Source organism: Sutcliffiella horikoshii (genome assembly GCF_020524325.1).
In the GTDB taxonomy this organism is placed as follows: Bacteria; Bacillota; Bacilli; order Bacillales; family Bacillaceae_I; genus Sutcliffiella_A; species Sutcliffiella_A horikoshii_D.
In genome coordinates, this window is sequence record NZ_JAIVKY010000009.1 from 286,516 (window position 1) to 344,186 (window position 57,671).

General features: G+C 45.4%; 52 protein-coding genes, 2 riboswitches and 1 other annotated feature (1 of these 55 running past the window's edge). Of the genes, 5 read left to right on the forward strand and 47 right to left on the reverse strand.

What is annotated here, in order from left to right; genetic code table 11:
* Window positions 1-364 precede the first annotated feature (364 nt).
* From LC091_RS16050 to LC091_RS16060, 3 genes are all read right to left on the reverse strand, one after another.
* A complete protein-coding gene (locus tag LC091_RS16050; RefSeq protein WP_226683101.1) occupies window positions 365-1,585 on the reverse strand; it encodes an MFS transporter in 1,221 nt (406 codons plus the stop codon).
* Window positions 1,585-2,625 (reverse strand): ArsR/SmtB family transcription factor, encoded by a 1,041-nt coding sequence (locus tag LC091_RS16055; protein ID WP_226683032.1) that lies wholly within the window; start codon window positions 2,623-2,625, stop codon window positions 1,585-1,587. Before LC091_RS16055 ends, LC091_RS16050 begins: the two co-directional genes overlap by 1 nt.
* A gap of 117 nt (window positions 2,626-2,742) precedes the next feature.
* A complete protein-coding gene (locus tag LC091_RS16060; protein ID WP_226683033.1) occupies window positions 2,743-4,386 on the reverse strand; it encodes an ABC transporter substrate-binding protein in 1,644 nt (547 codons plus the stop codon).
* 106 nt (window positions 4,387-4,492) lie between these two features.
* Between LC091_RS16060 and LC091_RS16065 the strand changes: the two genes are divergently transcribed.
* The gene (locus LC091_RS16065) at window positions 4,493-5,158 is read left to right on the forward strand and encodes an O-methyltransferase (protein ID WP_226683034.1); all 666 of its coding nucleotides are present in this window, start codon (window positions 4,493-4,495) and stop codon (window positions 5,156-5,158) included.
* A 40-nt stretch (window positions 5,159-5,198) separates the two neighbouring features.
* On the opposite strand, the gene LC091_RS16070 is transcribed toward LC091_RS16065, so the two are convergent.
* The 18 genes from LC091_RS16070 to LC091_RS16155 form a co-directional block, all read right to left on the reverse strand.
* On the reverse strand, window positions 5,199-6,224 hold the full coding sequence (locus LC091_RS16070; RefSeq protein WP_226683035.1) for a serine hydrolase domain-containing protein: 1,026 nt from the start codon (window positions 6,222-6,224) through the stop codon (window positions 5,199-5,201).
* Between the two features lie 249 nt (window positions 6,225-6,473).
* The gene (locus LC091_RS16075; RefSeq protein ID WP_226683036.1) at window positions 6,474-7,235 is read right to left on the reverse strand and encodes a class I SAM-dependent methyltransferase; all 762 of its coding nucleotides are present in this window, start codon (window positions 7,233-7,235) and stop codon (window positions 6,474-6,476) included.
* Between the two features lie 403 nt (window positions 7,236-7,638).
* The gene (locus LC091_RS16080; RefSeq protein ID WP_226683037.1) at window positions 7,639-8,802 is read right to left on the reverse strand and encodes a MalY/PatB family protein; all 1,164 of its coding nucleotides are present in this window, start codon (window positions 8,800-8,802) and stop codon (window positions 7,639-7,641) included.
* A 21-nt stretch (window positions 8,803-8,823) separates the two neighbouring features.
* Complete coding sequence (gene proS / locus LC091_RS16085; RefSeq protein WP_226683038.1) at window positions 8,824-10,257, reverse strand: proline--tRNA ligase; 1,434 nt, start codon at window positions 10,255-10,257, stop codon at window positions 8,824-8,826.
* 272 nt (window positions 10,258-10,529) lie between these two features.
* Window positions 10,530-10,732 (reverse strand) — a binding site (T-box leader).
* Between the two features lie 142 nt (window positions 10,733-10,874).
* The gene (locus tag LC091_RS16090) at window positions 10,875-11,498 is read right to left on the reverse strand and encodes a precorrin-2 dehydrogenase/sirohydrochlorin ferrochelatase family protein (RefSeq protein ID WP_226683039.1); all 624 of its coding nucleotides are present in this window, start codon (window positions 11,496-11,498) and stop codon (window positions 10,875-10,877) included.
* Window positions 11,479-12,243, reverse strand: a complete 765-nt coding sequence (locus LC091_RS16095) for a sirohydrochlorin chelatase (RefSeq protein WP_226683040.1) — start codon at window positions 12,241-12,243, stop codon at window positions 11,479-11,481. The genes LC091_RS16090 and LC091_RS16095 overlap by 20 nt, the downstream gene beginning before the upstream one ends.
* A 15-nt stretch (window positions 12,244-12,258) precedes the next feature.
* Window positions 12,259-13,035, reverse strand: a complete 777-nt coding sequence (gene cobA / locus LC091_RS16100; protein ID WP_226683041.1) for a uroporphyrinogen-III C-methyltransferase — start codon at window positions 13,033-13,035, stop codon at window positions 12,259-12,261.
* 3 nt (window positions 13,036-13,038) lie between these two features.
* Window positions 13,039-13,257: a DUF3906 family protein gene (locus LC091_RS16105; RefSeq protein WP_226683042.1), complete on the reverse strand. Its 219-nt coding sequence runs from the start codon at window positions 13,255-13,257 to the stop codon at window positions 13,039-13,041.
* Window positions 13,241-14,872, reverse strand: a complete 1,632-nt coding sequence (locus LC091_RS16110) for a nitrite/sulfite reductase (RefSeq protein WP_226683043.1) — start codon at window positions 14,870-14,872, stop codon at window positions 13,241-13,243. Before LC091_RS16110 ends, LC091_RS16105 begins: the two co-directional genes overlap by 17 nt.
* A gap of 15 nt (window positions 14,873-14,887) precedes the next feature.
* The gene (cysC, locus tag LC091_RS16115; protein WP_226683044.1) at window positions 14,888-15,490 is read right to left on the reverse strand and encodes an adenylyl-sulfate kinase; all 603 of its coding nucleotides are present in this window, start codon (window positions 15,488-15,490) and stop codon (window positions 14,888-14,890) included.
* Between the two features lie 15 nt (window positions 15,491-15,505).
* Window positions 15,506-16,657 (reverse strand): sulfate adenylyltransferase, encoded by a 1,152-nt coding sequence (gene sat / locus LC091_RS16120; protein ID WP_226683045.1) that lies wholly within the window; start codon window positions 16,655-16,657, stop codon window positions 15,506-15,508.
* Between the two features lie 255 nt (window positions 16,658-16,912).
* A complete protein-coding gene (locus LC091_RS16125) occupies window positions 16,913-17,983 on the reverse strand; it encodes an inorganic phosphate transporter (protein ID WP_226683046.1) in 1,071 nt (356 codons plus the stop codon).
* Window positions 17,984-18,013: 30 nt separating this feature from the next.
* Window positions 18,014-18,730 carry a phosphoadenylyl-sulfate reductase gene (locus tag LC091_RS16130; RefSeq protein WP_226683047.1) on the reverse strand — a complete coding sequence of 239 codons (717 nt, stop codon included), beginning with the start codon at window positions 18,728-18,730 and terminating at the stop codon, window positions 18,014-18,016.
* A 120-nt stretch (window positions 18,731-18,850) separates the two neighbouring features.
* Entirely contained in the window at window positions 18,851-19,012 is a 162-nt protein-coding gene (locus LC091_RS16135; protein ID WP_082380749.1) for a YezD family protein, read from the reverse strand.
* 56 nt (window positions 19,013-19,068) lie between these two features.
* A riboswitch (SAM riboswitch) is annotated at window positions 19,069-19,173 on the reverse strand.
* Window positions 19,174-19,293: 120 nt separating this feature from the next.
* Window positions 19,294-19,794 carry a hypothetical protein gene (locus LC091_RS16140; RefSeq protein WP_226683048.1) on the reverse strand — a complete coding sequence of 167 codons (501 nt, stop codon included), beginning with the start codon at window positions 19,792-19,794 and terminating at the stop codon, window positions 19,294-19,296.
* Window positions 19,795-19,954: 160 nt separating this feature from the next.
* Window positions 19,955-20,875: a diacylglycerol kinase gene (locus LC091_RS16145; RefSeq protein ID WP_226683049.1), complete on the reverse strand. Its 921-nt coding sequence runs from the start codon at window positions 20,873-20,875 to the stop codon at window positions 19,955-19,957.
* A 273-nt stretch (window positions 20,876-21,148) separates the two neighbouring features.
* Window positions 21,149-22,684, reverse strand: coding sequence for a flotillin family protein (locus tag LC091_RS16150; RefSeq protein WP_226683050.1), 1,536 nt, complete (start codon window positions 22,682-22,684; stop codon window positions 21,149-21,151).
* A 12-nt stretch (window positions 22,685-22,696) separates the two neighbouring features.
* Window positions 22,697-23,215, reverse strand: coding sequence for a hypothetical protein (locus LC091_RS16155; protein ID WP_226683051.1), 519 nt, complete (start codon window positions 23,213-23,215; stop codon window positions 22,697-22,699).
* Between the two features lie 253 nt (window positions 23,216-23,468).
* Between LC091_RS16155 and LC091_RS16160 the strand changes: the two genes are divergently transcribed.
* A complete protein-coding gene (locus tag LC091_RS16160; protein ID WP_226683052.1) occupies window positions 23,469-24,371 on the forward strand; it encodes a M15 family metallopeptidase in 903 nt (300 codons plus the stop codon).
* A 224-nt stretch (window positions 24,372-24,595) separates the two neighbouring features.
* On the opposite strand, the gene gatB is transcribed toward LC091_RS16160, so the two are convergent.
* The 3 genes from gatB to gatC are packed head-to-tail and all read right to left on the reverse strand — an operon-like array spanning window position 24,596 to window position 27,808.
* Window positions 24,596-26,026, reverse strand: coding sequence for an Asp-tRNA(Asn)/Glu-tRNA(Gln) amidotransferase subunit GatB (gatB, locus tag LC091_RS16165; protein ID WP_226683053.1), 1,431 nt, complete (start codon window positions 26,024-26,026; stop codon window positions 24,596-24,598).
* Between the two features lie 11 nt (window positions 26,027-26,037).
* Window positions 26,038-27,495, reverse strand: coding sequence for an Asp-tRNA(Asn)/Glu-tRNA(Gln) amidotransferase subunit GatA (gatA, locus tag LC091_RS16170; protein ID WP_226683054.1), 1,458 nt, complete (start codon window positions 27,493-27,495; stop codon window positions 26,038-26,040).
* Between the two features lie 22 nt (window positions 27,496-27,517).
* The gene (gene gatC / locus LC091_RS16175; protein ID WP_088016902.1) at window positions 27,518-27,808 is read right to left on the reverse strand and encodes an Asp-tRNA(Asn)/Glu-tRNA(Gln) amidotransferase subunit GatC; all 291 of its coding nucleotides are present in this window, start codon (window positions 27,806-27,808) and stop codon (window positions 27,518-27,520) included.
* A gap of 509 nt (window positions 27,809-28,317) precedes the next feature.
* Here gatC and putP point away from each other — a divergent pair.
* The gene (gene putP, locus LC091_RS16180; RefSeq protein ID WP_226683055.1) at window positions 28,318-29,826 is read left to right on the forward strand and encodes a sodium/proline symporter PutP; all 1,509 of its coding nucleotides are present in this window, start codon (window positions 28,318-28,320) and stop codon (window positions 29,824-29,826) included.
* Window positions 29,827-29,873: 47 nt separating this feature from the next.
* Here putP and LC091_RS16185 read toward each other — a convergent pair whose 3' ends face one another.
* From LC091_RS16185 to LC091_RS16225, 9 genes are all read right to left on the reverse strand, one after another.
* Window positions 29,874-30,542, reverse strand: coding sequence for a DUF4397 domain-containing protein (locus LC091_RS16185; protein ID WP_226683056.1), 669 nt, complete (start codon window positions 30,540-30,542; stop codon window positions 29,874-29,876).
* A gap of 349 nt (window positions 30,543-30,891) precedes the next feature.
* Window positions 30,892-32,436, reverse strand: a complete 1,545-nt coding sequence (gene pruA, locus LC091_RS16190) for an L-glutamate gamma-semialdehyde dehydrogenase (RefSeq protein WP_226683057.1) — start codon at window positions 32,434-32,436, stop codon at window positions 30,892-30,894.
* Between the two features lie 290 nt (window positions 32,437-32,726).
* The gene (locus LC091_RS16195; protein ID WP_226683058.1) at window positions 32,727-33,878 is read right to left on the reverse strand and encodes a CamS family sex pheromone protein; all 1,152 of its coding nucleotides are present in this window, start codon (window positions 33,876-33,878) and stop codon (window positions 32,727-32,729) included.
* A 12-nt stretch (window positions 33,879-33,890) separates the two neighbouring features.
* Window positions 33,891-35,897, reverse strand: coding sequence for an NAD-dependent DNA ligase LigA (gene ligA / locus LC091_RS16200; RefSeq protein WP_226683059.1), 2,007 nt, complete (start codon window positions 35,895-35,897; stop codon window positions 33,891-33,893).
* Window positions 35,898-35,931: 34 nt separating this feature from the next.
* On the reverse strand, window positions 35,932-38,238 hold the full coding sequence (pcrA, locus tag LC091_RS16205) for a DNA helicase PcrA (RefSeq protein ID WP_226683060.1): 2,307 nt from the start codon (window positions 38,236-38,238) through the stop codon (window positions 35,932-35,934).
* Between the two features lie 238 nt (window positions 38,239-38,476).
* Complete coding sequence (locus tag LC091_RS16210; RefSeq protein WP_226683102.1) at window positions 38,477-39,163, reverse strand: heptaprenylglyceryl phosphate synthase; 687 nt, start codon at window positions 39,161-39,163, stop codon at window positions 38,477-38,479.
* Between the two features lie 164 nt (window positions 39,164-39,327).
* Window positions 39,328-39,639 carry a YerC/YecD family TrpR-related protein gene (locus LC091_RS16215; protein WP_060664037.1) on the reverse strand — a complete coding sequence of 104 codons (312 nt, stop codon included), beginning with the start codon at window positions 39,637-39,639 and terminating at the stop codon, window positions 39,328-39,330.
* Window positions 39,640-39,666: 27 nt separating this feature from the next.
* The gene (locus LC091_RS16220) at window positions 39,667-40,683 is read right to left on the reverse strand and encodes a DUF3048 domain-containing protein (RefSeq protein WP_226683061.1); all 1,017 of its coding nucleotides are present in this window, start codon (window positions 40,681-40,683) and stop codon (window positions 39,667-39,669) included.
* An 84-nt stretch (window positions 40,684-40,767) separates the two neighbouring features.
* Window positions 40,768-42,513 (reverse strand): adenine deaminase C-terminal domain-containing protein, encoded by a 1,746-nt coding sequence (locus LC091_RS16225; protein WP_226683062.1) that lies wholly within the window; start codon window positions 42,511-42,513, stop codon window positions 40,768-40,770.
* Window positions 42,514-42,712: 199 nt separating this feature from the next.
* Between LC091_RS16225 and LC091_RS16230 the strand changes: the two genes are divergently transcribed.
* Together LC091_RS16230 and LC091_RS20585 are read left to right on the forward strand one after the other, a co-directional pair.
* Entirely contained in the window at window positions 42,713-43,027 is a 315-nt protein-coding gene (locus LC091_RS16230; RefSeq protein WP_226683063.1) for a YgaP family membrane protein, read from the forward strand.
* A 110-nt stretch (window positions 43,028-43,137) separates the two neighbouring features.
* Window positions 43,138-43,242 (forward strand): EYxxD motif small membrane protein, encoded by a 105-nt coding sequence (locus LC091_RS20585; protein ID WP_326929576.1) that lies wholly within the window; start codon window positions 43,138-43,140, stop codon window positions 43,240-43,242.
* Here the strand turns inward: LC091_RS20585 and purD are convergent.
* From purD to LC091_RS16300, 14 genes are all read right to left on the reverse strand, one after another.
* Window positions 43,217-44,488, reverse strand: coding sequence for a phosphoribosylamine--glycine ligase (purD, locus tag LC091_RS16235; RefSeq protein ID WP_226683064.1), 1,272 nt, complete (start codon window positions 44,486-44,488; stop codon window positions 43,217-43,219). The two genes, LC091_RS20585 and purD, sit on opposite strands and share 26 nt — an antisense overlap.
* Window positions 44,489-44,692: 204 nt before the next feature.
* On the reverse strand, window positions 44,693-46,222 hold the full coding sequence (purH, locus tag LC091_RS16240) for a bifunctional phosphoribosylaminoimidazolecarboxamide formyltransferase/IMP cyclohydrolase (protein WP_226683065.1): 1,530 nt from the start codon (window positions 46,220-46,222) through the stop codon (window positions 44,693-44,695).
* The gene (gene purN / locus LC091_RS16245) at window positions 46,219-46,809 is read right to left on the reverse strand and encodes a phosphoribosylglycinamide formyltransferase (RefSeq protein ID WP_226683066.1); all 591 of its coding nucleotides are present in this window, start codon (window positions 46,807-46,809) and stop codon (window positions 46,219-46,221) included. The genes purH and purN overlap by 4 nt, the downstream gene beginning before the upstream one ends.
* Window positions 46,806-47,846: a phosphoribosylformylglycinamidine cyclo-ligase gene (gene purM / locus LC091_RS16250; protein ID WP_226683067.1), complete on the reverse strand. Its 1,041-nt coding sequence runs from the start codon at window positions 47,844-47,846 to the stop codon at window positions 46,806-46,808. Before purM ends, purN begins: the two co-directional genes overlap by 4 nt.
* A 283-nt stretch (window positions 47,847-48,129) precedes the next feature.
* Entirely contained in the window at window positions 48,130-49,545 is a 1,416-nt protein-coding gene (gene purF, locus LC091_RS16255; RefSeq protein WP_226683068.1) for an amidophosphoribosyltransferase, read from the reverse strand.
* Window positions 49,530-51,752 (reverse strand): phosphoribosylformylglycinamidine synthase subunit PurL, encoded by a 2,223-nt coding sequence (gene purL / locus LC091_RS16260; RefSeq protein WP_226683069.1) that lies wholly within the window; start codon window positions 51,750-51,752, stop codon window positions 49,530-49,532. Before purL ends, purF begins: the two co-directional genes overlap by 16 nt.
* Window positions 51,736-52,422 carry a phosphoribosylformylglycinamidine synthase subunit PurQ gene (purQ, locus tag LC091_RS16265; RefSeq protein ID WP_168865608.1) on the reverse strand — a complete coding sequence of 229 codons (687 nt, stop codon included), beginning with the start codon at window positions 52,420-52,422 and terminating at the stop codon, window positions 51,736-51,738. The genes purL and purQ overlap by 17 nt, the downstream gene beginning before the upstream one ends.
* Window positions 52,419-52,673, reverse strand: a complete 255-nt coding sequence (gene purS, locus LC091_RS16270; protein WP_060664027.1) for a phosphoribosylformylglycinamidine synthase subunit PurS — start codon at window positions 52,671-52,673, stop codon at window positions 52,419-52,421. Before purS ends, purQ begins: the two co-directional genes overlap by 4 nt.
* The gene (gene purC / locus LC091_RS16275; protein ID WP_319003678.1) at window positions 52,666-53,391 is read right to left on the reverse strand and encodes a phosphoribosylaminoimidazolesuccinocarboxamide synthase; all 726 of its coding nucleotides are present in this window, start codon (window positions 53,389-53,391) and stop codon (window positions 52,666-52,668) included. The genes purS and purC overlap by 8 nt, the downstream gene beginning before the upstream one ends.
* A 426-nt stretch (window positions 53,392-53,817) precedes the next feature.
* The gene (purB, locus tag LC091_RS16280; RefSeq protein WP_226683070.1) at window positions 53,818-55,110 is read right to left on the reverse strand and encodes an adenylosuccinate lyase; all 1,293 of its coding nucleotides are present in this window, start codon (window positions 55,108-55,110) and stop codon (window positions 53,818-53,820) included.
* A complete protein-coding gene (gene purK, locus LC091_RS16285; protein WP_226683071.1) occupies window positions 55,107-56,267 on the reverse strand; it encodes a 5-(carboxyamino)imidazole ribonucleotide synthase in 1,161 nt (386 codons plus the stop codon). The genes purB and purK overlap by 4 nt, the downstream gene beginning before the upstream one ends.
* Window positions 56,251-56,739, reverse strand: a complete 489-nt coding sequence (purE, locus tag LC091_RS16290) for a 5-(carboxyamino)imidazole ribonucleotide mutase (protein ID WP_226683072.1) — start codon at window positions 56,737-56,739, stop codon at window positions 56,251-56,253. Before purE ends, purK begins: the two co-directional genes overlap by 17 nt.
* A gap of 284 nt (window positions 56,740-57,023) precedes the next feature.
* A riboswitch (purine riboswitch) is annotated at window positions 57,024-57,126 on the reverse strand.
* A 103-nt stretch (window positions 57,127-57,229) separates the two neighbouring features.
* Window positions 57,230-57,436 carry an NETI motif-containing protein gene (locus LC091_RS16295; protein WP_226683073.1) on the reverse strand — a complete coding sequence of 69 codons (207 nt, stop codon included), beginning with the start codon at window positions 57,434-57,436 and terminating at the stop codon, window positions 57,230-57,232.
* Window positions 57,400-57,671 carry the final stretch of a DUF2179 domain-containing protein gene (locus tag LC091_RS16300; RefSeq protein WP_226683104.1) on the reverse strand. 283 nt of this gene lie beyond the right edge of the window, so only the last 272 of its 555 coding nucleotides appear in the window; its start codon lies off the right edge, out of view; it ends in the stop codon at window positions 57,400-57,402. The genes LC091_RS16295 and LC091_RS16300 overlap by 37 nt, the downstream gene beginning before the upstream one ends.

The following is a 57,671-nucleotide window of genomic DNA, read 5'->3' on the forward strand; positions in this document are numbered from 1 at the left end:
ATGGGGGTGTTCCTCCTTTTGGGTAATTGAGTGGAAAATATTATTCTTTACCCTATTAAAGGAGATTGAAACGTAAAAAGATACATTTGGAGGGTGTTGTTTTGGTTAAGAGATTGTGAAGGGTGGGTGGAATGTAGGGGGGCGAGGTTGTACAGCCATCCATATGAGAATTTCAAGGTGATTTTGACATTTATCCAACAACTTTTGAGTTTTATCCGCGAGTTTTTTGATTTATCCGCGAACTTTTAGATTTATCCGCCACTTTTGCATTTTATCCACTACTATTGACTAGATAACCGTCATTCGACACCTTTCGACACAATCTTAAGGCGGACTGCATCGAGAATCCAGCCCGGCTCCCCCCTCAAGATACCTTCCGCTCCTCCAACTCCGTATCCATAAACCTAAAATACGGTAGCAACATTCCTACCAACGCGACAACTGCAATCATAAAACCTATCAAAAAGTACAACGGCCTCACTCCCCACACCTCACCAAGCATACCGCCGACCAACACCCCCAGGGGCATAACACCTCGAATGATAAACAGCCGAACAGAAAAGATCTTGCCCATCAAATGGTTAGGGATAATACGTTGACAGAGAACCGTATTGTTAATGCTGAAGACCGCCATCACCACACCAGCCACCACTTCGAGCACAATCGCAACGATTAAACTGCTCTCATTTAACCCTAGCCCGACAAAAGTCAATCCGCCAATTGCCAAACCTCCAAGCATCACAAGACGCGTACGACCAAAAGAAATTCTCCCCACCAACAATGCACCCAAAATATACCCAACAGGAAATCCCGCCATAAAATACCCATAGGCAGCATAACTCCCTCCTAGCTCGCCGGTAATGTAGGGCAGCGTCGTCACCATCGTGACCCCCACGCCAAACTGAACGAACACAAGGAAAAATCCCAGCCAAACCACGATCCGCTGCTTGAAAAAATAGGAGATCCCCTCTCCAAACTCCTTCCACCATGTGCTCCGAACACCCCTCATAGGTGCTGGTTCTTTTACAAACCACAACAGCCCTCCACTTAATCCAAGAGTGGCAACCACAAATATCAGGGTCAAATTAACCCCTATGTATTCAATCACCAATCCCCCAAGCAAGGGAGCAGTAAAGCTCATCAACCGCACCGAACTTTCTAACAAAGAATTGGCCTCTTTAAGTTGATCCACGGCAACAATCGTCGGGGTAATGGCATGATTGGCCGGCACATATAATGGCGTGATCAATCCGACCACCACCTGAACGACAAAGATATGCCACACTTCTAAATGGCCAGTACTCCAAGCCACCAAAGGAACCACAAACACCGCAGCCCGTGTCCACTGCGAGAAAATCATAGTCCACTTCCTTCTCCTTCTATCAATAAACGGACCAATAAAAAGTTGAAGGATTAGCGACGGAATAAAATACAACAACCACATGGAGCTCAAGGCCATCGTCGAACCTGTCAGCTGGTACACCATGATCGAGTTGCAGAAGGTCCCAAAAGCACCGCCAAGTTCGGAAATCACGTTTCCCGACCAGACATAAACAAAGGAGCGATTCCTCAAAAGCCCCTTCATCAATCAAGATACCTTTGCAAGTCTTCTGCCATAAGATGCACGGCTTGCTTTCGTAAGGTGTAAACTCCATCCTTGCTATCTACAAGTTTAGCAGCACGCAGGATTTTTAAGTGATGATGGATAGTTGATTTTCCTAAATCTAGTAAGCCGGTCAACTCCTGCAGGGTGCATTCCTTTTCAGAGAGGTGCTTGACCATCCGCAATCTTGCCTCATCCCCCAGTGCCTTAAATTTTGCCACCAAAAAGTGGTCCGGGGTGTACGGATCATTTGGTGAAATACTCTCATCCGCCACAGGGTAATAAAATATCTTCGTTCCCTCCATATCCGCTTCTATATTCCAGGGACGGTAAATTTGCTGCGGAACCAACAATACCTCTTGCACATTCGGCTCCGCACGATAGTCAATCCCACCTGTCGCCCACTCTACCAGTTGTTCTGTGGTGAGCTTCTTCTCCATCTCTTGCTTAGAGGCGACATCCCTCTTGAGCATCTCACAGATCTCCAGCTCGGATGGTTGCACGAATTCCTCATACCACTTGCTCATGACGGTTTTGAGGTGGTTTTTTAAGTGAGTTGTTTCCGTTTCACAAATGAACTGTATGTAATTTGAAAAGAAGTTGTGTTCTTTGGTCTCCTTCATCAAGCTCCGACAAGCCTCCATGTCCCCCTCAGAAGCCTGCCTCCTCATTTCTTGAAGCTCCTTGCCCAAGTAAGGCAAAGAGTAAAACTTTAGTTGACTCTCCTCAAGCTCTTCTATAAAAGAAAGAAACTCCTTAAGATCTTCACAATGATGATAATGACAAAGTTGCAACAAGGTTTTCCACGTGTTGTGCTTCTCTACAAAAACCAAAGCAGCCTGTAATTCAGATGACAAGTTGTCCCGGAGATTGCTCCAATAGACTTTAGATTTTTCCATGGAATTGTGTAAAGGGGTATTGGTTATTGCTGCAATGCCCAACGCGCACTCTAAGAGAATGGATTGCCTGAAAGATACTTGGTAGGACTCTCTTTTTCTGTTTGTAATGTTTAGGAGTTTCATAATTGGCGAACACCTCATTTTATGTTTATAGAATAAAAAATTCTATAAATGTAGAATGAATCCCTTTTTTATTCACAAAAAAAAACGCCTTCATCGAGAAGGCGGTCATTCAACAAGCTATTCTTTCAACCAAACTTTCTTAAAATTAATAAATCCATAAGCATCCTCTTCTACTTCATTCAATAGCGGATGAAAGGATTTGCTTTTCATGGGGTGATACATAAAGAGATAGATATACTCACTTAGGATAAATTGTTCCATTCGCTTGATGATAGACTCTCTATTTTCAGGAGACTTGGAACCTATGATTTCCTGTATGAAACCTTTTATATATTCCAATTGTCCATCCGATAAATATCGCTGGAAAATTTGTTCTTTTGTCAAAAAGGAACTTATCAGTGATAGATGTTTATCCTGCGAAAAGACTTCCCCCATCAACAACATGTCTGCTTCCTCTATAGTATTACTATAGTATTCCATCAGGGTAAAAGTTTTTAAATTTACCCTAACTCCTAATTCCTTTAGCCTAGATTGAATCCACTTCGCTTCTTGGACGTAGTCTTCCTTATCTAAACATAGTAGAGTCAATGTTTCTCCTTGATATTTAGAAAGGGTAATTGCACTAACTGCCTCACTAAAACATCTACGGCCAGGAGAATTGGAACTATTTATGAAGAACCCTGTCGCCAATTTGACTGGTTTTTGCATGATATCTTCGTTCATTCGCTCTACATCAAGTGCGTGGTACATCGCCTTGCGATACATTTTATCGTTAAATAAGCTGTTTTTCTTAAAGTTAAAGGCCAAATATCGAAAGCCATTCTCCAGATTTTCTATGGTGTTTTCATGAGAGTCTTGATTCGAGATTTGGTAACTCAAATGATTTCCCCTCTTAAACTCCGGAATAAATATTTCTACCTTCTCTAAATGTGGTCTCATTTGAAAATAGTCCTTGAAAGCCTCTAACGTAACTTTACCTCCTGACACTTCCGTTAATCTAAAAGCACCGGTTGTCACCCATTTTTCTTCACTAAATTGATAGTTTTTCGGGAAAATAATAAGATTCGGGGAACTTAAATATCGCAGAAAAAATGAGTTTGGGTACTTTAAAGTAATTTTTATAACGAGAGGAGATAAACATTCCATACGTTGAACCCCTTCCATAAGCCAGCGGAATGGACTATGGCCGGATAGGAACTTCTCAAAAGTACTTTTCACATCTTCACTTGTTAAGTAGCACCCATCATGGAACCTTACACCTTTCCGTAAATACAATGTCCATTCTGTATAATTGCTGGCTATCTCCCAATGGTGGGCCAGATGAGGCTCTAATTCATCCTGCTCTGGGTTTAAGGTTGTCAGTTTTCGTGTTATAAACGTTTTTAGCACATCCTCATTTCCACCCAGATTGAACTCACTTTTTAACCGATTCAAGAATTCACTTCCCCATTGATCCGGTAAAGGCAAGGTTAAAAGTTGGATAAGAGGCTGGTAATCATTCTTTTTTATCAGAGACTCCACATAAGCTTCTAGCTCGGTGCGAAAAGAGGAATGGAAGATAATCTTAGACTTGTTCCCCCTTCCTCTAGCAGGAAAATAAGAAAGCACCCCTTCTTTCTCATAATTTTCTAATCTTCTCTTTACATTCCGCTTCGAACATATCCATAACTCAGCCAATTCTTGTTGATGAAAAAAGGCGATATTTCCAGTTATATTTGTTTGAACAAAGGCTCTCATTTGAAAATAATAGTATTTTTTCATCGTAGTTGCTCCATATAAAAGTTGACATTTTTCAGTTAATTATACACTTTTTCTACTAGCTTGATTGGTGCAAAATAAAACTATACCGCGGAAAGGAAGTGCTGATATGGAAAACACATGGAAGCAAGTCGATCAATTTCTAGAGAGAAAGACACAAAAAAGGGATACTGATTTACAGCATATCTTGGAGAATAATAGAACACAAGGTTTACCTAGCATAGACGTTTCACCAAACCTTGCAAGTTTCTTACATACCTTGGCAACAATAAAAGGGGCAAAACGAATACTGGAAATTGGAACACTCGGGGGCTACAGCACCATCTGGCTTGCAAAGGCTGTGCAGCCGGTTGCTGGGACAGTCACTACCCTTGAAATAGATCCTCATCATGCAGAGGTGGCTAAACAGAATCTGCAGTCTACTGGACTTTCGGAACTTGTAGAAATCAAAGTAGGAAGTGCCCATCACAGTTTAAAAGAAATGATTGCACTTCACTCCGAGCCATTCGATTTCATCTTTATCGATGCGGACAAAGAAAGTAGTGTCGCTTATTTCCAAGCTGCCCTTCAACTTTCCAAATCAGGGACGGTCATCGTGACAGATAATGTTGTCAGAAAAGGAGAAGTAGTGAACGAGAATAGTGATGATAAAAGTGTAAGAGGGGTTAGGGATCTGTTTGACTACATCGAGAACTTGGAAAATGTGAGTTCTTCTGCTCTGCAAACGGTTGGCTCTAAGGGGTATGATGGCTTTTGTGTTAGCGTGGTGGAATAAAGGAGACATACCCGCTCCAAACAGGTATGCCTCTCCTTAATTAAAAATGCTCCTCCAGCAAGTACATCAGCTTGTGAGGACCTCTTTCCTTATTGGACGGGATTACGACGATCATTTCTGAATCCGGGTAGTAGCCAGACGCAAAGCTAACGCCCGGGTCATAGCCCATGACATGGTATTTTACTATTTTATCTTCGGATTTCTCGATCCACATACCATAGCCATACCAATCTGTTTCGTTATCCGATTGAATCATTGGGGTCGTCATTTTATCGAGCAGTTCTTTGCTTACTAGCTTTCCGTTCATTAACGCTTGCCAAAGTTTTGCAAAGTCACCTGCCGTAACATAGGCGCCACCGTCCGCGCCACCTTTTATTGGGATGGAGTAGTTGTTGGTCTTCCAGGAACCATCTTCTTTGTCGATATATCCTAGTGCCGAATTGGCGGGTAAACGATCTAAAGAGAAGTAACCGGAGTCATCCATTCGTGCCGGCTTGAAGATGTGCTCCTCCACATAATCTGTAAAAGGAACGCCCGCTATCTTTTCAATGATCAACCCCAATACTATATAGCCGGCATTATTATAGTGGAACTTTTCGCCCGGATTGAATTTCATCTGTTGATCCTGGAACAACGGGAGGAAATCCTCTAGTTCTCTCATGTGATACATTGGATTCTTCACCCAAAGCTCTTCAAAATCATCCATTACTTCCTCGTCAAAATAATCAGGAATACCAGATGAGTGTGTCAGCAAATGGTGGACCGTCACTTCTTCGTGGAAAAGAGGAAAAGTTTGATCCAACAAACTGCTTAATTTTGACTGAAAAGATATGCTCCCACTCTCTACCAACTGGCATATGGCAATCGCCGTGAAAAGTTTGCAGCCTGAGGCGATTCCGAATCTCGTGTTGGTAGTGTTGGGAATGGACTCTGCCCGGTTGGAGAAGCCATGAGCACTGGTGTGGATCATTCCAGTGCGGTTTTCCACATGTATAACTCCTGAAAAGTCTAGTTCACCGACCTTTTCAGCTAATGTTGTTTCTAATTCTACGTTTTTTACTTTCATTTAGGTTAAGCCCCTTTATTATTATTTTGACTCGGGGGACGGGTGGCAATTAGAGTAGAACTTGCCCCAGTATAAGATGCGATTTTTCACTTACTGTCCAAAGTGACGCATTTACTGGCGGAACTCGGATGAATACTGTCGAAGTTGAGGCATATACTGTCCGTTCCAAACCAAATACTGTCCAAAAACGGTACAATACATGCTAAACGACACATATCGACAAACCCCAGTATAAAACTGCTTACCCGTTTATTTGCCTATTGCCCTCAACAGAAACCGGTCCTGCCTGATATCCAAATACCCTTCCCGCTTTATTTTCAGGTGAAGCTCATACAATGGATCCACGTAATCTTCTACACTGAAATCTACCACCTGCCAGGGAATGGCCTTCAAATAGTAAATAAGTGCTCCTATATCGAAAAAGCGTTGCACCGGGAATTCCTTCTTACTGAGCAGAACTTGAAAATCGTGCTCTTCCAGCTGTTTGTGGGCAAATTCCAGATTCCAATGAGCATATTCTTCACTAACCGGTGCGCCGAGAAGTCTGTTGATGTCCTGACAGTCGCTCCACCCTACCTGCTGCGTCAGAAAAGTCCCTCCCTCTTGCAGAACTCTTCTCACCTCGCTTGGATTGTACTCTTCGTGTTTATTGATAATCAGGTCAAAGTGTTTGTCTGGAAAATGCAGTCGGTTGTCTGGCTCCACTTCTATCACCTTTACACCAAGCGGTTCCAGTCTTTCTTTTGCAATAGGAAAGTTTGGTTTGTAGCCTTCCGTTGCACAGACACTTTGCGGGAACGGTTGCAACTTGGAAAGCAACTCTCCTCCACCTGTCCCCATGTCCAGCATGGATGTAGCATCTGCCATCAAGGTTTTTGCCATGCTGCCATATGACCAGGAAAGCATACCTGATGCAAGACGGCCAGTTTCTGTTATGTGGGAAAAATCCCATCCAGAAAATTCGGTTTCTGCTTCTTTTAGATAGTGTTGAAAAAGTTGATCAGTTTTCATTTCGTTACCCTCCATTTTTTTAAATTGAGTAGCTCGTGCCTAGTAGGCTTGGAGGTCCGCGAATGCGGTTTTATATGTTGTGTTCGAGTAGATTCATAGAGTGGTCTCCTATTTTGCTTTTCTTTAAATATACCAAATTTTCCAACTGTTTAAGTGAATATTCCTAAATATTTAAAAGAGAGGGCTTTAAAGTAGTGATGAAGACTTCTCTCGCTCAGATTCTTTGCTACTAATGTCTTCATAATCTCCATGAAGACACCTCTCACTCAAATTCCAGCTTACTCACGTCTTCATAACCTCCATGAAGACACCTCTCACTCAAATTCCAGTCCACTCATGTCTTCATCTCCCCCTCAAATTACTTTCAACATACAACGAAAAAACCTGCCCGCAAAAATTTGCGTCAGCAGGTCTCCCTTTCTTTTATAGCAGCCTTCATCCTCAATAGCGCTTCCGTCAGCACCTCACGCGGAGAGGCAATGTTTATCCGTTCAAACCCTTGGCCGCCTGCACCGAATTTCATTCCTTCATCCAGGCGGACTCCTGCTTTTTCTAAAAAGAAAGCATGTAATTCTTCCGGCGGAATTCCAAGTTCCCGGCAGTCCAACCAAATGAGATGGGTTGCCTCCGGTTTCACTACTTTTATGGCAGGAATATGCTCTTTCAAGTAGGTGCAAACATACTCCAAGTTTGCACTCAAATATTCCTTCACTTCTTGCAGCCACGGCAACCCTTTGTAGTAAGCGGCGATGGTTCCTTCTACCGCGAACGCGTTGGGGCGCATCAGCCCGAAGCCGGTTAACAACGTTTCATATCGCTCTCTAATCTCCTTGTTCGGAATGATGAAAATAGAGCTTTGCATTCCGGCGATGTTGAACGTTTTACTTGGCGCCGCACAGGTGATAGAAAAGTCTAGATGGTCCGGATGCACTTTTGCAAATGGGATATGCTTATGGCCCGGATAGGTGAGGTCGCCATGCATTTCGTCCGAGATGACAATCACTCCATGCCTTTCACAAATCTCCCCAATTCTCCTCAACTCTTCTTGCGTCCAAACTCTTCCAACTGGATTGTGTGGGCTGCAAAGAATGAACACCTTCGTATCAGGCTGAGCAGCTTTCTCTTCAAAGTCCTCAAAATCCATTTTATAGCCGTCCTCGGAATAGAGGAGAGAATTATGCAAAATGGTGCAGCCTTGTGTTTGGATGGTAGAAAAGAAAGGATAATACACAGGGTCCTGCACAATCACGGAATCACCCGGTTGAGTCAAAGCCTTGAGCAAAAGGTTCATCCCGGGGATAATGCCGGGACTGAACGAAATCCATTCCTGCTTCAGCTCCCAGTCGTATTGTGTTTTCCACCAGTATTCAACAGCGTCATAATACCGCGCGCAAAATGTACTGTATCCATAGATGCCGTGTGTGGCTTTTTGGCTGATGGCGTTGACAATCTCTTCTGAAACTTGAAAGTCCATATCTGCGATGCAAAGCGGGATGATGTCTTGGTCTTCGATAAACCATTTGACGGAATGAGTTTTTCTGCGGTCGATGAATTTTTCCAGTTGCATGGCTTTCTCCCCTTACTCGGTCTAGTATGCTTTAGCCCAATATACCATATGTTTCGCTTCTTTTCCGCAGCATACACAAGTTTCGGCTACCTTTTCTTGTTCAAAAGGCATACAGCGGGAAGTGGCGCTTGTTTCCTCTTTTATTTTGTCCTCGCATGCTTGTTCGCCACACCACATTGCTTTGATGAAGCCGCCTTTCGCCTCAACTTGCTCTTTAAAGGCGTCAAATGTCGTGGCCACACTCGTTTTCGCCTCGCGGTGGGAACGAGCTTTTTCTAAAAGGTTTTTCTGGATGTCTTCTAGGATTTCTTGGATTTTCACTTCTAGTCCTTCCATTGGGGTAATCAATTTTTCTCCGGTGTCACGGCGGACAAGGACGACTTGTTGTTGTTCAATATCGCGCGGGCCTGCTTCTAATCTTAGTGGGATTCCCTTCATTTCATACTCGTTGAATTTCCAGCCAGGCTTTTTGTCGCTCGCGTCGATTCCGACCCTGATGGATTCGGAGAGCTTTTCTTTTAAATCATAAGCAAAATCCAGGACTCCCTCTTTGTGCTGAGCGATTGGAACAATCATCACCTGCGTTGGAGCAATTCTTGGAGGAACGACAAGGCCGCGGTCATCGCCGTGAACCATGATCATTGCACCGATGATACGGGTTGTGAAGCCCCAGGAAGTTTGCTGCACGTATTCCTGCTTGCCTTCACGGTTTAGGAATTGAATGCCGAAAGCTTTGGCAAAACCGTCCCCAAGATGATGAGAAGTGGCTGACTGCAATGCTTTCCCATCGTGCATCAAGCTTTCGATTGTGTAGGTGTATTTCGCTCCCGCGAATTTTTCTTTTTCCGTCTTCTGGCCTTTGATAACAGGGATGGCCAGGATGTTCTCACAGATTTCCGCATAGACGTTGAGCATTTTTACCGTTTCCTCGTGGGCCTGTTCGTCTGTTTCGTGGCAAGTGTGCCCTTCTTGCCAGAGGAATTCTAGTGTTCTTAGGAACGGTCTGGTTGTTTTTTCCCAACGGACGACGTTTGCCCATTGGTTGTAAAGCTTTGGCAGGTCGCGGTACGAATGAATGATGTTTTTGTAATGCTCTCCGAAAAGTACTTCAGAAGTTGGACGGACAACTAGGCGTTCTTGTAATTTTTCATCTCCGCCATGCGTGACCCAAGCCACTTCCGGTGCGAAGCCTTCAATGTGGTCTTTTTCTTTTTGCAAGAGACTCTCCGGTATGAAAAGTGGCATATACACATTTTCGTGGCCGGTTTCTTTGATCCGTTTATCGAGCGCGTCTTTAATGTTTTCCCATAGCGCGTAGCCGTATGGGCGGATGATCATGCTGCCGCGGACGCTGGAATAGTCGACCAGTTCCGCTTTGGTGACAACATCTGTGTACCACTGCGCGAAGTCTTCGTCCATATTGGTGATTTTTTCTACGAAATTTTTATTAGACATGTTGGTTTGCTCCTTTTTGAAAAGTATTTATGAGATTTAATAGTAAAAATGTCGGTTTATCAATGTGAACGGCTCTATATCTGCTGGTTTTCATAAAATTATGGGGTTATGCATGTAAATAAGACCGCCTTTTTTGAAAGTTCATGCCGAAATGAAGTGAGTTCGTGCGGAAATGGCCCGAGTTCGTGCCAAAACAAGGCAAGTTCGTGCCAAAACAGCCCGAGTTGATGCCAAACCCATTTTCCAGCTAAATAAAAAAAGCCCTGCTATAAATAAGGGACCATTTCCGGCGGTACCACCCTTATTCAAAGCAAAGCTTCACTCTCTTTCATGGTAACGGTTTTGAACCGCTGCACCGTTTCTGATGCAGAACTCTGAGGCAGGTTCAAATGCTCATCTATGGCTGCCTCTCACCACTCGGCACCCTCTCTTGGATAGACAAAATCATTTTACTGGTCCTCTTCGACGTTTGATATTGAGAAGATTATATAGGTTCGTTGGAAAATTTGTCAATCTATTATTTTACTAGTATAGGTCTATTGTTTATTCTTAAACGTATGTCCACACAAAAAAACGCACGTACAATCCGACAAGTACGGGCGTTTTTTATGCAACTGCTATGATATCAACCTTTCCTTCAACCGCAACAACTCCCCCAGTTTCTCCCCCCTAGCCTCTTCATCCAACCTATACCTATCCTCCAATATTTCCCATAACAGCTCCCCTTTTTCTTCAAAAGTTAAAGGCAGCCGCTTCACCACCTCTCGATATTCCGCGAGAAACTCTGTATAAGAAATCCAGGAAAAATCAAATTGTTCCTCGAGTTCTTTTTTCAACTTACGGGTCAATTTGGGACTAGATCCGTTGGAGGTAACGGCAATCTGCAAATTTCCGCGCCTCACCGTTGCCGGAAACGTAACATTCCCTTCTCCCGACTCGTCTACGACACACACGAGCTGTGACTCATGCAATCCGCGAACCAAAGAAGTGTTCACCTCTCTGTTGTTCGAAGCCAAAATGGCCAGAAAAGCTTCCTCAAAATCTTCCGCCTTTGCTCCCCGCTCCACCAACCGGTAACCCCTCAACACAGACAACTCCCGCACTTCCGCCGAAAACTCTGGAGCAATAAACGTAATATCCGCCTGCTCGGCATCCAACACCTTTGCTTTCCGAGCTGCAATCCTTCCGCCACCGGCAATGACTATCTTCTTCCCTTTCAGATCAATGATTAACGGCTGCAACAGGCAAGACCTCCTTCCCTGGCACAGTAGCCCGCTCCACCACAATATCCTGAATCACCTCGTGGCGGCTCAACGGTTCCATCAGCAAGATATCCTGGCCCCCACGCTTCCTTTTCCGGACCTCTCTCTCGACTTCACTCAACAGCAGGCCTGCAAACAGCAAGTACGGCACCACCAGCACCCGGCCCCCTGCATTCCTACTTATTTCCTCAATGCCCTCAGCGAACAGTGGCGTGTTGGCCGCCAAATAACAGACATCCACTCGTGACACACCAAGCCGCTTACCAATTCCCGTCCTTATCTGAGAAAATGCCTTATGAATAGCAGGATCACTGCTCCCCCTGCCCACCAGCAAAACTGAATCTGCAGTATCAACTTGCCCAACGGTAGTCCTCACCAATTCACTGATCGCATCCACAATCCGCTCCTGCACCCCAAAAGCAGGGGCAAGCTCAACAAGCACCTCCGGATATTTCACACGCAACGGCGCGAGCGCTTCCGGAATGTCCTCTTTAATATGTCCAGCTGTTAAAAGAAAGATGGGCACGACGGTGATCTCGGTTGCTCCCTTAGCCACACATCGCTCAAATCCTTCTGGGATATACGGTTCCGTGAGTTCCAAAAAACTAATTTCTTGAATTGGTGCATCCACTCTGGCGATGACCCGCCCCACAAATTCTTTTGCTTCCTCCGCACCTTTTTTCGACCGCGTTCCATGCCCTACATACAAGATGGCTTTCGTCACAACACCAGCTCCCTTCTATCCGTGCACAACCGGCAAGTGTGGCGCGACTTCCTCTTCGAACCAGTGCAACTTCTCATGCAACTTCACTACTTCTCCAATCACAATCATGCTTGGATTGGAAATGTTGGCATCCTTCACATTTCGCTCGATATTGGCAAGCGTGCCAACGACTGTCCGCTGTTCATTCAGCGTTCCCCAGTGGACAAGGGCAATCGGTGTTTTAGGCGACTTGCCATTCTCCTGCAAACGTTTAAGTATATTTGGCAGCTGAGAAACCCCCATGTACACACAGATTGTATCCACGGCATGCGCAAGGTTTGCCCACTGATGCTCCGCTTCTTTGTCGCCTGCCTGGTGTCCGGTGACAAAGGCGAAACTTTTGCTTAAGGTACGGTGGGTGACAGGAATGCCGGCGTAAGCAGCCGCTCCGATGCCAGCGGTAATCCCCGGTACGACTTCAAAAGGAACATCCTGCCGTGAGCACTCCTCTGCCTCCTCGCCGCCACGTCCGAATACAAACGGGTCGCCTCCTTTCAAACGCACGACCTGCAAGCCTTTTTTCGCATATTTTACTAGGAAGTGATTAATCGTTTCCTGCTTCATCGTATGATAATGGGGCAGCTTTCCGCAGTAGACAAGTTGCGCCTCTTTTTTTGCATAGTTTAGTAGTTCCGGATTCACAAGGCGGTCATAGAGGATGACATCCGCTTGCTCCAGGAGGCGCAACCCCTTCACTGTAATTAAATCGGGATCTCCAGGACCCGCTCCCACCAAATATACTTTTCCGGTCATGCGCTACCACCCTTTCTCCTCTGGATCTAAAATATAGCCACTCTTCTTTCCAAGGCGCTTTTTCTCTCGCAATATAACTTCTTTCACATCAGGCTCTTTCAGATAAAATTTCTCAAGCTCCACATCCAGGTGTTCAAAAGCCGCTTCATCGTTATCGGCAAAGATGACGGATACAATTTCCTTGGCCTCTATCGTTACGTCGAATCTATACAGATACGCCATCGGTTTCTTTTCCTAAAATAGTATCTAGTACGCCTTGCAAGGTAGAGACTCCCACGCGTCCGACAAAATCAAAGAAGGATTCTCCCTTTGCTTTCTGATCACGGAAGTAGATTAGTAGCTCCTCAAGGACATCCGTCAATTCCTCTGCCGCCACTTTCCCCTTCAGCTTTTCATTGAACTTGCCACCCTTATTCAATGTCCCGCCAACATAGATTTCATAGGCTTCGACCATCTCTTTTTTCTCATTTCGCATCTTCATGCCCTGAAGGCCAATGTCGGCAATCTGACGCTGACCGCAGGAGTTCGGGCAGCCGACCATGTGGGTTCGGATCGGGACATCAAGACTGATTCGCTGATCAAGTTCTTCTGCAATCAGTCTCATTCGCTCTTTCGTTTCCACCAATGCTAGATTGCAATATTCAATACCTGTGCAGGAAACCGCATGCCCGAGAAAAGAATTCGGGTTGATGGAAATACGTTCAAAAATCGGTTCTTTCAAGAGTGCTTCCACGTTTTCAGCTGGGATGTTCGGGATGATGAGATTCTGAGAGTTACAGGTTCTAATCTCCCCGTTCCCATATTTTCCTGATATTCTTGCAAACTCGAAAACTTCTTCCGAATCCAAGCGTCCGACTGGTACATTAAAGCCAAGGAATTTCAAGCCCTCCTGCTTTTGGTCATGGATGCCGTAAAAGTAACCCGCGTTCCATTCTTCTTTTGGCTCTTCGCCTTTGGAAGGCAGCGAACCTGTGTACTCTAGTAGCTTCTCCTTGAACTTTTCCGGTCCCCAATCGGCAATTAAAAACTTCAGGCGTGCGAGATGGCGTTTCTCCCGGTACCCAAAATCACGGAAAATGGTCGTGACGGCAATGGCGATTTCAAGCGTTCGTTCCGGTTCCACAAAGACATCGATGGTCTCAGCCAGAAACGGCCTAGAGGAAAGACCGCCTCCGACTTTCAAGTGAAAGCCACTTTTTGTGACGCCATCTATCGTTTTCGTCGCGGGTGTAAAAGAAACACAGTTAATTTCAGCGTTGGATGCATTTTTCGTATTGGCACTGATGGACATCTTATATTTTCGCGGCAGGTTGGAGAAGTCCTCATTCTTCTGGAAGAAATCATAGACCTCTTTTACAATCGCCGTTGTGTCAAAAAGTTCGTCAGGATCAAGACCAGCAATCGGGTTGCCGACTATGGTCCGAGTGATGTCCCCGCACGCTCCTGCACTCGAAAGACCCACTGCTTCTAGTCGGTTGAAAATGTCCGGGATCTGCTCGATTTCCAACCAGTGGAATTGAATTGCCTGACGTGTGGTAATATCGAAAACCCCACGGCCATAGTCGCGCGCGATGCCTGCCAGTGTTTCCACCTGTGGCTTGGTGAGGATGCCGGACGGAACGTTGACCCTCATCATGAAATAACCGTCCTCTTTCGGGCGTTGCAGATAAAGCCCGGCCCACTTGAACAAATCCCACTGCTCCTTTGGGATGGAACCGAAGCCATTTTTTGCGTAATGCGGGATGTCATCGAGTATTCGAAGACCATCCTTCTCCAGTTTTGCTTTTTCCGTCTTGTTGATCTTTTCGTTATCGGCCCAGTGTTTTACATATGCCATAAGTACAGCCCCCTTTTAGATTATTTTTTGGTTCCTTAAGTATTGGAGTATCGTGCTGACGGCTTCCTCCACCGTCTGTGTGCCCGATGCGATAGTGATTTCTGGTTGTTCTGGCTCCTCATACGGAGAATCAATGCCGGTAAAATCCTTGATCTCCCCGCGTCTTGCCTTTGCGTACAGTTGTTTCGGATCTCTTTTTTCACATTCTTCTAATGGGCAGTCAATGAAAACCTCGATGAACTCCCCTTCTTCGAACAGTTGTCTCACCTGATCCCGGTCTGCTTGGAAAGGTGATATGAATGCCGTCGTCACAATTTTGCCGCTGTCCACGAAAAGCTTTGCCACTTCCCCAATGCGCCGGATGTTTTCATTGCGTTCCTTTTCCGAAAACCCAAGATCCTTGTTGAGTCCATGTCGGACATTGTCCCCGTCTAGGACGTACTCATTAATACTTTGGCGGTATAATTCCGTGGACACGGCGTTTGCGATCGTCGACTTCCCTGAACCGGAAAGTCCGGTGAACCAAAGGACGCAGCTGCCATGCCCGTTCTGTGCACGGCGCTCCTCTTTTGTAATGGTCTGATCATGCCAAGTGATGTTGGTTGCTTTTGCGCTCATTTCTCATTTCCCCCTTTATACGGCAGCTGTTTTCTCTTGTTTTAACCCATCAATCAAGACTTCAATGACTTCTTTTCGGCTGAAGGTGGACGGCGGAAGTTCCCCTGCTCTCAGCAGCTCCCTCACCTTTGTTCCGGATAAAATAACCCTGTCTTCTTTAGGGTGCGGACATGTTTTATCTGAGGCCATGCCCTCGCATTTATTGCAATAAAAGCTATGTTCGAAAAATAATGGCTTGATGCCAAGCTCCTCCTCGGTAAACTGGTGAAAAATATATTGTGCATCATAGGTTCCGTAATAATCGCCAACCCCAGCGTGATCCCGCCCCACAATGAAATGGGTGCAGCCAAAATTCTTTCTGGCGATAGCGTGAAAAATGGCTTCGCGCGGACCGGCATATCGCATGGCGGCTGGATAGACCGCCAGTTGGACACGATCTGTTGGATAGTAGTTTTCTAGGAGGACACGGTAGCTTCTCAGCCTGACGTCTGCCGGAATATCATCCGATTTAGTCTCGCCCACTAGTGGATTGAGGAAAAGTCCATCTACCGTTTCGAGTGCTGCTTTCTGGATATATTCGTGTGCACGATGGACAGGATTTCTCGTCTGGAAGCCAACGACCGTTTTCCAGCCTTTTTGTTGGAAAAGTTCACGAGTTTCTTTTGGTTCTAGCCAAACATCTTGGGCTACACCTTTAGTTGGTTTTTGTGTAAGGATGACTTCCCCCGCGACGTAAATGTCGCCTCTTTCAAATAAACGTTTGACTCCAGGGTGTGCGAGCTCTTCCGTTTTGTAGACTTCGCGGGCTTCTTTTTGTAGGTCTGGTTCGTACCATTCGCTGACGGTGATGACTCCGTAAGTGGTTTGTTGATGGGTCAGCTTGTAGGTTTCTCCTTGTTGTAAGGTGTTTGCCTCTTCTTTAGTGACAGGCAGTGTGACCGGGACCGACCAGATGGTGCCATTGGCTAATCGCAGTTTTTCCACGACAGATTCATAGTCCGATTTGTTGAGGAATCCTGTGAGCGGACTGAAGAGGCCGACTCCGATTAGTTCCAGGTCGCTTAGTGCGATGGCGTCAATTTGGATTTCTTTTGTAATGTTTGTTGTGTCATAGTCTGGTTGGTAAGCTTGCACCAGAGTGCCGCCGTGTGGTTTTGGTAAGGTCATTGATTGTTTCCCTCGCTTTTTTGTGGAATTTTTGGTTGAAATCTATGTTTTTTTAGTAGTTTGAAATCGTTCGGTCAACTTTAGAACATGTTCGGACAAAATCACCTCTTTTTTGTTGCTGTTCGGTCAATTTTAACAAAACTTCGATCAACTTTAGGAAATCTTTGGTCACTTTCGGCAAAACTTCGGACATTTGCTCTCGGCGGTCCCATTTCGCCCTCCTACACTCCCCTCCACCTGATCAGAAATCCTTCATCAATCCTTACTCACTGTCGAAACAGCTGCCTTTGGTGCCACTCCCGACCGCTGCATCAAAAACTTCACCCCTAACACGGATACAAGCACTCCGATCATCGCAACCACTGGATACACATTCTGCTCAATCAACAGCTGTATCAGCGTGTAGGATAGTACCATCGATAACACCGGCGACACCACCCACACAACCAGAAGCTGCACGACAATGTCCTTTTTCAAAACAGATCGACCCTGCCTCACAAAGCCAATCCCGATAATTGAAGACGTCGTGATCTGAGTCAGCGGCACGGGGATCCCAAACACCGATGCGACCGTGACGATTCCTGCACCCGTGCCCGAAATGACGCATCCTTCCTCCAACCGCAGCTTCGTAATTTTCTTACCGTTCGTTTCCATGACACGTGTGCCGAGCAGCAGCGCGCCCAATGCAACAAACAATCCTCCCCAGAGAATTCCCTGACCGGTGCTCATGATACCAGCTCCAACAAGCGGTCCCACCGCATTGGCGACATTGTTCATCCCTGCGGAAAATGCCTCGAACACTCCCATGACAACGACCAACACAGACAATATCGGAACGGCCCGGGACGACTTCACCCATCGATCGATCACGCTATTTTTCAGCACCCAGGTGGCCCCGATTGCGAGCATAAATGCGATAACTGGGGTGAGCAGCCAGAACGAAACGACCCAGGCGAGCTTTCCAACAAACACCGATTGATAGACAATTCCAGCGCCGACAACCGACCCGACCGTCACTTCACTCGTGGAAAGCGGGATGCCGAATACATTTGCCAAAAATAAAGATAGGGCTGCAGATGCAATCACAATTAGGGCGATGGCAACGGTAAAGGTACTCTGTGGCACAATTCCGCTACCCATTGTTTTGACGACCTCACCACCGCCTAGCCACGCCCCAAAGAACACTGCAATCCCGCACAATACCAGGGCCACTTTCCTTTTAACAACTCCTGCACCATAGGCAATTCCCATGGATGCTGCCGCACCGCTCGCTCCGATATTCATGGCGAAAAATAGACCAACGATGACAGCTATGATAACTAGCATGTTTTTTCCTCCTCCACTTCACTGCGAGCCTTAATTTGTATGCAGTCCGCACTCCGTCTTTCCGCTCCCCGCCCAACGGCCAGCGCGGGAATCACCTTCCACACCGACTGCCTGTGTACAGGGAAAACAGCCGATGCTTGGATAGCCATGATCGTGTAGCTCGTTATAGGGAAGTCCCCGGCTTCGAATATGATTCCACACGTCCTCCCATGTCCAATGGATGAGCGGACAAATCTTGATGTTTTGAAATTTTTCATCCCGGTTCAGGAAGGTCGTACTTGCCCGCGTTGGGGACTGTTCTCTTCTGAGTCCGGATATCCATGCCTTTTTTGGGGTGAGCGCTTCTCGTAGAGGCTCCACCTTGCGTATATGACAGCACTGTCCTGGGTCTCTTTTCCAAAGAGCAGTGCCATGTGCTTCGGCTTGCTCATCCAAGGTGAGCGAAGGCTTCCTCTTTTCAATCTGCAAAGTTGGGTATCTACTTTCAATCTGTTCAATGACTTTATACGTTTCTGGAAAATGCAAATCCGTATCTAAAAATACAATCTGCGCATCTGGCTTTATCTCTTGAATCAGGTCGATCAGTACCACTGCCTCGGCTCCAAAGCTTGAGGCATAAATGATTTCATCGGATTCATACGCTCCGAATGCCCATTCCAATACCGCGGTCGCTCCTTTTAAGTCAACATCAATTCCGAAGGTGGAGGATATCTCCTTCCAATTTTCGTACGTTATTTTCTGCGTCATGCTGTAACTGCTCCTTTCTTTTCCAACGAAAAAAGGCAGTCTCTTTATATGTGCAGGCTGGTTATTCCAAGCCAAGCATCATGTAAAGTGACCGCCTCCAGTTTGTCTGGTCAGCGTGTTTTATTTTTTCTGAAGGCGAACCTTCTCGTTTTTTTCTATTTGAATGACTTTCCCATCCTGTACGACTAGGGTGATAGATCCAAATTTGATAGATTGTAGCATTCTTTCCAAGTGGGTCACAACTTCTTCCCATTCCGACTGTGCCAGTTGGTTCGCCTCCATTTCATCACATAAAAAACGCCTTTCCCAATATGGAAAAGGCGCCTGTATGTAAGTGCACCTTATCTTCCAAAATGGGTATCCATTTTGCTGGAATTGGCACCTTGCTGTTCGCAGGTTGCCGGGCTTCAACGGGCCAGTCCCTCAGCCGCTCTAGATAAGCGTCAATTTAAGTTGTGTTTTTGTTAAAATTAATCCTACCATACTTATATGAATTGTCAACAAAGTTATTGACTGTTTTTTAAGATTTTTTTATTTTCAGGAAGTTGGTCCTATTCGACTCTCTATTCCCCAATTTTTTTAAGTTTCGTTTCTGAATCAATAATGGCCGCTTGATAGGATTCTCCTGATGTTGTTTCAAACAAAACACCTTGAACGGTTTCTTCTTGTTCTTCCAGTTTCACCATATCCACTTTTGATAATCCGTTCGGGTCAAATGTCACTTTCCCTTCCAGCTTGAATTGCCCTTCCCCTATTTCCTCTGCCAGTTCTATTTCATGGTCGAGCATGCGCTCCTCTAGCCAACCGGCAAGTAAGGGCTCCACCGTATCTTCTTCTATTTTCAGACTATCATTATATGTAAGGATCATGGAGTAACGAACATACTGCACCGTTTCATACTCATTCCCGCCCATGCCAACAGAAGTGGAGGAGATGGTGAATTCGGGATCGGGATCTGTTTGTGTGAAAATATTACAGCCGGATAAGACAATGGTGAGACAACACAAAACGGCTAGTCCTTTCAAGCTTACCATCCAAGACATATTTCTCTTTTTCTTAACCACTCCTAAACCCCTCCTGGCAATCCATTTTATTCAACATTAACATATTTTTCCTAACATATGTTGCATTATAGTAAAAATGATGCGAGATTCCTATGGAGAAATGATTCCTCATTATTTTTCAAAAAAAATAAGCAACGGATTCATTCTCCGCTGCTTATTTCTATTCGCATTTAGCCATTTCTATTTCCTTACGCTTTTCCGTTACAAGGACATCAAGATGACGGTAAAGGTTGACGAATTCGCCTGGAAGCAGTCCACCGTACTCGCCGTCTAGGTTTAGCTGCATTTTCTCTTGTGTGTTTACTTTTACCCTGTTCGCCTTCGTGTAGATGACTAAATCGTCTTTCACATGATCTCCGCGCAATGCCATGGAAGCAATGCGGATGAAGTCTGCGATGTTTGCTTTTTTGAGTATGATCATATCAAACATTCCGTCATTCATGCAGGAGTCTGGCGCAAGCTTTTCGAAACCGCCTACCGAATTCGATAAGGAAACTAAGAACAACATGATTTCGCCTTCAAAGATTTTTCCATCGTATTCGATTGTAACGTTTGTGGGGCGAATAGAAGGAAGCATCTCGATTCCTTTAAGGTAGTAGGCAAGCTGGCCAAGCATTGTTTTCATTTTGATTGGCACCTCATAAGACAGCTCGGTCATTTTTCCGCCACCGGCAATGTTCATAAAGTACTGATCATTGGCTTTTCCAATATCCACTGGCATCGGAACGCCTTTTGCAATGACATCGACACAACCTAAAATATCATCGCGCGGGAGGTCAAGTGCTCTGGCAAAGTCGTTCGTCGTTCCTACAGGAATAATGCCAAGCTGTGGACGATATTCTTGTTCTGCCAATCCGTTGACCACTTCATTGATTGTACCGTCTCCACCAGCTGCCACCACAAGGTCATACCTGCGTTCAACTGCAAGCCTAGCTGCTTCTGTCGCATCTCCATGTCCGGTTGTTGCATGGCAGGATGTTTCATAGCCAGCTTTTTCTAATCGAACCAACACTTCTGGCAGATGCTTTTTGAATAGCTCGCGACCAGATGTTGGATTGTATATTACCCTAGCTCGTTTCATTTCCCATCATCCTAAACGTATATTTAACTAAGCCCTCTTTTATATTTATGTGTAGTCTGTCTCTGTTGTTATATAGAATAGTTATATTTACCAATACCACTAAGTAGTGAACCTGTAACCCACTACTGATAACATATTAGCCTATTTGAGTGTGGATATGCAATTAAAATGAAAATTTTGAGAACTGCTTCCAGGCACCTTCCCAAAATAAAACCCCCAACCGCACCACCACTTCTCAAAAGTAGCAGCTGCAGATGGGGGTACACAACTCACTTATTCTTCTGTTTTCTTCTCTTCGCTCTTTTTGCTCGTAGCAATTTCGCTCGTTAAGCTGTCGATGCTGTGACGCACGTTTGCTTTTCCGGAGAAGTTTTCAATCAGTTCTTTTACATCAATTCCAGATGACGCCTTCAAAGATTCTTGAAGCGTGGACATCAGGTTTGTTGCGTAGCCAGTCACTTTGTTGGCACCACTGTTTTCACCGCTTCCGCCAGTGTCCACAACCGTGATCTTATCGATGTTGCCAAGAGGAGCTGCAACTTGCTTCGCGTATTCAGGAAGCATTTTGATAATCATGTCTAGGATAGCCGCTTGACCGAACTGTTCGAATGCTTCTGCAATCTTTTCTTTCGCTTCTGCCTCTGCAAGACCTTTCAGGCGGATAACTTCCGCTTCGGATTCCCCTTGCGCTCTTTGTGCATCGGCAATCGCAAGACCGTCGATACGTACTTTTTCCGCTTCTGCTTTGGCCATTGCTTCGATACGGTATTTGTTAGCATCCGCTTCTGCCATTTGTTTTGCTTTATCAGCTGCTGCAGCCTGCTCCACAGAGTAACGGTCTGCATCGGCTTTCTTCTTAACTTCGGAGTCGTATTGACGCTCACGACGCAGGATCTCTTTTTCCTCAAGCTCAATTTGCTTTTGACGCTCGATGATTTGGATCTGCATCTGTTGCTCGGTTACTTCTTGTTTCGCACGTGCCTCCTCTAGGTGGTACGCTTGGTCGGCACGGGCTTTCGCGATGTCTTGCTCGCGGCGGTACTCGGCAACCTTCATTTGGTTGGTTTTTTCCGCTTCTGCGATTTCCGTCGCACGCTCAAGCTCAGCGCGTTGTGCGTCTTTAGCCGCTTCGGCACGCTTGATACGAGTTTCTTTATCCGCTTCCGCCGTTGCAATATCTGCGTCACGCTTAACTTGCGCAATACGTGGTTTACCAAGAGATTCTAAGTATCCGTTGCTGTCGCGGATATCGCGAATGGTGAAGGATACGATGATTAATCCCATTTTCGCTAAATCCTGAGAGGCAACGCGTTGTACTTCTTGCGAGAACTTTTCACGATTTTTATAGATTTCTTCTACTGTCATGGAACCTAGGATCGAACGAAGGTGACCTTCTAGTACTTCACGCGCTTCGTTTTCCAGGTCCTCTTTTCTTTTTCCTAAAAATTGCTCGGCAGCTGTTGCGATGTCGCCGATGGAATTGCCAATCTTGATAATCGCTGTTCCGTCCGCCATTACCGGAACGCCTTGCTCTGTGTAAACTTCCGGCGTTTTTACATCTAGTTTAATAGATAGCAAGCTCAATGGCTCTGATTGTTGGAATACCGGCACGATGAACGCACCGCCACCTCGTACAATCTTAATTCTGTTTCCTGCTTCGTCTGTGTGGACATTTTTTCCACCAAGGTAGCTACCTGTGATGATTAGCGCTTCATCTGGACCAACTGTTTTGTAGCGTGCTACGAAAACAACGATCAGGACGAAAATCAGTGCGACGACGGCACCAATGATAATAAACATTTCACCCATTTTCTCTTCCCCCTATTTATTATAGTTTTCTAATACCTTTTCGTATGGAGTGACAGAGACCACTCCGGTTTGGACATCAATGATCAGGACTTCCGTATCATAAGGGATTTCCTCATTTTCAAAGCTCTGTGCAGATCGTGAAACGGTGCTTCCCCCAATGCTCAGTACCACTTCCCCGAACCCGTCTTTCGGCACGGAGATGATGACTCGTGCAAGCTTTCCTTTTAAGTCATCGTCCGTATAACCGAGTGAAGAATCGGCAGACCTGATTGGTACAAAAACAAAGATGTGAAGCAAAGTGACTAGTAGAAGTGCAAGGACGGTGGCAATGGCCAACACAAGCAATCCTGATAGCGGCGAATATTTTTCAACTAAATAGCCTGTTGCTCCAAACACAGTGAAAAATGAAAAAATAAGAGCTGGATCAATAGGGAACGCATCGAATATTCCGTCCACTACGTCAGATAATAAAATGTAGATCAGCGTCAAGCCGCCAAAGATGATGAGGCACCAAAAGTAGAGTGTCATCATGTCCAATCCAAACATCGTCATAAGCCATCGTTTCCTTTCCTGTTGTATTGAAGGCAATTCCCTTTGGGTCCCTGATCTTCCTTCCAAAATTTCCTTCCGCTATTATATACGGGTCCATTATCCTAAAGGTTTCAAAAACATTTCTATTTTTCTACCTTTTTCTAGGAAGATGTTAGGTGTAAAATAATAGTAGGAATTTACAAACTTTTACCTATTCCATCATAAACCATATAAAAGGGGAAAACTATTAGTTATGCTAAAAAAAGGGATTGTTTGCGGAGTGAGCCTGAGTGTGTTGGCAGGTTGTACGAGCTTTGATAGTTTATTAGAGGAAAAAGAAGTGTTGATCGGTACGCCGCATACCACTAAAATGGCGGTACCGCAAATGGCAGATTACGATATGGATTGGGATGTTTTTTTTGAAAAAGAACCGGACGCTGGCGAGGAAGTGGCCGCAGCGGACAACGATACGGAAGATCCTGCGGACGAGGAGCAACCTGTGGAGCCGGCAGACGAGGAAAAGCCAGAGGAGCCTGGGGATTCAACGGAGCCTGAAGCGATTCCTGTTGTCGCCAACCCTGGTGCTATGAATGTCATGGTCAATAAGTTCTGGTCACTCCCTGAAGGTTACCGTCCAGCTGATTTGATCAAGCCGAATGTGCCTTTTTCTTTTGGTGACGAAAATAGTGACCGTTCGAAGCTGCGGGCAGAAGCAGCTGAGTCGCTTGAGGTTATGTTTAATGTCGCAAAAGGTGAAGGTATCGAGCTTTATGCGCGTTCCGGCTTCCGTTCGTATGAAACACAGGAGGCTATTTTCAAAAATGAGGTAGCTACATTCGGTTATGAGCAGGCCGTACTCTACGTGGCACTGCCTGGGACAAGCGAACATCAGACTGGACTTGCGATGGATGTTACCGCAAAGAGTGTGGGGCTGGAATTAGTGGAGGCATTTGAAGGTACAGCAGAAGGCAAGTGGCTTGCTTCGAATGCCCATCATTATGGCTTTATTTTGCGCTATCCGAAAGGGAAAACTAATATTACGGGTTATGCGTTCGAGCCGTGGCACTTTAGGTATGTTGGAGTGGACATTGCTGGGGAGATTTATACGAAGGGGCTTACGTTTGAGGAATATATGGGGGATGTGAGGGAGTTTTAGGTGATTAGAGTGTGGAGAGTGCGCATTTGCGGCTCTTTTTTTGTGTGTTCGTATGTCACTAAGGGGTTTTATCAACCAAGTTTTTTATTTATCAACCAAGTTTACATTTTATCAATCAAATCAGAGTAAATAAACGCCATTCGACACACATCGACACCCTCTCCAGCAAAAAAAAACAGGACCCCACTATCAACCTCCGGGGTCCTGCTTGTATCTCAAATTACTTATCGCTTCTTAATTTCCTCAATCAAGATCTTGTTCACCATTTGCGGGTTTGCCTGGCCTTTGGAGGCTTTCATGATCTGGCCGACAAGGAAGCCGATGGCACGTTCTGTTCCTTCTTTGTAGTCCTGGACGGATTTAGGATTTGCATCCAATGTTTCACCGACCATTTTACGAAGCGTGCCTTCGTCCGAAATTTGGACTAAGCCTTTGTCTTTCACGATTTTCTCCGCGTCGCCGCCGTTTTCAATGAGTTCTTTGAAAACTTTCTTAGCAATTTTAGATGAAATCGTTCCTTTTTCAAGAAGCTTGATCATGCCTGCAAGTCCTTCTGGAGTCAAGGCGGTGTCATCAAGCTCTTTGCTCTCGGCATTCAGGTAAGCAGAAACCTCACCCATCAGCCAGTTGGAAGCTAGCTTCGCGTCAGCACCTGCTTCTACTGTCCCGTCGAAGAAATCGGACATTTCTTTCGTGATGGTCAGAACTTGAGCGTCGTATGCAGGAAGTCCAAGCTCTTCAACGTAACGCTTTTTGCGCTCATCCGGAAGAGTCGGGATGTCTGCGCGAACGCGCTCTTTCCAGTCATCATCAATATGAAGTGCCACAAGATCTGGCTCCGGGAAGTAACGGTAGTCGTCGGACCCTTCTTTTACACGCATCAGAATCGTCTTTTTCGTCGCTTCGTCATAACGGCGTGTTTCCTGCTCGATCACTCCGCCAGATAATAGAACCTGCTCTTGGCGAACAACTTCATGCTCCAGTCCTTTTTGGACAAAGTTGAAAGAGTTCAGGTTTTTCAATTCCGCTTTCGTACCAAATTCCTTTTGGCCGATTGGACGTAAGGAAATGTTCGCATCACAGCGCAACGATCCTTCTTCCATTTTACAATCGGAAACTCCCGTGTATTGAATGATGGACTTTAATTTTTCCAAGTAAGCATACGCCTCTTCCGGAGTGCGGATATCAGGTTCCGATACGATTTCCACAAGCGGTGTTCCTTGGCGGTTATAGTCAACAAGGGAATAGCCGTCGCCTGTGTGCATCAGCTTTCCTGCATCTTCTTCCAAGTGCAGGCGCGTGATGCCAATGCGCTTCTTCTCCCCGTTCACTTCTATATCAATCCAGCCGTTTTCGCCGATTGGTTTATCATGCTGAGAGATCTGATAAGCCTTCGGGTTGTCCGGATAAAAGTAATTCTTACGGTCAAATTTCGTGTCGGTTGCGACCTCACAATTCAGGGCCATTGCTGCCTTCATCGCGTATTCCACCGCCTGTTTGTTCAGGACAGGCAGCGTTCCCGGATAGCCAAGTTCCACAACACTTGTGTTGGAGTTCGGTTCTGCACCGAATTCGTTTGGACTTGCCGAGAAAATTTTTGATTTTGTTTTCAATTCTACGTGCACTTCAAGACCAATAATCGTTTCAAAATTCATGTTTTCACCCCTTACAGCTGTGGCTTCTTTTTATGATGGTCGGTTGCTTGCTCAAACGCATGGGCAACGCGGTAAATGGTGCTCTCGTCAAAATGATTTCCGATGATCTGCAAACCTACTGGCAGTCCGTCCACAAATCCTGCCGGTACAGAAATTCCCGGTACGCCAGCAAGGTTGACTGGGATGGTCAGAATATCATTTGCATACATCGTAAGTGGATCCTTCGTGTTTTCGCCCACTTTAAATGCTGGAGTCGGCGTAGTTGGTCCGATGATAACATCATATTTTTCAAACACGTCTTCGAAATCCTGCTTGATCAACGTACGAACCTTTTGTGCTTTTACATAATAAGCATCATAATGCCCTGCGCTCAACGCGTAAGTTCCAAGCATAATACGGCGCTTCACTTCAGGTCCGAAACCTTCGCTGCGCGTCTGCTTGTACATCTCAATAAGGTTCTTCGCATTGTCCGTGCGGTAGCCATAACGAACGCCGTCAAAACGAGCAAGGTTTGCGGATGCTTCTGATGATGACAATAGATAGTACGTTGCTAAAGCGTATTGGGAGTGAGGCAGGGAAACTTCTTCCCATGTTGCGCCTAGTCCTTCTAAAACTTTCAGTGCATCTTTAACAGATTGGCGTACCTCTTCGCTCACGCCTTCTGCCAGATACTCTTTTGGCACACCGATTTTCAGCCCTTTGATATCTCCTGTCAGGCTGGAAAGGAAGTCCGGTACATCGGCGTTTGCAGACGTGGAATCCATTGGATCCAGTCCAGAGATCGCTTGTAAAAGGTAGGCATTATCTTCTACTGTACGCGTAATTGGACCGATTTGGTCAAGGGATGATGCAAATGCGATCAGACCGTAACGGGAAACGCGTCCATAGGTAGGTTTTAGGCCGACAACTCCGCAAAAAGCTGCAGGTTGACGAATTGATCCACCTGTATCAGAGCCAAGGGAGAAAAATACTTCCCCTGCTGCTACAGCAGCTGCAGATCCACCGCTTGATCCACCTGGAACACGTTCAAGGTCCCAAGGGTTTTTCGTCGCCGCAAAGGCCGAGTTTTCATTGGAAGATCCCATGGCAAACTCGTCCATATTTATTTTCCCGATGGTGACGGATTCCGCTTGGTTCAGCTTTTCTACCACTGTTGCATTGTAGATTGGGTTAAAGTCACCAAGGATTTTACTCGCAGCTGTAGTGCGAATGCCTTTTGTGACGATGTTATCCTTCACACCAATTGGAAGACCGAATAATAGGCCATGGTCCTTTTCTAGTCCTAATGCTTGGTCAAGAACTTTTGCATATTTACGGGCATTCTCTTCATCAAGTGTCAGGAATGCTTGCACCTTATCGTCGACTTCGTTGATTCGTTTGTAGGATGTATCAACGAGGTCAGTTACGGTGATTTCTTTTTTATGTAAAAGGCTATGTAATTCCGATAGCTTTTTATCAAACAATGACATGGGGTTCCCTCCTTACTCTTTCCTATTCAATAATGCTTGGTACGCGAATCTGGCCGTTTTTGTGGTCTGGGGCATTTTTCAATACCTCATCAACCGGCAGGCCATCTTTCGCAACATCTTCCCTCATGACATTCTTCATATGTAGAACATGAGAAGTTGGTTGAACATTTTCTGTATCTAATTCATTCAGCTTCTCCGCGAATGAAATAATTGCATCTAATTGACTTGTGAACATAACCGCCTCATCCTCGCTGATCGCAAGACGGGCCAAATGCGCCACATGCTTCACCTGATCCTCCGAAATACGTGACATCCTCTTTCACCTCCGCAAAAAATCGAACTTGCACAATACCCCTATCATACTAAACTTTAACCCCCACAAGCAATTCTCACGGGATATTGGCGGAAATTTCTTTAGTTGGGTAAAGAGGGGTCTGACCCTCACTGCGTTAGCGCACTAAAGATCCCCCCTCTCCCTCTCTATAAACGTTTTTGTTTTGGGTGTGGTATGTTTCGATTTTTTTGTGGAAAAATAAGTGGGCATTCTGGGAAGAGTGATGGTGAGTAGAGTTGAAAATATTACAGCAATATTACGTGTTAGATAATTCTGAATAGTTTTACTTTAATTAATTGTCAAGTGGGAAGTATGCCCATTGTATCAAGGGGTAGCGTGTTTTTCTTCCTATTGAAAAAGGTTTCAATCGCTTGAATAAAGGGAAATACTTTGTTAGCTTAGATACTCGTAACCGTTATGAGAGCAATTTGGGGCGCCGAAATTGCTGATGTACAAACAAATTTAATTATAATTTAGGAGTTGATATTGTGGAAACAGGAGTATTTATTTCCCTAGCACTTTATTTTATCGTCATGCTAGGAATAGGTTTATATGCCTATAAAACATCTACCGACGATATTTCAGGCTATATGCTTGGTGGACGTCAATTAGGACCTGGAGTAACTGCACTATCTGCCGGGGCATCTGATATGAGTGGTTGGATGCTTATGGGTCTGCCAGGTGCTATGTATGCATCCGGTGTATCAAGCATGTGGATTGCAATCGGATTGGCAGTAGGAGCATATGTGAACTATTTGGTCGTTGCACCTCGTTTAAGGGTTTATACAGAAACTGCGAATGACTCCATTACAATCCCAGATTTCTTTGAAAACCGCTTTTATGATGGAACTCGTATTTTACGCTTCGTATCTGCGATTGTTATCATCATTTTCTTCACACTCTATACATCCTCTGGTTTAGTTTCCGGTGGTACACTATTTGACAGTGCATTTGGATTAGACTATAGAACAGGCTTATTCGTAACAGCTGGTGTCGTTGTCGCTTATACATTGTTCGGAGGATTCTTGGCGGTTAGTTTAACTGACTTTGTACAAGGTGTCATCATGCTACTTGCCTTGGTACTAGTACCGATTGTTGCTTTTACAGATTTAGGCGGCGTTGGTGTAACACTTGATGAAGTACGTGCTATCGACCCAACTTACCTTGATTTCTTTAAAGGAACGACCGTCCTTGGAATTATTTCCTTACTTGCTTGGGGACTTGGGTACTTTGGACAACCACATATCATCGTTCGATTTATGGCAATCAAATCGATTCGTGATTTTAAAGCAGCTCGCCGTATCGGAATGAGCTGGATGATCGTTTCTATTATCGGTGCGATGGCAACAGGTTTTGTAGGTATTGCCTACGTAAACCGTACAGGAATGGAATTAGCTGATGCAGAAACAATCTTTATTGTGTTCTCTCAATTCTTGTTCCACCCACTTATCAGTGGATTCTTACTTGCTGCAATCTTGGCTGCTATCATGAGTACCATCTCTTCTCAGCTACTTGTTACATCTAGTGCGCTGACAGAAGACTTTTATAAAACATTCTTACGTCGTGAAGCATCAGATAAAGAGCTTGTGTTGATTGGACGTATCTCCGTTCTTATCGTTGCTCTTGTAGCAATCGCGCTATCTCTGACACCAAACGATACCATTCTTAACCTTGTAGGTAACGCATGGGCAGGATTTGGTGCCGCATTTGGTCCAGTAGTAATCCTAAGTCTTTACTGGAAACGTATGAACCGTTGGGGTGCACTTGCAGGTATGCTAGTAGGTACTATCACGGTACTATTATGGATCTATGGTCCATTCACAATCAACGGCGAACCGCTGACAGATTTCTTATATGAGATTATTCCAGGATTCATCCTAAGTACAATTGCCGTAGTTGTTGTAAGTTATCTTACAAACTTCCCACGTAAAAAAGTACGTGAAGGCTTTACGGAAATGGAAGAAACAATGGAAACAGAAACAAATAAAGAAGATTAATTTATACAAAAGAGAACCCGTTCACTTGGACGGGTTCTCTTTTTTGTTTACTTCTCGCTATCCACCAACACAATTACTTCTAATTTATCAGCTGTATTTACTGCAAAAACACTGTACACTGTGTCTTTTTCAAGCTTTGTTCCAGAAAGATCTAGAACCTGTTTTTTATCAGGTGTTCTGATTTCCAAATCGTATGTTCCTGGCTCAAGTTCCTGATAAACGGAAATGTCTTTAAAAGAAAGTTCACTGAAGACCGTATCTCCTTTAATTACACCTACATCCACTTGTGGAGCATCTGGAGAAAGGTGACCAACGCGTGTGAACGCTTTTCCTTTAGGTGCTTTTCTAGTATCCTCTACAGCAATCATCTCAAGGTTCGCAAGCTTGTTAACAGCCGCTACTGTGTATGCCTTGCCACCTTCTACTTCAAGTTGCTGAGCAATAACCGGCTGATCTTTTTTCCCTGCAGGAAAGATTTCTACTTTATGCGGACCTGCTGGAAGCATTAAGTAATCAGTAGCATCTTTAAACTTCGCACCCTCTACCGCCACATTTCCATCCACATAGACGTCCACTGCCGGCGCGTCAGGGGAAGCATGTAAAATCCTTACTTGTGCATCTTGCTTGCTGCCCGTATTCGCATTCGCCGCAGCCAAGTTGCTCATTCCACCTAAAACAAACAACAACACTGTTAAAATACTAAGGAATTTCTTCATTTTATGTCTCCTTTTCATACTTAGATTTAAACACATATGTTAGTATGAAAGGTTTGTGTGGAAAATATGTAAAAATGTAACAATAAAGTTTAGGTATTCAGTTGTTTTTAGCTGATTTTTAATGGAGTTTAAGTAGTACTCGACCGAGTTCGTGCCGAAACAGAGCGAGTTGATGCCTAAATGGGTTGAGTTCGTGCCAAAATGGGTTGAGTTCGTGCCAAAATGATGCGAGTTGGTGCCAAAACCAGCTAAGTTCGTGCCAAAGTGCTTTTATGGTACACTCCCATCCCCCACCACCAAAAAAGAAGCCGATACCCAACCAGGCATCAGCTTCCTTCTATTATAACTATTACAACGTTTCAGATGTTGTTTTTGCTTGTAAGTGAAGCAATAGGTAGTCAGGACCGCCCGCTTTGGAGTCCGTTCCAGACATGTTGAATCCGCCGAATGGTTGGTATCCAACGATTGCACCTGTGCATCCACGGTTGAAGTAAAGGTTACCAACGTGGAAGTCTTCACGAGCTTGCTCGATTTTTTCGCGGTTGTTTGTGATAACCGCTCCAGTCAAGCCGTACTCTGTGTTGTTCGCAATTTCAAGCGCATGATTGTAGTCTTTTGCTTTTGCGAATGCTACAACTGGTCCGAAGATCTCTTCTTTCATCAGGCGAGCTTCTGGGTCTACGTCTGCAACGATTGTCGGCTGAACGAAGAATCCTTTGGAGTTGTCTCCTTCTCCACCTGCAAGAATGCGTCCTTCTTCTTTTCCGATAGCAACATATTTCATTACTTTATCAAATGCAGCTTGGTCGATAACAGGTCCCATGTAGTGGTTTTCTGTCGGGTCGCCAACTGTCAATTCTTTTGTTAATTCTACTGCACGGTTTAATACTTGATCATACACATCTTCTACGATTACCGCACGGGAGCACGCAGAGCATTTTTGACCGGAGAATCCGAATGCAGATTTTACGATGGATTGTGCTGCCAACTCAAGGTCGCCCTCGCTGTCTACCACAATCGTATCTTTTCCACCCATTTCAGCGATTACACGCTTTAGCCAGATTTGGCCAGGGTTCACTTTAGAAGCACGCTCATAGATTCGTAGACCAACGTCACGAGATCCAGTGAACGAGATGAAGCGAGTGCGTGGGTGGTCTACTAGGTAGTCCCCTACTTCCGCGCCGCTACCTGGTACAAAGTTAAGCACACCAGCAGGCAGTCCAGCCTCTTCCATTACTTCTACGAATTTAGCCGCAACAACAGGAGTTGTAGACGCAGGCTTCAATAGTACTGTGTTACCCGTTACAATCGCCGCTACTGCAGTACCAGCCATGATTGCAAATGGGAAGTTCCAAGGAGAGATGATGACACCTACACCTAGTGGAATATAGTTATAGCGGTTGTATTCGCCAACGCGGCTCTCTAAAGGCATACCGTCTTTTAGTTTCAGCATTTGACGCGCATAGTACTCAAGGAAATCAATTGCTTCCGCTGTATCCGCATCCGCTTCATTCCAAGGCTTCCCTGCTTCTTTTGTTAAAAGTGCAGAGAATTCGTGCTTACGACGGCGAATGATTGCTGCCGCACGGAACAAGATGTCTGCTCTTACTTCAGGCTTCACTTTACGCCACGTTTTGAACGTTTCGTCAGCAACTTGCATCGCTTTTTCAGCCAAGTCACGATCCGCCTTTGACACACGACCAATAACCTCTTCTTTATTTGCAGGGTTCACGGATACGATTTTATCTTCTGTCGTAACACGCTCTCCACCAATAACTAAGTCGTAATCTTGTCCTAAATAAGAGTCCACTAGTTTCAAGCCTTCAAGATAAGCTTGTTTGTTTTCCTCTTTAGTGAAATCAGTAAATGGTTCATGTTTGTAAGGTAATACCATTACATTCGCCCTCCTTTGCATTCTAAAGCGCTTGCATACAATTCTCATTCTACCCTATCATTACTAGTCTTTCAAATATTGTTTATATTCTAATAGGAAGAAAATAATGGAGGGACTATAAGAGTGCGTCGAATGTGGACAGGTATGTCTTTGTGCTTTTTTGTAAAAGTCACAATAAGGTTGAAGAAAGTTACAATAACCTCTGAAAAAATCACAATCAACCCGTGGTCCCTCCCTTCACAACTCAAAAAAACCCACTATCCCATATAGAATAGTAGGTTCTTTCAAAATTAATAGATATGAACAAACGGTTTTTCTGAACCGGCATCCCTTACAATCAACGCTTCCTCTCCACTAATGGAAGAAATGGATACTTGTAGATTAATATAGTTCGGGAAGTGTTCTACCACCAGCCCCGTTACATACTGAGTAAAACCGATCAACTCGGCTTTTCCGTTAAACTCCATATTCACTTCTATCGAAAGTTGTTGGAGTTCACCATCGCGGTAATAACCTTTTCCGATGACACCTGTATGGTTTGGAAAATAGTCGTCAATGTCGAGCTTGAAATTCTCGAATCGAACGGCGTCATCACGGTATAATTCCGTCGTATCACTGTTTGGGAAAAGATGATATTCTTCGTTCACTTCTTCCCATTTCCCAATCGAGTTGTCGCCTTTTGACACATTTGCTTTTGCGATAAAGCTTCCAGGAACAACGGAATTGGCTGGACTCTGTTTATATAGACCAATTATAATTGGTACATTTTCCAGACCTTTCATGCCACGGACTCTTTTGATAACTTCTTCGGCTATTTTTTTCCCCTCGGCTTCAAGTTCGTCATCTGGAATCACATATTCCCTCGGATAACCGCCTTCTTCATCTGTTAAATTATAATAATGAACAGAGTTCAAGGCAATTCCAATGGAAACACCGCCAAGTTCCACCTGATCTTCTCCTTTACGGATTAGATAGTTTTGTTCTTGGATATGTGCAAGGTAGATGGGACTTTTTTCGTTCGTATCTTCTGTATCCACACCACGAATTAACGGGGGATTTAACCCAGGCTTTTCCTCATCTTCAGGATCTACTCGCCCTAACCAGCTTCTTATCGTATCGCGCTTAATATACTGCCCTTCCTGATACAAAAATTTGTCAGAAGGGAATACCTCCTGGGCCATTCTCATCAATCCGGTTTCCAATTCCTCCACATCGACCCGGCTGTTTAGGCGCGGGGCGATTTGACCGCGGGTTTCCCCGGGCTTGTAAGGAAGAATGGTTTGGTAGTAGTCATCTGAAATTTTATATCTAGGAACAATAGCTTGTTCCGTGTTTTCCTGCTGCGCTGGATCTTGTACCACTTCTTCCTGCTTCTCGAAGCCAGGCACACATCCGGTGGCAAAAAGAGAAACAACAAGGAGCAACGACAAAAACCTTTTCACTTCCAACACCTCTTATGATTGTATTTCCTTAAGCATTTGTGCTTCGTTCCAAACTTCTATTCCAAGCTCCTGAGCTTTCGTTAGCTTGGAACCGGCTTCTTCTCCAGCTATAACGAGATGAGTGTTCTTGCTGACGCTACCCGTCACTTTTCCGCCAAGTTGCTCAATGGCGGCTTTCGCATCATTTCGGGACATCTCTTCAAGCTTCCCTGTCAGGACAATCGTTTTTCCTGCAAAATAGGAATCTACATCTTCGGCACTTACAGGTTTTGGTCCTTTATAAGCCATGTTGACGCCAAGTTCTTTTAACTCTGAAAGCAATTCTGTCACTTCAGGCTGTTCAAAATAGGTCACAATGGAGTCCGCCATCTTGTCTCCGATTTCATGAATCGCAGTCAGCTCTTCTTTCGTCAAGCTTGCAAGTTTGTCCATATGATCAAATTCCTGTGCCAATGTTTTGGCTGCTTTCGCTCCAACAAGGCGAATTCCAAGTCCAAACAGAAGACGCTCTAGAGAGTTGTCCTTCGTTTTTTCAATAGCTGAGATCAAGTTATCTGCAGACTTTTCGCCCATTCGCTCGAGCTCCAGAAGCTGATCTTTTGTTAATTTATAAAGGTCTGCTACGTCTTCAATTAAGTTCTCACGGAAAAGTTGTGCAATCACCTTTTCGCCCAGGCCATCGATGTTCATGGCATTGCGGGATACAAAGTGAATCAATCCCTCACGAATTTGTGCCGGACATTTCGGGTTGATGCAACGCAACGCCACTTCCCCTTCAATGCGGACAAGCTCGCTCTCACATTCTGGGCAGTGTGTTGGCATCGCAAAATTGCGTTCTTCGCCTGTTCGCTGCTCGACCAATACATTCACAACTTCTGGAATGATATCTCCGGCTTTTTTAACGATGACGGTATCTCCAAGCTTGATGTCCTTTTCACGGATGAGGTCTTCATTATGTAAAGACGCGCGCTGAACCGTTGTGCCTGCTACACGCACAGGTTCAAGGATAGCGGTTGGTGTCACCACGCCTGTACGGCCGATATTTAGCTCGATATCGAGAAGCTTCGTGGTCACTTCCTCTGCCGGGAACTTGTAAGCAATGGCCCATCTCGGACTTTTGGCCGTAAAACCAAGCTGTTCCTGGTGTTCGGTGTTATCCACTTTAATAACGATACCGTCTATATCATACGACAGATCCGGGCGTTTTGTGTGCCAAGCTGTGACATATTCCAAAACTTCTTCAATCGACGAGCATACTTTTCTTTCTGTATTTGTTTTAAAGCCGAGTTTATCTAAGTAATCTAAGCCCTCACTGTGGGAATCCACACCTGCTTCTCCCGCGTCAGCAAGGCTATAAACGTACACGGACAAGTTACGGGACGCAGCAATCTTGGGATCAAGCTGACGAAGGGAACCCGCTGCCGCATTTCGAGGGTTGGCAAACGGCTCTTCTTCGCGCTCCATCTTCGCCTCATTCAACTTTTCAAAAGAATTCTTAGGCATATATGCTTCGCCGCGAACCTCCATCGTTACCGGTTCTTTTAAACGCAATGGAATGGATTTAATGGTTTTGAGGTTCATGGTGATGTCCTCACCAGTTGTTCCATCCCCACGGGTCGCGCCAAGAACGAAAAGGCCATCCTCATAGCGCAAGGACACGGCAAGACCGTCAATCTTCAGCTCGCACACATATGTCACATCATCGCCGACAGCCTGTTTGACACGGCGGTCGAAATCACGCAAGTCATCTTCGTTGAAGGCATTGCCAAGGCTGAGCATCGGGGTACGGTGCTCGACCTTGTTGAACATCTCAAGAATATTTCCTCCTACACGCTGGGTCGGAGAGTCTTCTGTCTGCAGGTCTGGATGCTCCTTTTCAAGCGTTAAAAGCTCTTGTAAAAGAGAGTCATATTCGGCATCTGAAACGGACGGTTTGTCCAGCACATGATATTCATAATTATATTGGTTCAGCACATCATGCAACTCGCGAACCCGTTTTTCAGCTTGTTCTCTTTCCATGCAATGTCGTCCTTTCTTTTTTGGCGGTTGTCATCTATTGTTGAACCTTCGTTACAGGGGCAAATTTAGCCAATAGGCGTTTGATGCCTGTTGGGCTTGGGAAGGCAATGTCGAGCTCCTTGTTGTCTCCGTCACCTTTGACGCTGACAACGGTTCCGACTCCCCATTTTTTATGTTCCGCCTTGTCTCCTACCATCCAGTCTAAATTCTCTCCGCCTGTTGCGGTTAGACCTCGGGATGGGGCTGTGGTACGTCGTGCCGTTTGGGAAGCAGGACTTGCCGCCCTTGTTCTTCCAGCAGCTGAACTACCTCCAAATGGTGACGCAGAGCCGCCTCCAAAACTTGACCCGCGTCCACCAAATGGCGTTTGGCGGGATGCCGCTTCTTTGTTTTCTTCGCTTTCAAGTAACTCTTCCGGTATTTCTTTTATAAAACGGGAAGGTGGGTTGATGTTCGTACGTCCGAACAACGTCCGCATCTGGGCATTTGTAATGAACAGTTGCTGTTCAGCACGTGTGATTCCCACATAAGCCAGGCGGCGTTCCTCTTCCATCTCTGCTTCTTCAAACAGGGAACGGCTGTGAGGGAATACCCCTTCCTCCATTCCGATTAGGAAAACAACCGGGAACTCGAGTCCTTTTGCAGCATGAAGTGTCATTAAAATAACGCCTTCCTGCTGAGCTGGATCTTCCTCGTCCAATTTATCAATATCCGCAACAAGCGCCAGGTCCGTAAGGAAAGCAACCAAGCTCTTGTCATCATACTTTTCTTCAAAATTCTTCGTAACAGACAAGAACTCATCGATGTTTTCCAGTCTGCTTTGCGATTCAATCGTTTTGTCGGCTTTCAACATTTCACGATAGCCTGACTTTTCAAGAACCTCTTCCACAAGTTCCGTCACAGAGATGTACTCTTGCATTTGCACATACCCTTCAATCAGCGAACGGAATTCCTTCAATTGGGAAGTAGCTCGGCCGCTGACACCAATCAGGTCCACCTCTGCCAGCGCCGTGTAGATGGAAATATCATGTTGGGCTGCGTAATTGGCAATCTTATCTACGGTTGTTGCTCCAATGCCACGTTTCGGTACGTTCACAATCCGTTGCAAGCTGATGTCGTCGTCAGGATTGGCAATCAGGCGAAGATACGCCAGGATATCCTTGATTTCTTTTCTGTCGTAGAACTTGGTCCCGCCGACGATCGTATAGTTGATGTTGGACATGAGGAGCATTTCCTCCATCACACGAGACTGGGCATTTGTACGATACAAAATCGCAAAGTCGCCAAGCGTGCGTGTTGGGTCTTGTCGCATCAGTTCACGCATTTTTCCGACCACAAACTGTGCTTCCGATTTCTCAGAATCAGCTTGATAATGAATGATTTTTTGCCCTTCATCGTTTTCTGTCCAAAGGTTCTTCTTTTTACGGCCAATATTGTTTTCTATCACCCTGTTTGCCGCTTCTAGAATACGTTTTGTTGAACGGTAATTTTGCTCAAGCATCACGACTTCGGCGTTCGGGTAATCTTTTTCAAAAGAAAGGATATTGGCGATATCAGCACCGCGCCAGCGATAGATGGACTGATCAGAGTCCCCTACGACACATAAATTTTTCAGGCGATCCGCCATAAGGTTAACTAACGTATATTGCGCTCTATTCGTATCTTGATACTCGTCCACATGGATGTACTGAAACTTGCGTTGGTAGTACTCAAGCACTTCCGGTACACGTTTAAAGAGGTGGATGGTCGTCATGATTAAATCGTCAAAATCAAGCGCTTGGTTCTTTTTCAATCTCTTTTGATAGTCGGTATAGATCTCTGCAACTTGCTGCTCATAAGGTCCAAGTGGCTGTTTTGCATATTGTTCTGGATTCATCAGTTCATTTTTTGCCGAGCTGATGGTACCTAGGATTGTTCTCGGTTCAAACTTCTTTGGATCAATATTGCGGTCTTTTAATATATTCTTGATGACAGACAGCTGGTCGGTCGTATCAAGGATGGTAAAATTACGGTTAATTCCGATGCGGTCAATGTCGCGGCGAAGGATTCGTACACACATGGAGTGAAATGTGGAGATCCAGATGTCTTCTGCAGCCGGTCCGAGCAGCTTTTCCACACGCTCTTTCATTTCACGGGCCGCTTTGTTTGTAAAAGTGATCGCAAGAATATTCCATGGTGCGACTTGTTTTTCGGCCATCAGGTAGGCGATTCGATGCGTAAGCACCTTTGTTTTTCCACTTCCCGCTCCGGCCATGATAAGTAAAGGTCCGTCCGTTTTTTTCACTGCTTCTTTTTGCATGGGGTTCAGGCCCTCAAGAAGCCTTTGACTTAGATATTGCATATTTTTTCACCGTCCCAACAAACATATGTTCTTATTTCCTATCATACTAAAATGTGTAGTGAATTACTATTAATTTTAGAATCTTTGCATTCACCGCTGTTGATTTCCGCACTGGGCTTCGCTTTCCTAGGGGCGGTGCTGGAGCCTCCTCAGCTTCGCCTGCGAGGTCTCCACCTACCGCTATCTCCCTCTGGAGTCTTCTCCCTGTGCTCCAATCAACAGCTAGAATTTCTTGGCACTACTTATTTTTCACAGCGTCGACTGTCTTCAGTGCTTCTTTTAAGTTATCGTATACGGCGTTGCCGACTATTACGGTGTCGGCGTGGGCTGCCATTTCTTTGGCGCGTTCCGCTGTGGAGATGCCGCCTCCGTAGAATAGTTGCGTTTTTTCTAAGGTTTGTTTTGCCGCCTGGACCATTTCCACGTCCCCGTACGTACCACTATATTCTAAGTAAAAGATAGGCAGATTAAACATTTTCTCCGCCAGTCTTGCATATGCGATGACATCTTCTTTGTCGAGGTCCGTTTTTGCTTCAGTCAATCGAGCCGCCTTGCAATCGGCATTAAGGATACAGTATCCTTCTGCCACGATTTCCTCCCAGTTCATGATATCGCCGTACTCTTTTAGCGCCTCTATATGAAGGTCTGTGACCCATTCTGTTTTTCTACTGTTCAACACACTTGGGATAAAATAAAAGTCAAATCCCGGTGTGACCGATTCAATGGTGGAAACCTCCAATGCACATGGCAAGGAATATCTGCGCACCCTGCTCATCAGACTCAGCACATTGTCCAATGTGACCCCGTCCGTACCTCCGACTAGAATTGCATCTGTGCCAGATTCACACACAAGCTCTAAATCTTCGTCCGATATCTCTTTATTAGGATCCAATTTAAAAACGTGCTTCCACTCACGTATTTCCATTAACACTGCAAACGTCCCCCATTCTAATTTTCCATTCCCCTATTATAGCAAAATCCCGGCTAATACGAAAAAGAGAAACGGAGATTGTCGACTGGAAGTTACGACCTTTTTCCTTATAAACTTTTGCTCATAAAAAATAGCCCACCTATGTAGTGGGCCATCCTTTATACTTCTTCTGTTTTCTTTTCTTCTGCAATACGCTCAAGCGCCATTTCGTAAGCATCGTTACCGTAGTTCAGGCAACGTTTCACACGGGAGATTGTCGCTGTGCTTGCACCAGTTTCTGTTTCGATTTTATGATACGTGAAACCTTCTCTCAGCATTCTTGCCACCTCTAGGCGTTGTGCCAAAGATTGGATTTCATTGATGGTACAGAGGTCATCAAAAAATCGATAGCACTCTTCCATGTCTTTTAAAGAAAGAATAGATTCAAAAAGTTGATCCAGTTCTTTTCCGCGTAGTTTATTGATTTGCATGATTGATTTCTCCTTTGCTAATTAAGACTAGTATATGACTTTTTCAAAATCGGGAATAATTTGAATCCACGTTTTGCCCGGGACAAGTGGGACCTGTTCGCCATTTTTGTAGGGAAGGATCTTGCCGTCCACCGATTTCCATTCCACATCGAAACGCTCTCCATGTTGAATGAGCACCCCTTTGCCGCCTGAAGTTATATCGATGTCCCTTCTACCTTGTTTATCTACTACAACATGAGACGCTTCTACCAAGAACACATTATGAGCCACAATCTCTTCCTCTGTATCAAGGTCTGTGTGCTTCACACCGCCGCTGTAGCGAACATATGCTTTTTTCTCCGGATCGTATCTATATTCAACATGTGTTGCCTGTCTGGATGAGTATTCAATTTTCACTTGTTCTGAAGCGGTACCTTCATAAGGATTAATCTGTCCTTTTTTAAAAAAGGTGAAAGGTTCTACCTCCGCTTGTGTCGCATAGTTCAGTTGCTCTGCGCCTTTTTGAATATTTTCAGCGCTGATATAGGAGTTATGCGGGGCCTTGCGGAAACTCGCCCGTTTGAAAAGCGTTCCGTCATAGGTCAGGCCGTTAATTCCATCCACTTCTCCTGCTTGGATCTTCTCTTTGGCACCAGGACTCCAACCGTGAAACACATACAATGGGTCATAGCCTTTTGCCAAATCTACAAAATATGCTCTTGAGCTTCGGACAGGGCCGACAGTTTCCGGCATTTCACTGTGAAAAATGGCAAGGAGTCTTGTAATATCGCCTTCTGCCAGCACTTCATACACGATATCTGCTTTATGCAAACCAGACTGCGGCCTTGCTTTTATATCATTATTCACCATCACCGCAACCGGACGGGCATCTACTTTCTCTTCCACCATTTCCCCAGTTAACGGTGCTTGCTCCTTCAGTTCGGAAACCTCTGTCGCCACCTGCTCTTCCTCTTCTATCGTTACTTCCGTTGGCTCTTCGCTTTGCTCTTGACTAGAATCAACATTCTTTTCGTTATTGGATTGACAACCCGCTAACATAAGCATGAGGCTTACCAACAATAACAACATCTTTTTACTACTCATCCTTACATAAACACAACCTTTAGTAATTTTACATACTTTTATATTTTAACGCATTATTGACGGAAAGAGTACCGTTTTATTCATCACATCGTATATTCCTCTAGGTGTTATTCTAATATAAGGTAGATGCGTGGATGATAAAAACAGCAACGTATAGATCGGATCATTAAAGCTATAGCCTCTTTCAAACAGTTGATTTCGCAGTTCTGTTTCCTGCTTCATCAACTCTTCCATGCTACACTCCGACAATCCACCTGCAAGCGGCAATGGGATGTCACATATGACTTCTCCATCTTCCACCAGCACCATTCCCCCGCCTAAGTCTTTCATATGTTGGAAGGCTTTCATCATGGCGTTCTTGTCTTTTCCAATGAGCACGATATCCCCTGTATTGGAATACGAGCTTGCAAACCCTTGAACATGTGTCCCAAACCCTTTTAGAATCGTATTCACACGCCATTTACCTTTTCGGTCTATCAGCATGAGAAAGGACTGATCATGGGATGTGGACAGACTGTCACCTGAAACATCCACTGAGATAGTATATGGCTTGATAATCACTTCGTTAACCATTTCCATTCCAAGCGCCATTGAAAATTGCAAATCATCCATGCTTAAGTCCCAACCTAGTTTCATTGGTTCTAAGCCGAGTACAGGCCAATTCTGGGCTGGAAATGCTTCTTTGACAGCCTCATTATCCCTTGTTACCCATTTGCCTTTTGAAAGCACAGATACAGGTGTCGGCTCTTCTTTTGCCTTCAGGAAGTTGATGTTTGCTATCCGGCCCGGAGCAATGCTTCCGTGCAACTTATCCATCGAAAAATGTCTTGCTGCATTATAAGAAGCCATTCTGTATGCTTCTATGGCTGGCACGCCTTTGTCTAAGGCAATGGCGATGGTGCGGTCTATGACACCGCTTTCATAAAAGCTCGGTGTAGAGCCGTCTGTGTTGAAAAAAGTTTGGTCATAATAATGAACGCCTGACGCTTCAAGCTCCTCTAAAATTAACGGTAGATCTGGCCTAATCGACGAATAGCGCAAGGAAGCGTGATAGCCTTGAGAGATGCGTTTGAGAACATCCGCCCCATTCATCGCCTCATGGTCACTGTGGATTCCGAGCAGCTGCATTTTGGTCAGCGTTTTTTCGGATGCACCCGGAAAATGCCCTTCCACTGGCTTTTTGCGCGCATTGGCTTCTTGTACCCAATGCAAAATCAAGTCGTCCCCAGCCATTAACTTCGGCCAGCTTGTCAATTCTCCCCCCTGCATAACGAGAGGATGATTCAGCCAACTTTTCATATTCGGAGTAGAGAAAATATCATCCTCATTTTTGATCTCCGTCTGCGCATCAAATCGGCACCACCAGTACATCGTTGCAGCAGACTTGTTCATTTCCTCAATAAAAGAAAACGCTTTCTTTTTTGTCATCTGCAAAGTAAGCATCAAATTATCATTGACGAAGGTCGTTGTTCCCAATTTTGATGCATATTGCGCAAAGGACAGGGGATTATAAAGTTGAAACGGATGCACATGCGGCTCGATATATCCCGGTACAAGGAATTGCGATGTACAGTCGACTATTTCCGTATTTTCTGTGTATACCGGCAGCTGGTCTCCTACATAGACGATTCGATCTTCATGGATCCAGATGTTGGCCGTCATCCACGTTTTTAATTGTACATTTAAGTATGTTGCATTGGTTAAAACTAAGGTTGGTGCCTGTTTTCCATCAATTACGGCGACCTGTTCTCGAATTTTTTTGTTTTTCCATCTATATGCTTGTTCATGCATGATTTATCACCCACTCTTTGTGAGATTGTATCTTTGTCATATTTGTATGATTTTTCTAGTGAATATTATTTTGATATAACCTCTTTTTACCATGTTACCACAACAGAGTCTTACTTGCATTATCGTTCTTAATAATTATGTGAAAATTAATGCAATTTAACACTTTAACTCATAAAAATTATATTTTGGAGGGATTAGAATGAAAGTGAGACCAAATATCAGCATCATCAATGCGATGATTCGCATCACAGCAGGATTTGCTACATTAGCGTGGATTACAAGCAAAATGGTGCGACGTCCACACCGTGACTCCTACAAACTTGTCGCACTTCTAGCAGGCATGAAAATTGCGGAAGGCATCCTGCGCTACTGCCCAATGACCGCAGGCTTCGAACGCTTCCAAGAATACCGCAACGACCACAACAGCGAAAACAACCACAACAACTTCGACTTCGACGACTTCGAAGCCAAAGCAAACGGCGACGGCGGAACGGATTCTTATAATCCCTCGTAAGAGGTAAAAAGGGTTAATAAAGGTTAAAAAGAAAAAAAAAACACCTTTGGGGGTCAGACCCCCAAAGGGTTTTCGTCACTCACGTCGAACACTATAAGGAGGTATGAAAAATGCTTGAGTATTTAACGGATATGTCGTTTGTGTTGGCGACGATTATTGGTGGTATTGTTGCCATTTTGTATGTGTTTGTTAAGAAGAAACGCCGGACGCAATAGCTTTGTGGGCGATGTCCTTGCGATAGAATAGATTATCGCATTTTACTTTGTGTAGCTCTTCGTACACTTTTTTCTGCGCTTGCTCTAAGCTGTCGCTTTGTGCTGCGACCAACAGCACGCGGCCGCCGTTTGTTACGAGCTTTCCTTCTCGGGCTTCTGTGCCGGCATGGAATACCAAACCTTCACCAACTTGATCCGCACCTTCAATGACCGCACCATTTTCATAAGCTTCTGGATACCCTTTAGAGGCCATGACAACCCCAACCACAGATTGATCTGACCACTTAAGCTCCAACTCTTCGTCTCCACGCAATACCCCTGTCAGCACTTCCGCCAAGTCCGATTCTAGTCTTGGCAATACGACTTGCGTTTCTGGGTCACCAAAGCGAGCATTAAACTCAATGACCTTTGGGCCTTTCTTTGTCAAAATCAATCCTGCATATAAAATACCTACGAACGGACGTCCCTCATCAACCATTGCTTTAGCTGTTGGAAGCAGCACCGTTTCCATTGCTTCTTTCACAACGGATTGTGGAATTTGAGGCACTGGGGAGTATGCACCCATTCCACCAGTGTTTGGTCCCATGTCTCCGTCAAACGCACGTTTATGATCTTGTGCAATGACCATTGGATACACCTTCTCACCGTTTACAAAGGCCATAAAAGAGAACTCTTCTCCTTCAAGGAACTCTTCGATTACAAGCTTGGAGGATGCTTCTCCGAATTTTGATTCTGCCATCATCTCATGCACGGCATCAAGCGCTTCTTCATCCGTCATGGCTACCACAACGCCTTTTCCTGCTGCCAATCCGTCAGCCTTCAGGACAATCGGAGCACCTTTGCCTTCAATATACGTTCTTGCTTCCTCGTAATCAGTGAACGTTTCATAGCCGGCTGTTGGGATGCCGTATTTCTTCATAAGGTCTTTGGCAAAGCCTTTGCTTCCTTCTATGAGAGCTGCCGCCTTGCTTGGTCCGAATACTTGAAGTCCCTCAGCTTGGAATGCATCGACAATTCCGTTTAGTAGAGGTACTTCGGGTCCTACCATGGTGAGGTCGATTTGGTTTTCTTTTGCAAAATGAATCAAGGAGTTTGTGTCAGATTCTTGGATTGGTACAAGCTTTCCGACTGTTTCCATGCCGATATTTCCTGGTGCGATGAAGACTTCTTTTACGGATGGGCTTTGTGCGAATTTCCATGCAATGGCGTGTTCGCGGCCACCTTTTCCGATTACGAGTACTTTCATGGTTTTTCCTCCTGACGTGTTGAGGGATAATCGTTAACTCCCTGTTTCCTTTCGTTCCAGGTGTTCGCTTTCCGCGGGGCGGTGCTTGAGCCTCCTCGCTGCGCTGTGGGGTCTCAAGTCTACCGCTACCTACCGACGGAGTCTCACACCTTGCACTTCAGTCAACAGGGTAAAGTTGCTCAATCTCTTTAGGACAATCTTCTATCAATGTTTAAAATGTCTCATTCCTGTAAACACCATGGTGATGCCGTATTCGTCGGCTTTTTTGATGGAGTCTTCGTCTTTGATGGAGCCTCCTGGTTGGATGATGGCGGTGACGCCTGCTTTTGCTGCTGCTTCTACTGTGTCGTTCATTGGGAAGAAGGCGTCTGATCCTAATGCGGAACCTACCGCTTTTTCGCCTGCTTGCTCGATGGCAATTTTCGCTGCGCCTACACGGTTCATCTGTCCTGCACCAACGCCGACAGTCTGCCCTTCTTTTGCAAGAACGATGGCGTTGGATTTCACATGCTTCACAACTTTCCATGCTAGCTTCAGGTCTGCCCACTCTTGTTCTGTAGGCTCGCGCTTTGTTGGAACAGTAACCGTCGCGTCTTCCAAGCCAAACTGGTCCTCATCTTGTACCAACAGTCCACCACGAACGGATACCATACGGGACTGCATTACGCCTGCCCCATTCATATCTACCAATAATAGTCTGATATTCTTTTTCTGTTTCAAAACAGCTAACGCATCCTCACTGAAGGACGGCGCAATGACAATCTCTAAAAACAACTCATGTAAAAGTTCTGCTGTTTCTTTATCTACTTCGGTATTGAAGGCAATGATGCCGCCGAAAATGGATACAGGGTCCGCTTCATATGCACGTCGGTACGCTTCAACTGTTGTTGCACCAGTTCCCACGCCGCAAGGGTTCATATGTTTAACCGCAACCACTGCAGGGTCTTTGAATTCTTTTACAATCTGCAAAGCCGCATCTGCATCATTAATATTGTTGTAGGATAATTCTTTTCCATGAAGTTGCTCGGCTGAAGCGATCGAGAATTCAGACGCTAGTGGCGCTTGATAGAACGCTGCCTTTTGGTGAGGATTCTCCCCGTAACGCAAGTCTTGTTTTTTCTCAAATGTAACAGTAAATGACTCCGGATGCTTTTCTTCCACTGCTTCTGTCAAGTAGTTCGAGATCATCGCGTCATATGCTGCTGTATGGCGGAAAACTTTAGCTGCAAGGCGACGGCGTGTTGCCACCTCGATTTTTCCGCTTTCTTTTAGCTCAGCAATTACGCCTTCATAGTCAACCGGATCCACTAAAACCGCGACATCCTTATGATTTTTGGCTGCTGAACGAAGCATTGTCGGACCACCGATATCAATATTTTCAATCGCATCTTCAAACGTGGAATCCGCTTTGGAAATCGTCTCTTTAAATGGATAAAGATTCACCACAACCAAGTCGATTGGCGTAATACCGTGCTCCTCCATCTGTGCTTGGTGACTCTCGTTGTCACGCATTGCCAATAATCCACCATGGATCATCGGATGTAATGTTTTCACGCGGCCGTCAAGGATTTCAGGGAAGCCTGTCACTTCGGAAATGCCGATAACGTTCACACCATTATCCTGCAAAACCTTCTTTGTCCCGCCAGTAGAGATAACCTCCACCCCTAGATCCACTAATTGTTGTACAAATGGGACGATGCCCTCTTTATTGGAAACACTCACTAATGCTCTCATCGTATCGCTGCCTCTCCTTTGACTGAAAAAAGTTGTTGTAAGGTTTGTGGGTAAAAGGAATGTTCTACCTCATGTATTTTCTTTTCTAAAATTTCACGTATGTCGTCAGGTCCAACTTCAATCGCCTGTTGCGCGATGATCGGACCAGTGTCCATGCCTTCATCGACAAAATGAATGGTCACTCCTGTTAGTTTAACACCATAATCGAGCGCTTGACCAACTGCGTCAAGCCCCGGGAATGCCGGCAGGAGGGACGGATGGATATTGACGATTCTTCCTTTAAAAGCGTTGAGCAGCGTCGGTCCAATCAGACGCATATATCCTGCCAGGACAATGAAATCCACTTCATACCGCGCCAACTCCCGTAGGATGTGACCTTCAAATTCTTCTTTATTTTGATAGCTTTTCGGTGCAAATGCGAAATAAGGAATGTCCGCTGCCGTCGCACGTTCCACCACAAAGGCGCCAGGTCTGTCACAAACAAGCAACGCCGGTGTGGCATCGAGCAAGTTTTTCCGGCACGCATCCGTAATCGCCTGAAAATTGGAGCCGTTCCCTGATGCGAAAATGGCGATTCTCGTTGTCATCGGATTTCTCCTCCGCCAAACGTGATGCCCTCGCCCTCTTTTACACGGCCAATCAAGTATGCCTTCTCTCCGCTTCCTTCAAGAATGCGAACCACTTCCGGTAAAATCTCTTCGTTAATCGCAAGCACCATGCCAATTCCCATGTTGAAAATATTGAACATTTCTTTGCGGTCAAGCTCGCCAACCTCTTGTAAAAGGTCGAAAATCGGCGGAATCGGCCACGTGCCATAATCCACTTCTGCCTGCAGGCCTTCTGGAAGCATACGCGGAATATTTTCGATAAATCCGCCGCCTGTAATATGAGCCATTCCGTTGATGTCGTATTTCTTCAAGACTTCAAGAATTGGTTTCACATAGATTTTTGTGGGAGTGAGCAGCTCTTCGCCAAGTGTCCCTGCAAAGCCTTCGTACTGCTTGTTAAGGTCCAGTTGTCCTTTTTCAAAAACAATTTTCCGAACCAACGAGTACCCATTGCTGTGGATTCCGCTTGAGCTCAGTCCGACCAATACGTTGCCCGGCTTTATTTTGGAGCCGTTTATTAATCGCTCCTTGTCTACCACACCAACTGTAAATCCTGCCAGATCATACTCTGTATCGTCATACATACCAGGCATTTCCGCCGTTTCGCCGCCTACTAATGCGCATCCTGCTTGCTCACAGCCGTCCGCGATTCCTTTTACGATGTTCTCAATACGCTCGGGCACCGCTTTTCCGCATGCAATGTAGTCCAGAAAATATAGTGGCTCTGCTCCTTGCACGACAACATCATTCACACACATCGCAACTGCATCCACCCCAATGGTGTCATGTTTGTCGAGCTGGAAAGCAAGCATCAGTTTTGTGCCGACTCCATCTGTTCCGGAAACGAGCACCGGATTTTTCACATTTACTGCCGACAGGTCAAACAGGCCGCCAAATCCGCCCAGGCCTCCCATCACCTCTGGCCTCATCGTTCTAGCCACATGCTTTTTCATACGCGTTACCGCTTCATAGCCCGCTTCTATATCTACACCCGCTTGCTTGTATGCATTTGCCATATGTGTTGTCTCCCTTCCATTGGAAAAGCGACGAATCTTTAGAATCCCGCCGCTTTTTTGTAAGCTTTTTATCAAAAAGGTAATTATGTTTGGACTTTTCCCCGTTTGCGAGCGCCTCGAAATTTGAGATTGTGAGTTTTTGATGAGTCATTGTGAGTTTTAGCGGTGCTATTGTGAGTTTTTCACCCGCTATTATGACTTTTTCGGCGTCGATTGTGACATATCCCACCGTTATTGTAACTTTCCCTCTAAAACACACCCGCCCAACAAGTCGCCCAGCCTACTAGCACTTCTCATGCGGCAGCACCGTGTCCGGGAAAATCTCCGTCGGATACTTGCCGGTAAAACACGCCATACACTGGCCGCGAGTCTCGCCGTCAAACGGGCGATCGATCGCTTCCACCAAGCCACCAGGACTCAAAAACGCCAACGAATCCGCACCAATGATTTCACGCATCTCCTCCACAGAATGCGAAGAAGCAATCAACTCTTCATGCGTAGACGTATCGATTCCGTAAAAACAAGGATTCTTTATTGGTGGTGAACTGATGCGCACATGCACCTCGGTCGCACCAGCCTCGCGAAGCATCCTAACAATCCTTCTGCTGGTCGTACCGCGTACGATAGAATCATCGACCATTACCACACGCTTGCCTTCCACAACCCCGCGGACCGGAGAAAGCTTCATCTTCACACCCTGCTCCCGCAAAGACTGGGAAGGCTGGATGAACGTTCGACCCACATATCTATTTTTAATTAGTCCAAGCTCGTAAGGAATGCCAGAAAGCTCCGCATAGCCGATTGCAGCTGAAATACTGGAATCGGGTACCCCAGTTACCACGTCTGCCTCTACAGCCGACTCCATTGCCAGCTGCTTACCAAGGCTTTTGCGTGCAGTATGGACATTGATGCCGTCAATATTGCTGTCTGGTCTGGAAAAATAAATGTACTCCATGCTGCACATCGCGCGTTGGGTATGCAATGTGAAACGTTCGGAATGCAAGCCGCCATTGTCTATGATCAATAGCTCTCCAGGCTCGATGTCACGGATAAATTCCGCTCCAACCACATCAAACGCACAAGTCTCAGAAGCCACAACATAAGCATCATTCAGTTTCCCCAACGAAAGTGGACGCAAGCCGTTTGGATCAAGTGCCACCATCATTTCTGTCTCTGTCATGATTAAAAAGGCATACGCACCCTTTAACATCGACAACGCATTTTTCACGCGGTCTTTCAGAAGAGTGTAGCCACTTCTTTTAATAAGGTGAGCCAGCACCTCCGTGTCAGAGGTCGTCTGTAAAATACTCCCCATCGTTTCAAGCTGATGCTTTAGCGCATTAGCATTCACAAGATTTCCATTGTGTGCAAGTGCAAGACTGCCAGATTGAGAGTGGAACAGTAAAGGCTGCACATTCTCATAACCGCCGCCCCCTGCCGTTGCATAACGGACATGGCCAATCGCTGCTTTTCCAGCGCCAAGTTCTTGCAATCTGCCATTACCGAACACTTCGTTCACAAGCCCTTCCCCTTTTACCGCTACAAGCTTTTCCCCATCTGTTGAAACAATCCCTGCGCCTTCCTGGCCACGGTGCTGCAAGCTGTGCAGTCCGTAATAGGTAATCTGGGATGCTTCGGGATGTCCCCAAATCCCGAACACCCCACATTCCTCATTCAAGCCTTTTAGTTCAGCAAGCATGGAATAGCTCCTTTCCAAGCATCGCGAAGGTCGTCCACAGATACGTGAACTGCAACTTCACGAGATGCCGATTCAATATGAAGATTACCAGTTCTAGTGACAGTTCCTACTAGACTAGCATCCGCAACTGCTGCCTCAAATGCCTCTTGATGATCGGGATGAACAGAGACAACAAAGCGAGATTGTGTTTCACTGAACAGTGCAGACGTCATGTCGCCCGTTAGCGTAACAGCCGCTCCCAAGCCACGAGCGCCCATTGCACTCTCCGCCAAAGCAACTCCTACTCCACCTTCAGACACATCATGAGCAGATGCCACAAGTCCAGCGCGGATTGCAGCCAGTAACTCATCCTGACGTCTAGCTTCCACATCTAAATCAATTGCAGGTGCCTTTCCAAAAATCTTGCCATAGTTAAGCTTCTGCAGCTCACTTCCACCAAACTCGGAAGCCGTTTCCCCAATCACATAAATCAGGTCGCCTTCATTTTTAAACTCCTGAGTTGTCACATGCTTCAAATCATCAATCAATCCAACCATGCCGACAACCGGTGTCGGATAAACTGCCACACCGTTTGTCTCATTATATAAGGATACATTTCCACCAATAACTGGTGACTCTAACTTACGGCAAGCCGCACTCATGCCATCTGTCGCTTTTTCGATCTGCCAGAAGATCTCCGGCTTTTCCGGATTACCAAAATTCAAGCAGTCCGTGATGGCCAATGGCTTAGCACCAGAACAAACAATGTTACGTGCCGCTTCTGCAACGGCGATCATTCCGCCGACTTCCGGATCTAAATATAAATAACGGGAATTACAGTCTGTTGTCATTGCCAATGCTTTTTCCGTTCCACGAATACGAACAACTGCCGCATCGGAACCTGGAACTACTACTGTATTTGTACGAACTTGATAGTCATACTGGTCATAAACCCACTCTTTGCTTGCGATGGTCGGCTGCTTCAATAGAGCTACCAATGTTTCTTCATAGTCCGCAATTTCCGGCACCGCTACTTCCATATCCTGGAACTCGCGATAATATGCAGGCTCAGTAGAAGGCTTATGGTAAACTGGTGCTTCTTCTGCCAACGCATCAACCGGTACATCCGCAATCACTTCACCTTTATGAACAAGGCGCAGCTTTTTGTCATCCGTAACTTTTCCAATCGACACAGCTTCTAAGCCATATTTTGAAACAATTTCATGCGCTTCATGCTCACGGCCCGCTTCCACGACGATTAGCATGCGCTCTTGGGATTCAGATAGCATCATTTCATATCCAGTCATACCTGTTTCACGCTGAGGCACAAGGTCAAGGTTCATCTCAATCCCGGAACCTGCTTTAGAAGCCATCTCCGCAGACGAACTAGTCAAACCAGCAGCCCCCATGTCCTGGATTCCAACAAGGCCATCCCATTTCACGATTTCTAAGCAAGCTTCCAATAATAATTTTTCCATAAAAGGATCTCCGACTTGTACGGCCGGACGTTTCTCTTCAGATGCTTCAGACAATTCTTCGGATGCAAAAGTTGCCCCGTGAATCCCGTCGCGTCCCGTTTTTGCCCCAACGTACATGACGGTATTGCCGACACCTTTCGCCTGCCCTTTTTTAATATCTTCATGATTAATCAGACCCACACACATCGCGTTCACGAGCGGGTTGCCATCATATGCCGGGTCAAATTGGATCTCGCCGCCAACTGTCGGGATGCCCACACAGTTTCCGTAGCCTGCGATTCCTGCCACCACTTCTTCAAACAAATATTTTACGCGCGGAGATGTTAGTTCCCCAAAGCGCAGAGAATTCAATAATGCAATCGGACGTGCGCCCATCGAAAAGACATCGCGGATGATTCCGCCGACACCTGTTGCTGCACCTTGATAAGGCTCGATCGCAGACGGGTGATTATGACTTTCGATTTTGAACACCACTGCCTGATTGTCACCGATGTCTACAATTCCGGCACCTTCCCCGGGACCTTGCAACACTTTTGGCCCATCAACTGGGAACTTACGCAATACTGGCTTGGAATTTTTGTAACTACAGTGCTCCGACCACATCACCGAAAATAATCCGGTCTCCGTGTAGTTCGGCAAACGCCCAAGAATTTTTTCTACCATTAAGAACTCTTCATCGCTAAGTCCCATTTCACGGTAAATGCCTTCCGCTTTGATCATCTCTGGATTTGGCTCAAGAAGTAACGACATGTGATTCCCTCCAATTACGAACGATAGATTGAAAGAGTTTAAGGCCATCTGCACTGCCCAACAGCTCAGAAACCGCTCTTTCCGGGTGTGGCATCATACCAAGAACATTTCCTTTTTCATTTACAATCCCTGCAATATCATGTAGACTACCATTTGGATTGTCACCATTATAGGAAAAAGCAATTTGCCCATTGCTTACTAATTCCCCTAGAGTTTTCTCATCACAATAGTAGTTTCCTTCCCCATGCGCAATGGGGATGGTGATAATCTCATCTTTTTCGTACCCTGACGTGAACATCGTTTTGTTATTCTCCACTTTTAATTCCACCGGACGGCACATGAACTTCAAGTTCTTGTTTCTTCTCATTGCCCCTGGAAGAAGACCTGACTCTAGCAAAATTTGAAATCCGTTACATACGCCCAAGATCGGCTTACCCGCTTCAGCTGCCTTTTGCACTTCAAGCATCACATTGGAAAAGCGTGCAATTGCACCAGATCTCAAGTAATCTCCATATGAAAATCCACCTGGAAGTAAAATCCCGTCATATTCCTCTAAGTTTGTTGCATCATGCCACACATACTCGACTTCTTCCCCAAGCTCGTCTTTGATCGCGTGGTACATGTCTACATCACAGTTGGAGCCTGGAAATACGATGACTGCAAATTTCACGATCCAACAACCTCCTCCACCTCATAACGGAAGTCTTCAATCACTGTATTTGCTAGTAAACGCTCACACATTTCTTTTACTAACACGTCTAAGTCACGGTCAGATTTTGCAATCGTCAATTCTAAAAATTTTCCGATACGAACTTCCTCAACCTCTTTGTAAGAAAGACTATGAAGCGAATTTTTCACTGCTGTTCCTTGTGGATCTAATACGCTTTCTCTTAACGTTACAAATACCTTCACTTTATACATGCTGCTCTCCTCCAATACGTGCTAGTATTTTCTCATATGCATCTGTCAGGCTTCCAAGGTTTCTGCGGAAGACATCCTTATCTAACTTCTCATTTGTATCTTTATCCCACAGGCGGCAAGTATCCGGTGATACCTCATCAGCCAAGATGATTCTGCCATCCTCTGTTTTGCCGAATTCAAGCTTGAAATCTACTAATTTCAAATCCTTCTTTTCGAAAAATTTCGATAATACAACGTTCACCTTGCACGCTACATGCTTCAAAATATCCACTTCTGCAGGTGTTGCAAGCTTCAAAAGTTGTACATGATCTTCTGTAATGAGCGGATCACCAAGTGAGTCATCTTTATAGTAGAACTCAACGATTGGCTGTTCGAGCTTGATGCCCTCTTCGATTCCAAGGCGTTTAGCCATGCTGCCGGCGGTGATGTTGCGGACCACGACTTCGAGTGGAATGATGTCTACTTTTTTTACGAGCTGTTCTGTTTCGGATTTGCGCTCGATGAAGTGGTTTTCGATTCCTTCTTCTGTGAGCATGGAAAATAGTAAGCTAGTAATCTCGTTATTCAGTCTGCCTTTGCCTGTGATGTCGGCTTTTTTTTCGCCGTTGAAGGCGGTGGCGGAGTTTTTATATTGAATCCAAACGATGTTTTCGTCGGTTGTTGAGTAGACCAGTTTTGCTTTGCCTTCGTATAGTAGTGCTTGCTTTTGCAAAGTCATGGGTTTGCCTCCTGTAAAAGAGAGATAGGTTTTTGGGAAAACTCCCTGTTGATCTCCGTTCCAGTTGTTCGCTTTCCGCGGGCGGTCCGGGAGCCTCCTCGGCTTCGCCTGTGGGGTCTCCCCTGTCCCTTCCTCCCGCAGGAGTCTCACAACTTGCACTCCAATCACCAGGGTGAATCACTTTGAATGAATGGTACTGCAGATATCACGAAACAACCTAGCTGTTGCTTGGAGCACAGGGCGAAGACTCCTCGAAAATGCTACGCATTTTCTTCGTGCGATGTATCGCTGTCGAAGCCTTCCTTGTCCTGAGGGGGATAACGGTAGCTTGAGACCCCTGAAGCGTTGTGAGGAGGCTCAAGCACCGTCCCTAGGAAAGCGAAGCCCAGTGCGGAAAGCAACAGCGGTGCTCTACCAATTTCTATTTTATAGTCCTAAACGATCAAAAATCGTATCTACATGCTGCAGGTGGTAATTGTAGTCGAAGCAGTCCTCGATCTGTGCCGGAGTTAGGCGGGAAGTAATTTTCTCTTCGCCCTCTACTAGCTCGCGGAAATGCACTTGCTTCTCCCAAGCTTCCATTGCTTTAGGCTGAACCGTGTCATATGCTTCTTCACGAGACATGCCAGTGTCAATCAACGCAAGCAACACGCGTTGGGAGTAGATAAGCCCCAATGTACGGTCCATGTTGCGCTTCATGTTTTCCGGGAACACCGTCAAGTTTTTGATGATGTTGCCAAAACGGTTTAACATATAGTTCAATGCAATCGTGCTGTCTGGTAAAATGATGCGCTCTGCAGAAGAATGCGAGATATCGCGCTCATGCCATAGTGGCACATTTTCGTAAGCTGTCATCATGTACCCGCGGATTACACGTGCAAGGCCTGTCATGTTTTCCGAACCGATTGGGTTACGTTTGTGCGGCATTGCGGAAGATCCTTTTTGACCTTTTGCAAAGAACTCTTCTACTTCGCGTGTTTCACTCTTTTGCAGTCCGCGTACTTCTACTGCGAATTTCTCGATGGAAGTTGCAATCAAAGCAAGTGTGCTTAAGTAGTGGGCATGACGGTCACGCTGTAAAGTTTGTGTAGAGATTGGCGCACGTTGCAGGCCTAACTTTTCACATACATACTCTTCTACAAACGGATTGATGTTGGCGTAAGTTCCAACTGCTCCTGAGATTTTTCCGAACTCGATGCCTTCTGCCGCTTGTTTGAAACGCTCTAGGTTACGCTTCATTTCTTCGTACCATAGAGCAAGCTTCAATCCGAATGTTGTCGGCTCTGCGTGTACTCCGTGTGTACGGCCCATCATGACCGTGTATTTATGGTCTTGCGCTTTTTCTTTTAAAATAGATACGAAGCGTTCAATGTCAGCAAGTAAGATCTCGTTAGCCTGTTTCAGCTGGTAAGATAAAGCTGTGTCGACTACATCTGTGGAAGTTAATCCGTAATGCACCCACTTTTTCTCGTCGCCCAATGTTTCGGATACCGCTCTTGTAAAAGCAACCACGTCATGGCGAGTTTCCGCTTCGATTTCTTTGATACGCTCGATATCGAATGATGCCTTTTCACGAAGAACCTTTACGTCTTCTTTCGGGATATCCCCAAGCTCCGCCCACGCTTCACAAGCCAAGATTTCTACTTCAAGCCAAGCCTGAAAACGGTTTTCTTCTGTCCAAATCGCGCCCATCTCGGGTCTTGTATAACGTTCAATCATGTTAAAATCCTCCGTTCAACTGTGTTCCATATCTGCCAGGAAGCCTCTTGCTCCAAAGCCTGTTCTATTGTATCAGCTAAAATGTTGATATGTCCCATTTTTCGTTTCTCTTTTTTCTCAGCCTTGCCGTATAAATGAAGCTTTGCATTTTCATAATGTGGAATGTGTTCAATCGAAGCGTCCACGTGCTCCCCTAATAGATTAACCATTACCGCAGGCTTCCATAAGGTGGTTTTTCCAAGCGGCATCCCTGTGACCGCTCTGATGTGCTGCTCGAACTGGGATGTCTCGCATGCATCCATCGTATAGTGTCCAGAATTGTGCGGTCTTGGTGCCAGTTCATTTATATAGAAGGAACCGTCTTCTAGGACGAACATTTCGACTGCCAGTGTCCCGATAAGGTTGAAGTGCCTTGCCAACGTCATTGCACTTTGAATCGCATTCATCTCTAAGATCTGGTCCACCCTTGCCGGTGCAATTGTTTTATATAAAATATTTTCTCGATGTTCGTTTTCACCAACCGGGAAAGCTTTAATTTCACCATTTGTGCTTCGTGCAACCACGACGGATATTTCTTTTACGAAAGGAATCCATTTTTCAAGAACGCATTCGCCGTGTTCAAGTAGTTGTGCTGCCTGTTCGAGAGCAGTGTCATCTTTTAAAACTACCTGGCCTTTGCCATCATAACCAAAACGGCTTGTTTTCAAGACACTTGGATAACCAATTTTACGGATGGCTTCGTGAAGCTCTTCCTGCGTCGTTACTTCCATAAAAGGTGCAACCTGAAGACCTGCTGCTTCAATCGCCATTTTTTCCGTCCCGCGATGCTGGGTGACTTTTAAGACTTCACTGCCCTGAGGCAAGTAGGCATTTTCTTCTAGCCAAGTCAGTGCTTCGTAATCGATGTTTTCAAACTCATAGGTGACGACATCGGATAATGAAGCTAGCTTTTTGATGGCTTCCATGTCGTTGAATGCCGCTGTGATTTCAATGTCTGCGACCTGTCCGCATGGTGAATCCGGTGTTGGGTCAAGGACGGCGATTTTAAATCCCATTGCTTTTGCCGATAGGGCCATCATTCGTCCTAGTTGTCCGCCGCCGATAATTCCGATTGTTGCTGGTGGGGTAATATTTTTAAAATTAAACAAGCTGATCACTACTTTCTATCACTTGTTGTTCTGTCTTGTCTCTACGTGCTTGCAGGCGTTCTGCCGTATTACTGTCATATGCGCTGATCATTTGTGCTGCAAGGAGGCCTGCGTTTGTTGCGCCGGCTTTTCCGATGGCAACGGTTGCGACCGGAACTCCGCCTGGCATCTGGACGATGGACAGCAGGGAGTCAAGACCGTTTAGCGCTTTGGATTGAACCGGTACGCCGATTACTGGAAGGGTTGTTTTAGCAGCTACCATTCCAGGTAGGTGGGCTGCTCCTCCTGCTCCTGCGATGATGACTTTTAGGCCTCGTTCTCTTGCTTGTTCTGCGTAGGTGAACATGAGGTCTGGTGTGCGGTGTGCGGATACGACTTTCTTTTCGTATGGTATATGTAGTTCGTCAAGCATGTCACATGCGTGTTTCATTGTTTCCCAATCGGAAGTACTTCCCATGATCACTCCAACTAAAGCGTTCATTATGTTGCCTCCCTTTTTGTAATGGTAGGTTATTTGGATAACTCCTGTTTCCTTTCGTTTCAGGTGTTCGTTTTCCGCGGGACGGTGCTTGAGCCTCCTCGGCTTTCGCCTGCGGGGTCTCAAGGTCGCCCCGCGGAAAGCGAAGCCTTTTGCGGAAAGAAACAGCGGCGTTTAACAGAAAACAGAAAAGCCCAGGTGGACTGGTCCCTGGGTTAGAGGGAAAGCAGTCCATCTGGGCTTTCATTAGCATAGGTATACAAACTTAGTTGCCATGAAAAACATAGATAGTGTTAACTTCCCCTCATAGTCCGACCAATTTACGGCGGTCAGGTAGAGACTTATGGGCCATATTCCCAAAATTATATGAGGTTTCATTATTTGTTTTTTAATTCGTTTTCATCTACGTTTATCTTATCGTCAATCTGGGCAGATGTCAACGAAAATCATGAACAATGTGGTTTATTTGTCGATTAATGTTCGTATTTTGATGTTATTTTTCGATTAATTTGCCTTCAAACACTATTTTTCTTCCAATTGGATGTACTTCTTTGTGTCCGTTTTTTACTGTCTCCTGAAAAATTGGCTCTTCCATCCGGCGTGAGGGCATGTAGCCTTCTTTTGCCATTCGGTCAAGGCAATCACTGATCGTCTCGTTTTCCATTACTTCGAATCTTCGTTTTCGCGGCGTCTTACCCATTCTTTGATTTTCCTTTCTTTTACTGCTTTTACCCAGAACCCGCCATGGATGGTCTTTGGTTCGTAGGCAATGATGAATGCCTTAGGGTCATGCTCTTTGATCGCATGATATAAGCTTACTTCATATTTTCTAGGCGTTAAAATTTGCATCGCCATCCGGTCGCCTTCTAAGCCGTTCGCCTGCCAGTTAGTCACCCCGTACCCTTTTTCACGCAAAAGCTTTGGCAGATCCTTAT

Excerpts from the sequence above, each read along its gene's own strand:
- LC091_RS16050 (WP_226683101.1), bottom strand. The coding sequence starts at position 1,585 with ATGAAGGGGCTTTTGAGGAATCGCTCCTTTGTTTATGTCTGGTCGGGA.
- LC091_RS16055 (WP_226683032.1), bottom strand. The coding sequence starts at position 2,625 with ATGAAACTCCTAAACATTACAAACAGAAAAAGAGAGTCCTACCAAGTA.
- LC091_RS16060 (WP_226683033.1), bottom strand. The coding sequence starts at position 4,386 with ATGAAAAAATACTATTATTTTCAAATGAGAGCCTTTGTTCAAACAAAT.
- LC091_RS16065 (WP_226683034.1), top strand. The coding sequence starts at position 4,493 with ATGGAAAACACATGGAAGCAAGTCGATCAATTTCTAGAGAGAAAGACA.
- LC091_RS16070 (WP_226683035.1), bottom strand. The coding sequence starts at position 6,224 with ATGAAAGTAAAAAACGTAGAATTAGAAACAACATTAGCTGAAAAGGTC.
- LC091_RS16075 (WP_226683036.1), bottom strand. The coding sequence starts at position 7,235 with ATGAAAACTGATCAACTTTTTCAACACTATCTAAAAGAAGCAGAAACC.
- LC091_RS16080 (WP_226683037.1), bottom strand. The coding sequence starts at position 8,802 with ATGCAACTGGAAAAATTCATCGACCGCAGAAAAACTCATTCCGTCAAA.
- proS (WP_226683038.1), bottom strand. The coding sequence starts at position 10,257 with ATGTCTAATAAAAATTTCGTAGAAAAAATCACCAATATGGACGAAGAC.
- cobA (WP_226683041.1), bottom strand. The coding sequence starts at position 13,035 with ATGACCGGAAAAGTATATTTGGTGGGAGCGGGTCCTGGAGATCCCGAT.
- LC091_RS16105 (WP_226683042.1), bottom strand. The coding sequence starts at position 13,257 with ATGGCGTATCTGTATAGATTCGACGTAACGATAGAGGCCAAGGAAATT.
- LC091_RS16110 (WP_226683043.1), bottom strand. The coding sequence starts at position 14,872 with ATGGCATATGTAAAACACTGGGCCGATAACGAAAAGATCAACAAGACG.
- cysC (WP_226683044.1), bottom strand. The coding sequence starts at position 15,490 with ATGAGCGCAAAAGCAACCAACATCACTTGGCATGATCAGACCATTACA.
- sat (WP_226683045.1), bottom strand. The coding sequence starts at position 16,657 with ATGACCTTACCAAAACCACACGGCGGCACTCTGGTGCAAGCTTACCAA.
- LC091_RS16125 (WP_226683046.1), bottom strand. The coding sequence starts at position 17,983 with ATGCTAGTTATCATAGCTGTCATCGTTGGTCTATTTTTCGCCATGAAT.
- LC091_RS16130 (WP_226683047.1), bottom strand. The coding sequence starts at position 18,730 with ATGACGCAGAAAATAACGTACGAAAATTGGAAGGAGATATCCTCCACC.
- LC091_RS16135 (WP_082380749.1), bottom strand. The coding sequence starts at position 19,012 with ATGGAGGCGAACCAACTGGCACAGTCGGAATGGGAAGAAGTTGTGACC.
- LC091_RS16145 (WP_226683049.1), bottom strand. The coding sequence starts at position 20,875 with ATGAAACGAGCTAGGGTAATATACAATCCAACATCTGGTCGCGAGCTA.
- LC091_RS16150 (WP_226683050.1), bottom strand. The coding sequence starts at position 22,684 with ATGGGTGAAATGTTTATTATCATTGGTGCCGTCGTCGCACTGATTTTC.
- LC091_RS16155 (WP_226683051.1), bottom strand. The coding sequence starts at position 23,215 with ATGATGACACTCTACTTTTGGTGCCTCATCATCTTTGGCGGCTTGACG.
- LC091_RS16160 (WP_226683052.1), top strand. The coding sequence starts at position 23,469 with ATGCTAAAAAAAGGGATTGTTTGCGGAGTGAGCCTGAGTGTGTTGGCA.
- gatB (WP_226683053.1), bottom strand. The coding sequence starts at position 26,026 with ATGAATTTTGAAACGATTATTGGTCTTGAAGTGCACGTAGAATTGAAA.
- gatA (WP_226683054.1), bottom strand. The coding sequence starts at position 27,495 with ATGTCATTGTTTGATAAAAAGCTATCGGAATTACATAGCCTTTTACAT.
- gatC (WP_088016902.1), bottom strand. The coding sequence starts at position 27,808 with ATGTCACGTATTTCGGAGGATCAGGTGAAGCATGTGGCGCATTTGGCC.
- LC091_RS16185 (WP_226683056.1), bottom strand. The coding sequence starts at position 30,542 with ATGAAGAAATTCCTTAGTATTTTAACAGTGTTGTTGTTTGTTTTAGGT.
- pruA (WP_226683057.1), bottom strand. The coding sequence starts at position 32,436 with ATGGTATTACCTTACAAACATGAACCATTTACTGATTTCACTAAAGAG.
- ligA (WP_226683059.1), bottom strand. The coding sequence starts at position 35,897 with ATGGAAAGAGAACAAGCTGAAAAACGGGTTCGCGAGTTGCATGATGTG.
- pcrA (WP_226683060.1), bottom strand. The coding sequence starts at position 38,238 with ATGCAATATCTAAGTCAAAGGCTTCTTGAGGGCCTGAACCCCATGCAA.
- LC091_RS16210 (WP_226683102.1), bottom strand. The coding sequence starts at position 39,163 with ATGGAAATACGTGAGTGGAAGCACGTTTTTAAATTGGATCCTAATAAA.
- LC091_RS16215 (WP_060664037.1), bottom strand. The coding sequence starts at position 39,639 with ATGCAAATCAATAAACTACGCGGAAAAGAACTGGATCAACTTTTTGAA.
- LC091_RS16220 (WP_226683061.1), bottom strand. The coding sequence starts at position 40,683 with ATGCTTATGTTAGCGGGTTGTCAATCCAATAACGAAAAGAATGTTGAT.
- LC091_RS16225 (WP_226683062.1), bottom strand. The coding sequence starts at position 42,513 with ATGCATGAACAAGCATATAGATGGAAAAACAAAAAAATTCGAGAACAG.
- LC091_RS16230 (WP_226683063.1), top strand. The coding sequence starts at position 42,713 with ATGAAAGTGAGACCAAATATCAGCATCATCAATGCGATGATTCGCATC.
- LC091_RS20585 (WP_326929576.1), top strand. The coding sequence starts at position 43,138 with ATGCTTGAGTATTTAACGGATATGTCGTTTGTGTTGGCGACGATTATT.
- purD (WP_226683064.1), bottom strand. The coding sequence starts at position 44,488 with ATGAAAGTACTCGTAATCGGAAAAGGTGGCCGCGAACACGCCATTGCA.
- purH (WP_226683065.1), bottom strand. The coding sequence starts at position 46,222 with ATGAGAGCATTAGTGAGTGTTTCCAATAAAGAGGGCATCGTCCCATTT.
- purN (WP_226683066.1), bottom strand. The coding sequence starts at position 46,809 with ATGACAACGAGAATCGCCATTTTCGCATCAGGGAACGGCTCCAATTTT.
- purM (WP_226683067.1), bottom strand. The coding sequence starts at position 47,846 with ATGGCAAATGCATACAAGCAAGCGGGTGTAGATATAGAAGCGGGCTAT.
- purF (WP_226683068.1), bottom strand. The coding sequence starts at position 49,545 with ATGCTTGCTGAACTAAAAGGCTTGAATGAGGAATGTGGGGTGTTCGGG.
- purL (WP_226683069.1), bottom strand. The coding sequence starts at position 51,752 with ATGTCGTTACTTCTTGAGCCAAATCCAGAGATGATCAAAGCGGAAGGC.
- purS (WP_060664027.1), bottom strand. The coding sequence starts at position 52,673 with ATGTATAAAGTGAAGGTATTTGTAACGTTAAGAGAAAGCGTATTAGAT.
- purC (WP_319003678.1), bottom strand. The coding sequence starts at position 53,391 with ATGACTTTGCAAAAGCAAGCACTACTATACGAAGGCAAAGCAAAACTG.
- purB (WP_226683070.1), bottom strand. The coding sequence starts at position 55,110 with ATGATTGAACGTTATACAAGACCCGAGATGGGCGCGATTTGGACAGAA.
- purE (WP_226683072.1), bottom strand. The coding sequence starts at position 56,739 with ATGAACGCTTTAGTTGGAGTGATCATGGGAAGTACTTCCGATTGGGAA.
- LC091_RS16295 (WP_226683073.1), bottom strand. The coding sequence starts at position 57,436 with ATGGGTAAGACGCCGCGAAAACGAAGATTCGAAGTAATGGAAAACGAG.